The sequence below is a fragment of the Aeromonas sp. QDB39 genome, assembly GCF_027707585.1.
GTDB lineage: Bacteria > Pseudomonadota > Gammaproteobacteria > Enterobacterales > Aeromonadaceae > Aeromonas > Aeromonas hydrophila.
In genome coordinates this window covers 1-56,176 of record NZ_JAPCIV010000034.1, presented here as the reverse complement: position 1 = coordinate 56,176, position 56,176 = coordinate 1, and the positions used below count along the sequence as shown (strand labels likewise).

Sequence of the window (56,176 nt, the reverse complement as noted above, 5' to 3'; positions counted from 1 at the left end):
CTGCAAAGTAAAATGGAGGGTTTTCTTGCCGCCAAGGATCTGATGGCGCAGGGGATCAAGATCTGATCAAGAGACAGACCTGGAGGTGCTGCGCAGCAGGCAGCCGCAATATTTCGAGCACACCCTGTTCGATCGCAGCGGCCACCGCTATCAGGTGCTCAACTTCAAGGATCTCTTCTACGACCATCAGGGTGAGGTGGCCGGCATCATCGGTGCCCTGGTCGACATCACCCATATCAAGGAGAGCGAGCAGCAGCAACGCACTCTGCTGTTCCAGACCATAGCGGCTCTCTCCTCCGCCATCGCCCACAAGGATCCCGGCACTGCGGGCCACGAGCGGCGCGTGCACGATCTCGCACTGGCCATCGGCCAGCATCTGCAACTTTCCCAAGAACGCCTCGACGGGCTGGGCCTCGCCGCCATGGTGCACAACATCGGCCTGTTGCAGATCCCGGCGGAGATCCTCACCCGCCCCCGCGCACTGAGGGAGGTGGAGTTCGAGCTCATCAAGCAGCACCCGCAGGCGGGGTGTGAAATCCTGCAGCAGATAGACTTCCCCTGGCCCATCACCGCCATCGTGCAGCAGCACCATGAGAATCTGGACGGCAGCGGCTATCCGCAAGGGCTGCAGGGGGATGCTATCTCGCTGGAGGCGCGCATCATCCGGGTCGCCGACTCCCTCGCCGCCATGACGGCCCACCGCCCGTTCCGGCGAGCCATGTCCCTCACCGATGCCTTTGCCGAACTGACCCGCTATGCCGGCGTCCACTACGACGAGCAGGTGGTCAGCGCCTGTTTCGCCGTGTGGCAGGCGGGTTATCGCTTTGCTCCCCTTTGACCGAGGCTGGATGAAATGAGTTCAAGACCCGCACCGCTCTTTCCCCCGCAGCCCACGGCCGCCCTGCTTGGCCAGGTGATGGATCAGCTGCCCTATCGGGTGCTGCTCAAAGACACCCGCTCCGTCTTCATCGCCTGCAACCGGCTGCTGGCGGACAATCTCGCCCTCACCCCGGCCGAACTGGTCGGCAAGTGCGATGCCGACTTCTTCCCGGCCGAACTGGCCAAGCGCTATCGGGATGACGATCTCAGGGTCATGGCCAGTGGCACCACCCAGCGCCACGAGGAACCCTATCTCAAGGGAGGTGAGGCCCGCTGGCTCAGCACTACCAAGTTTCCCCTGCACGACGAGCTGGGCCAGGTGGTCGGCGTCGGGGTCTTCTTCGATGACATCACCGAGAAGAAGCAGCAGCAGGAGCGGTTGCAGCAGTACACCTGGACCCTGGAGGCCATCGGCCGCGCCCAGCACGCCATGCTCAAGCAAGATGATGAGCAGACCCTGTTGCAGGAGATCTGCGACGCCATCACCTTCGACGGCCGCTTTCCCCTCGTCACCGTGCTGCAGGAAAACAGTGACCAGCACACCCTGCAGGTGCTGGCGCAGGCGGGCAACGCGGTCTGGTTTGCCAGCGACGACTGGCTGACCCGGGATCCCGCCCTGCATCAGGCCATCGGCACCGGGGCGCCGTGCAACGAAGCCCTGGCCAGCGCGCTGGTGCACCACTCGGCCACCCTGCGCGCCCGTCTGCTGCTGCCGCTGCAGTGGCACGCCGGCGGGCATGGCGGCCTGCTCATTCACAGTGAACAGGCCCGCCCGTTCACCGACGAAGAGGTGCACCTCTTCAGCCAGCTGGCGGACTACCTTGCCTACGGCCTGCAGGCCCGCGCGACCCAGCAGGCCTATCTCACCGCCCAGCGCGACAAGGTGCTGCACGCCCGCCAGCTGGAGCTGGCGCTGGAAGATGCCCTCGGTGCCATTGCCGCCGTGCTGGAGCAGCGCGATCCCTACACCGCCGGTCACCAGAAGCATGTCGCCACCCTGGCGCTGGCCATCGGCCGCGAGCTGAAGCTGGACGACAAGCGGCTGCGGGGACTCTATCTGGGGGCCATGGTGCACGACATCGGCAAGATCCAGGTGCCGCTCGACATCCTCACCAAACCGGGCCGACTGACCCCGCAGGAGTTCAACCTGGTCAAGGAGCACCCGGGCGCTGGCTATCAGGTGCTCAAGGACATCGCCCTGCCCTGGCCCATCGCCCAGATGATCCACCAGCACCACGAGTTCATCGACGGCTCCGGCTACCCGGCGGGGCTCAAGGGCGAGCAGATCCTGCTGGAGGCCCGCATCCTCACGGTGGCCGACATCGTCGAGTCCATGTCTTCCGATCGTCCCTACCGCGCCGCCCTCGGCATTCCCCAGGCCAGGGCCCACATCATCGAACTGCGCAGCAGCAAGCTGGATGCAGCGGTGGTGGATGCCTGCCTGCGCATCCTCGATCGCGGGGATTTCACCCCCCATGAGCTGGGCCACGGCCAGTTCTAGCGGCAAGCCGTCATAAAAAAACCGGCCGCAGGGGCCGGTTTTTTGTTTGCGATGTGCGCTTAACCCAGACGTACCCGGGCGTTGCGGAACATCCGCATCCAGGCGCCGTCCTCGCCCCAGTTGTCCGGGTGCCAGGAGTTGGCCACGGTGCGGAACACCCGCTCCGGGTGCGGCATCATGATGGTGGCGCGCCCGTCCGTGGTGGTGACCGCGGTGATACCCGCCGGTGCACCGTTCGGGTTGGCCGGGTACTGCTCGGTCACCTGGCCGCGGTTGTCGACGAAACGCAGCCCCACCAGCCCGCTCTGTTGCAGCGCAGCCAGGTGAGCGGCATCGCGCACCTCCACTCGCCCTTCCCCGTGGGAGACGGCAATCGGCATCACCGAGCCCGCCATGCCGGCGAAGAAGGCCGACGGGGAGTCCTGCACTTCCACCAGGCTGAAGCGGGCCTCGAAGCGCTCGGAGCGGTTGCGCACGAAGCGTGGCCACAGATCGGCACCCGGGATCAGCTCGCGCAGGTTGGACATCATCTGGCAACCGTTGCACACACCCAGAGAGAGGGTGTCGCCGCGCTCGAAGAAGCGCTGGAACTGCTCGCGAGCGCCGTCGTTGAACAGGATGGACTTGGCCCAGCCTTCACCCGCCCCCAGCACGTCGCCGTAGGAGAAGCCGCCACAGGCCACCAGGCTCTGGAACGCATCCAGCTTGATGCGCCCCTCGAGGATGTCGCTCATGTGCACGTCCACCGCCGCAAAGCCGGCGCGGTCAAACGCCGCCGCCATCTCCACGTGGGAGTTGACACCCTGCTCGCGCAGCACCGCCAGACGGGGGGAGACCCCGCGGGCAATGTAGGGTGCTGCCACGTCCTCGGCCGGGTTGAAGCTGAGCTTGGCCTGCAGGCCAGGATCGGCTGCGTCCTGACGGGCGGCATGCTCCTGATCCGCGCACTCCGGGTTGTCGCGCAGGCGCTGCATCTGCCAGCTGGTCTCGCCCCAGATGGTACGCAGAGCGGTACGGCTGGCGCGGTAAACCTCCTGACCGGCCCGCTGCAGGGTGATGAGATCCCCCTCGCGCACCGTGCCGAGCACATGGGAGCAAGCCGCCAGACCGTGACCGGCCAGCAGAGTCATCACCGCCTCCTTGTCTTCACGGCGCACCTGGATGACGGCGCCCAGCTCTTCGTTGAACAGTGCCGGCAGCAGCTCACCGCCGATGCGATCCAGCTGCAGGTCGAGACCGCAGTGACCGGCGAAGGCCATCTCCACCAGGGTGACGAACAGGCCGCCGTCGGATCGGTCGTGGTAGGCGACGAGTTTGCGATCGCTCACCAGCGCCTGGATGGCGTTGAAGAAGCCCTTGAGCTGGACCGGGTTGTCCAGATCCGGTGCCTTGTCACCCAGCTGGCGATAGACCTGGGCCAGGGCGGAGGCGCCGAGGCGCTGCTTGCCATTGCCAAGGTCGATGAGGATAAGGTCGGTCTCACCGAGATCGGTACGCAGCTGCGGCGTGACGGTATTGCGCACGTCCTCGACTCTGGCAAAGGCCGAGATGAGCAGGGAGAGCGGCGAGGTGACGCTGTGCTCCTTGCCATCCTGCTGCCAGCGGGTCTTCATGGACATGGAGTCCTTGCCCACCGGGATGGTGATGCCAAGGGCCGGGCAGAGCTCCTCGCCCACCGCTTTGACCGCCTCGTAGAGGCCGGCATCTTCGCCCGGGTGACCGGCGGCCGCCATCCAGTTGGCGGAGAGCTTGACCCGCTTGAGCGAGCCGATGTGGGCCGGCGCCAGGTTGGTGAGTGCTTCCGCCACCGCCATGCGAGCGGAGGCGGCGTGGGAGAGCAGCGCCACCGGGGTGCGCTCGCCCATCGACATGGCTTCGCCGTGGTAGCTGTCGTAGGTGGCGGCGGTGACGGCGCAGTCAGCCACCGGGATCTGCCAGGGGCCGACCATCTGGTCGCGGTTGACCAGACCGGTCACGCTGCGATCGCCGATGGTGATGAGGAAGGACTTCTCCGCCACGGTGGGCAGACGCAGTACCCGTTCGGCAGCCTCGCCCAGGGTGATGCCATCGAGCGCCAGCGGCTTGCCCTGCGCCGGCAGGCTTGCAACCTCGCGGTGCATCTTGGGAGTCTTGCCCAGCAGCACATCCAGCGGCAGATCGATGGGGTGGTTGTCAAAGTGCTCATCCGAGAGAGTGAGATGCTTCTCTTCGGTGGCGCTGCCGATGACGGCATAGGGGGCGCGCTCGCGCTCGCACAGCGCCTTGAACAGCGGCAGCTTCTCCTTGGCCACCGCCAGCACGTAACGCTCCTGGGATTCGTTGCACCAGATCTCGAGCGGGCTCATGCCCGGCTCGTCGTTCGGAATGGCGCGTAAGGAGAAACGACCGCCGCGCTCGCCGTCGCTCACCAGCTCCGGCATGGCATTGGAGAGGCCACCGGCCCCCACGTCGTGGATGAAGACGATGGGGTTGTCGTCCCCCAGCTGCCAGCAGCGGTCGATCACCTCCTGGCAACGGCGCTCCATCTCGGGGTTGTCGCGCTGCACCGAGGCAAAATCGAGATCTTCGGCCGACTGGCCGGAGGCCATGCTTGATGCGGCACCGCCGCCCAGACCGATGTTCATGGCCGGGCCGCCCAGCACGATGAGGGCAGCCCCCACCGGGATCTCCCCTTTCTGGACGTGCTCGCTGCGGATGTTGCCGATACCGCCGGCCAGCATGATGGGCTTGTGGTAGCCGCGCACCTCGACGCCGTTGTGGCTCGGCACCTGCTCTTCGAAGGTACGGAAGTAGCCGAGAATGGCCGGACGGCCGAACTCGTTGTTGAAGGCGGCGCCGCCGAGCGGCCCCTCCTGCATGATGTCAAACGCGCTGACGATGCGGCTCGGTTTGCCGAAATCCTGCTCCCAGGGCTGCTCGAAGCCGGGGATGCGCAGGTTGGAGACCGAGAAGCCCACCAGACCCGCCTTGGGCTTGGCGCCGCGACCGGTGGCACCCTCATCGCGAATTTCGCCGCCGGAGCCGGTGGCGGCGCCCGGGAAGGGGGAGATGGCAGTCGGGTGGTTGTGGGTCTCCACCTTCATCAGGATGTCGACGCGCTCCTGATGATAGTGATACTCGCCGCTGGCCGGGCTCGGGAAGAAGCGGCCACCCTGGCTCCCTTCCATCACCGCAGCGTTGTCTTTATAGGCAGACAGGACATGATCCGGCGTCTGCTCGAAGGTGTTCTTGATCATCTTGAACAGCGACTTGGGCTGCTGCTCACCGTCGATGGTCCAGTCGGCGTTGAAAATCTTGTGGCGGCAGTGCTCGGAGTTTGCCTGGGCAAACATGTAGAGCTCGATGTCGTTGGGGTTGCGGCCCAGCCGGGTGAAATTCTCCACCAGGTAGTCTATCTCGTCGTCGGCCAGCGCCAGACCGAGCGCCACGTTGGCCTCGGCCAGCGCGGCGCGACCACCGCCCAGCACATCCACCTGGGTGAAGGGACGCGGCTCATGATGGGCAAACAGGGCGGAGGCCTCGTTCATCTCGCCAAACACCGTCTCCATCATGCGGTCGTGCAGCACGGCGGCCACGTCGGCACGCTGGGCGGCGCTCAGCTCACCCTTGGCCTGCACGTAATAGGCGATGCCGCGTTCGAGCCGCTTGACCTGATTCAGGCCGCAGTTGTGGGCGATGTCGGTTGCTTTGGAAGACCAGGGGGAGATAGTGCCGGGGCGGGGGGTAACGAGAAACAGCTGACCGCTGGGGGTGTGTTCGGGGATGGTCGGGCCGTAGCGCAGGAGCTGGCCCAAGGTCGCTCGCTCCGGGGGCGACAGCGGGCTCGAGAGCTCGGCAAAGTGCACGTATTCGGCATAGACATCCTCTATCTCTACTCCTCTCTCCTGTTTCATCTGCGCGAAGCGTTGCAGCAGTTTTTGGACACGAAACTCAGACAGTGCGGGGGCACCACGCAAGATATCCATATGACCTTTCTCACCAAGTGTTGAAGTGGGGGGGAATTGAGACGCGCGTATTATAGGGATCAGGCCCATGCCGGACAAACGTTTTTCTTGTTTTGCCCAGTGTGACTCGGTGCACACTCTCTGGTATAAAGGTGCCTCTTTTTTGACAAATGCCGATTTTTTCAACAAGGGTACTCACCTACTTGCGCTGCATTTTTCGACTGTTTATCGGGCTGACGTTGCTGCTGACCCTGGTCGGTTGCGACTTCTACACCCCCTCCAGCCAGCTGGAGCAGATCCGCCAGCGAGGCGAGATCCGGGTTGGCACCATCTACGGCCCCACCTCTTATTACCAGCGTGACGACACCGCCCAGGGGTTCGATTACGAGCTGGCGCAGAGTTATGCCGACTGGCTGGGGGTCAAGCTGACCATAGTGCCGGTCTACTCCACCGCCGAACTGGTGGAACTGCTGAAAAAGGGCAAGCTGGATCTGGCTGCCGCCGCCATCGTGGTCACCCCGGAGCGGCGCCAGCTCTTTCGCTTCGGCCCCGGCTTCTATCAGGTCTCCCCCAAGCTGGTCTATCGCAACGGTTCTCCCAAGCCCAAGGACATCGGCGATCTCAAGGGCAACATAGTGGTGCCGGCCGGTTCCACCGGCGAAGACCTGCTCAAGGAGCTCGCCAAGCAGTACCCCAACCTGAAGTGGAGCACCAATCGGGATGCCGACGTGGAGGAGCTGCTCAAGCAGGTGGCCGACGGCAAGATTGACTACACGGTGGTGCAGGATACCGTGCTGGCCCGCACCCAGCGCTACTACCCCGAGCTCACCGAGGGGATGACCCTGGCCAAGAACCAGACCGTGGCCTGGGCCATGACCAAGCTGCCGGACGACAGCCTCTACGCCAGCATCATCGACTTCTTCGGCCAGCGCTTCATGGACGGCGCCATCGCCAAGCTCGACGAGAAGTACTTCGGCCACGTGCAGAATTTCGACTTCGTCGACACCCGCACCTTCCTGCAGCGGGCCAAGAGCCTGCTGCCCAAGTATCAGGATCTGTTCAAGACCCACGCCAACGTGGTGGACTGGCGCCTGCTGGCCGCCATCAGCTATCAGGAATCCCACTGGGATCCGGAGGCGCGCTCCTACACCGGAGTGCGCGGCATGATGATGCTGACCGAACCCACCGCCAAGGCGATGGGGGTCAACAACCGGCTGCACCCGGAGGAGAGCATCAAGGGCGGCGCCCGTTATCTGGAGCAGATGATGGAGAAGGTGCCCGCCTCGGTGCCCGATGACGAGAAGGTGTGGTTTGCCCTCACCGCCTACAACATCGGTTACGGCCACATGATGGATGCCCGCCGCCTGACCAAGGAGCTCGGCAAGAATCCCGATGCCTGGAGCGACGTGAAAGAGGTGCTGCCGCTGCTGCAGCAGTCGCGCTGGCATCGCAAGGTACGCTACGGCTATGCCCGTGGCGGCGAGGCGCGCAACTACGTCAACAACGTGCGCCAGTACTACCAGAGCCTGCTCTGGCTCGACAACGAGCAGCAGAAAGCCCACCGCCGTGAAGAGCTAGACGATGACGACAGCAGCGAGCCGCCCAGTGCCGAGCGCCCCACCGTCATCGCCGAAGTGGTCAAGCAGATCACCCTGCGCTGATCCCTTGTTGACAGGTTTGTTTTTCGGGTGGTTTCTCTGTTACCATCCGACCATACCGGAGCCTATCCGAAATTGTTTTTATCGCGCTATTTCATTCACTTGCACTCGGGATGACAGCACTTTCAGATAGGCTCCCATCATCACCCAAGGCCGGGATGGCCACCCAATGGGAGGAGACCAAGATGCGAGCTCGCAGAAGAACGACACTGGTCAGAAAAGCAAAGTGCGGCTGGAGCCCCAGACGCAAACTCAAGCTCAATGACATCAAACGCAAGATATGGCGCCGAAACCGCTCCTTCACCTTGCTGATAGCAGAACACACAGCATAAACCCGGCAATTGCCGGGTTTTTTATCGCCTCAATTCCCCGCCAGCGGGCTCACCTCAAAGACCACTGCCCGCTTCGATACCAGGCTGTTGCAGTGATTGCAGAAGTAATCCACCGCGCCGCAGGCCTTGAGCCGCTCCAGCTCCTGCCGGCAGGTCGGGCAGAGGGCCCGGATCTGGAAACGGGCCTGGCACTGGCTGCAGGTGGTCTCGCGGCTGCGACTGTCCAGCTCGCCCTGACAGGCAGGGCAGTGAAGGTGGCTCATGGTTGGCTCCTCGCAAAGTGAATGTGCGGTGGGCCCACCCACTGCACATTCCCCTCCCCTTGGCCCTAGAAAAAACGGCTGCCGGTGAGGGCAGCCGCTGGGCCTTATTTCTTGGCTTTGGCCTTGAGCAGGCGCTTGCGTTGACGCTCCTGGCTCAGGGTCAGGGTATTTTTCTTGCCCTCGAACGGGTTGGCAGACTCCTGGAACTCGACCCGGACCGGCGTCCCCATGATCTTCAGCGACTTGCGGAAGTAGTTGATGAGGTAGCGCTTGTAGGAATCCGGCAAGTCGTTGAGCTGGTTGCCGTGGATCACGATGCGCGGCGGGTTGTAGCCACCGGCGTGGGCATATTTGAGCTTGACCCGGCGACCGTTCACCATCGGCGGCTGGTGGTCTTCCTGCGCCATCTGCATGATGCGGGTCAGCATGGCGGTGCTGGTACGACGGGTGGCGGACTGGTAAGCCTCCTGAATGGATTCGAACAGGTGGCCAACCCCGCTGCCGTGCAGGGCGGAGATGAAGTGCACGCGGGCGAAGTCGATGAAGCCCAGACGACGATCCAGCTCGTTCTTGACGTCCTCTTTCACCTTCTGATCCAGCCCATCCCACTTGTTCACCACCAGTACCACGGAGCGGCCGGTGTTGAGCACGAAGCCGAGGATGCTCAAGTCCTGATCAGTGATGGTCTCCTGGGCGTCGATCACCAGCAGGCAGACGTTGGCATCTTCGATGGCTTTCAAGGTCTTAATGACGGAGAACTTCTCCACCGTCTCGTGCACCTTGCCGCGACGACGCACGCCGGCGGTGTCGATGATGACGTACTTCTGCTCGTCACGCTCCATCGGGATGTAGACGGAGTCGCGGGTAGTCCCCGGCATGTCATAGACGATGACTCGATCTTCACCCAGCATGCGGTTGGTCAGGGTGGATTTGCCGACGTTGGGGCGACCGACGATGGCAAACTTGATGGGCAGATCGGCGAACGGCGTCTCCTTGGTGTCTTCCTTGGTGTCGAGTTCACCGGCAGCTACCATGCGCAGCAGGGCTTCTTCGTCGAAGTCCTCTTCTTCCTCATCCTGCGCGGTTTCTTGTGCAGCGGCGTCGACCAGAGTCTCCAGATGGGGGGCCAGCGCCAGCTCCAGCAGGCTCAGGACGCCACGACCGTGGGCAGCCGCCATCTGGTAGACCTCGCCCAGGGCCAGACCGTAGAACTCGGACACGGCGGAGTCACCGTCGATGCCGTCGGTCTTGTTGGCCACCAGAAACACCTTCTTGTGGGTCTTGCGCAGGTGCTCGGCGATAGCCTGATCCGCTGCGGTCAAACCGGCACGGGCATCCACCATGAACAGCACCACGTCGGCCTCTTCGATGGCCAGCAGGGACTGTTCGGCCATCTTCAGCTCGATCCCCTCTTCGGTGCCATCGATACCACCGGTATCCACCACGATAAATTCCAGCTCGCCCAACTTCGCCTGGCCGTACTTGCGGTCCCGGGTCAGACCGGGGAAGTCAGCCACCAGGGCATCCCGGGTACGGGTCAGGCGGTTAAACAGGGTGGATTTCCCCACGTTGGGGCGGCCCACCAGGGCTACTACAGGAGTCATAAAAGCCTCATTCTCAAGACGACAAAGGCTCCGGGTCCGAAGACCAGGAGCCGGATATTCAGATTGACGGGCGATCAGGGACGCTTGATAGCGTACAACTTGCCGCCACGGCTCTGCACATACAGGGTGTCACCGTCCACCAGGGGGGCGGCGTACAGACCACTGCTGTCGAGCTGCTGCATGGCTTTGATGGTACCGTCGGTACGATCCAGCCAATACAGGTAACCTTCCACATCGCCGACCACCACATAGTCACCCAGGATGACGGGGGCGGTCACGGTGCGGTTTTCCAGCTGGGTATTGGACCACAGCTCGAGACCATTGCGACGGTCGACCGCAAACAGGTGGCTGCGGCTGTCGGTCAGCACGATGGCATTGCCGGTCACCGCCATGTCGCGGTAGCCGGAATACTTGCGCTTCCATACCTCGTCACCGGTCATCAGCTTGCGCGCCATCAGCTGGCCATTATAGGCGATGGCATAGAGCTCATCGCCGGCGATCAGCGGGGTGGCGTCCACATCGACCATCCGATCCAGCTCGGTGGCACCGCGCGGGTCGGCGACCTTGGACTGACGCACCGGCTGACCGTTGCTGAGCAGGGCGATGCCCACCTTGCCATCGGCGCGGCCGTACAGCACGGCGCCGTTGGTGATGATGGGGGCACCGGCACTGCGCAGGGTCAACGGCGGCTGTTCTTCCGCCAGCGTCCACTGCAGCTTGCCTTCATCGGTATCGAGCGCCACCAGGCGGCCCGAGGTGGTCAGCACCACCACCCGGCCATCTTCGACGGCAGGGCTCGCCACCACTTCCCCCGGCACCGAAGTCTGCCACAGCACTTCGCCGTTCTCCTGGTTCAGGGCATAGACCACCCCGTTCTCGGAACCCAAGAACAGCTTGCCGTAACGGGATACCAGGCCACCGGAGAGACGGGCGCTGCGCTTGTCGGCGTTGATCGGCAAGTCAGCCAGATCCACGCTCCACAGCTCCTTGCCGCTTTCGCGGTCAAAGGCGGTCACGTCGCCATCGCGAGCGGCGGCATAGATGCGCTCCTCTTCCACCACCGGCTTGAGCTGGGAGTAGAAGTCGCCGATGCCGTCACCCACCGAGGAGGACCAGCTGGTATCGGCCGTGAAGGCGGACTCGACCTTGGGCAGCGGCGCCATCGGGTTGAGATCCTCTTCCGAGCTGAACAGGGAGCACCCCTGCAGGGCGAAGGAGACCGCAGCCCCCAACACCACCATCTTGAACAGATTACGCATCCGGAGCCTCACCCGTGGTCACCGCTGGCAATGCCAGATCGTCCATTTTCAGCTTGAGCTCAGCGCTGCCCTGCAGGCCGCCGGCATCGGCCGCCGCCTGATAGGCATCGCGCGCCTCTTCGGCCTTGCCCTGCTTGAGCAGCACGTCGCCGCGCACTTCCGCGACCTGGGCCTTGAAGGCATCGTTGTTGATCTTGCCAAGCTGGGCCAGCGCCTCGTCAGCCTTGCCCTGATCGTTCAGAACCCGGGCCAGACGCAGGGCGGCGATGGGACGAATGCTCTCGTCACCGCTGGTGGCCACCTGGGTCAGCTGCTCGACGGCCAGATCCAGCTTGCCGGCCTTGACGGCGGCGGCGGCCAGCTGCAGGGCAGCCAGTTCGGCATAGGAGTCACCCTTGTGGGCGCTGATGAAGCTTTGCGCCTGCTCGAAGCCGGCGGCATCGCCCTTGGCCAGCTGGGCAGCCATCTCGTTGTAAGCCTGGGAGGCGGTCTCCTGGCTGGTCTGCTGATGCTCGTTGTAGTAGCGCCAGCCAAAGAGTCCAACCAGACCGATAACAGTTCCTGCGATCACCGAGGTTCCGTTCTCTTTCCACCAGCTCTTGATGACCTCAACCTGTTGTTCTTCGGTGGTATAAACTTCCACAGCTTACTCTCCTTTGGCTGCCAGCAGGGCAATGGCGGCGTCGACCGTGACGGTCTGTTGCTCGGCCTGGCCACGCAGATATTTGATGGTGATCTCCCCGTTTTGCACCTCGGTCTCGCCAAGGATCAGGGCAATGGCCGCGCCGCTCTTGTCGGCACGCTTGAGTTGTTTCTTGAAGTTGCCGCCGCCGCAGTGGCTCATCAGGCGCAAGTCAGGCAGAGCGTCGCGCAGCCGCTCGGCCAGCTGGAAACCGGCCTGTTCAGTGCCCTCGCCCACCATGGCCAGGTAGACATCCACCGCCGGGCGGATATCGCCGTTGAGCTCGAGGGTCTCCAGCATCAGCACCAGTCGCTCCATGCCCATGGCAAAGCCCACAGCCGGCGTCGGCTGACCACCCAGCTGCTCCACCAGACCGTCGTAGCGACCACCGGCACAGACGGTGCCCTGAGCACCCAGACTGTTGGTGACCCACTCGAACACGGTGAGGTTGTAGTAGTCGAGACCGCGCACCAGCCGCTCGTTCACTTCGTACTGGATGCCGGCGGATTCGAGCAGGCGCTTGAGCCCCTCGAAGTGGGCCAGGCTCTCTTCACCCAGGTGATCGAACAGGCGCGGGGCACCCACCAGAATGGCTTGTACCTTCTCGTCCTTGGAGTCCAGCACCCGCAGCGGGTTGCTGTACATGCGGCGCTGGCTCTCTTCGTCCAGCTGATCTTTGTACTGCTCCAGGTAGGCCACCAGCGCATCGCGGTAGGCGGCACGTTCGCTGCTCTGACCGAGGGTGTTGAGCTGCAGGGTCACGTGCTCGCTGATGCCGAACAGACGCCACAGGCGGTGGGTCAGCATGATGAGTTCGGCATCGATGTCCGGCCCGTTGATGCCGAACAGCTCGACCCCGAACTGGTGGAACTGGCGATAGCGGCCCTTCTGGGGACGCTCGTGACGGAACATGGGGCCCATGTACCACATCCGGCGTTCCTGGTTGTAAAGCAGACCGTGCTCGATGCCGGCACGCACGCAGCTGGCGGTGCCTTCCGGGCGCAGACTCAGGCTGTCGCCGTTGCGGTCTTCAAAGGTGTACATCTCTTTTTCGACCACGTCGGTCACTTCACCGATGGCGCGCTTGAACAGATGGGTCTGCTCGACAATCGGCATGCGCACTTCGCTGTAGCCATAGCTGGCCACGACCTGGCGCAGGATCTGTTCTACTTTCTGCCATACCGGGCTCTGCTCCGGCAGGCAATCATTCATACCGCGAATAGCTTGGATCTGTTTTGCCACGTTGATACTCGAGAAAAAGAGGTAAAATTTGGCCGCATTATAGGGATTTTCGACCCCGAGGTAAAATCAGGGTATTCCAATGCGGGATGTAAAATCAGCAACCTAAAGACAGGGCCACCCTGAGTGGCCCTTGGTTGCTCAACCCTCGTCCACCTGGATCTGGTTGGCCGGATCCAGCATGGCGGCCCGGGCGCGAATGCGGCGCTCCAGGGTCGGGATGAGATCCTTGTTGTCGAGCCGGTCCACCCGCTGACCACCCTCGTAGAAGGCGCTCTTGTTGGCCGCCCCCGCCAGACCCAGATCCGAGACCAGCGCCTCGCCCGGGCCGTTCACCACGCAGCCGATGATGGAGACATCCATCGGGGTGATGATGTCTTCCAGCCGTTCTTCCAGGGCGTTGACCGTGCCGATGACGTCGAACTCCTGGCGGGAGCAGGAGGGACAGGCGATGAAGTTGATGCCGCGGGAACGGATGCGCAGAGATTTCAGGATGTCGAAACCCACCTTGATCTCTTCCACCGGATCGGCGGCCAGCGAGATGCGCAGGGTGTCGCCGATGCCTTCGCTCAGCAGCATGCCAAGACCGATGGCGGACTTCACCGCGCCGGCGCGAAAACCGCCCGCCTCGGTGATGCCCAAATGCAGCGGCTGTTCAATCTGCTTGGCCAGCAGGCGATAGGCGCCGACGGCCAGGAAGACGTCGGACGCCTTGACGCTCACCTTGAAGTTGTCGAAGTTCAGGCGATCCAGATAGTCCACGTGGCGCATGGCTGACTCAAGCAGCGCCTCCGGGGTCGGTTCACCGTACTTCTCCTGAATGTCTTTCTCCAGCGAGCCGCCGTTGACGCCGATGCGGATCGGGATGTTGTAGTGACGGGCGCAGTCGACCACGGCACGTACCCGCTCCTCGTTGCCGATGTTGCCTGGGTTGATGCGCAGGCAATCGGCACCGTATTCGGCCACTTTCAGGGCGATGCGGTAGTCGAAGTGGATATCGGCGACGATGGGAATGCGGGTCTGCTGCTTGATGAGCTTGAAGGCTTCCGCCGCTTCCATGGTGGGAACCGAGACCCGCACGATGTCGGCGCCAACCCGCTCGATCCGCTGGATCTGCTCGACGGTGGCGGCCACGTCCGTGGTCTTGGTGTTGGTCATGGTCTGCACCGTGATGGGGGCATCGCCCCCAACCGGTACATTACCAACCATGATCTGCCTGGATTTACGACGAATGATGGGAGATTCGTGAGCGGACATGGCGGACAGATTACTCCTGCGGCAGTGAGAGGCGAGCAGTCCGGCCGTTGTTGTAACGGCTCATGTCGATGGACTTGCCCTGATATTCGATATTGACGGCCATGGGCGCACCAATGATGAATTTGAGCGGCTCGGGTCCTTCCAGTACCAGTTCGTCATTGGCCTTCTTGAGGCCGCTGAACAGGGTCTTGCCCTTGGCATCCTTGACATCCAGCCAGCAGTCGGCGGTGAAGCTCATCTTCAGCTGGGGCACCTTGGCCGGCTCGCTCGCGGCGGTGTCGGCAGCCGGTTGCGTGACTGTGGCGGCAGAGGTCGCAACAGCCGTGGTCGCCACGGCGCTGCTGGCATCGACCGGCAGCGTGGTCGCGGCGGCGCTCGCCACGGGGTCAACCGAGGTCGCGGCCGCAGCGGAAGTTGCCGGAGCAACCACAGGGTCAGCCACGTCCACCGCCGGCGGCACGGTGGCGCTCGGGGTGTTGCTGGTTGCGCCCATTTCAGTCGCGGCCAGGGCCTCGTCACCGGCGGAGCGACGCGCCGTGCTCTGCCACCACCAAGCGACGGAGAGCGCGATCAGCACCAGGATCACCAGCCAGGTGACAACCTTGAGGCGGCTGTCGTTGGCCTGCTGACGGGAGCGACGAGAGAAGCTCTGCATGTCGATGTTGTCGGGCGGAGTCAGCCCCAGCTTGTCATAAGCCGCGAGGATGGTCTCTTCCGGGATACCGACCAGCTTGGCATAAGTACGCAGATAGCCGCGAATGAAGGTATGGGACGTATGCTTGTCATACGTATCCGATTCGATCGCGGCAATCAGAGTCAGACGAAGGTGAATGCGAGACGCAACCTGTTCTCGTGTCCAGCCGAGCTGTTCACGGGCGTTGCGCAGCAGCTGGCCTGGGCCAACTGCCTGGGAGTCGTCTTGAAAATCGTGTGGCTGTTCAGTAGTCATTGGCTAAGTAACGCTTGGCTTGTTGCGAAGTGGGATATTGCCTTACCAGCTCAGTCCCGAATTGGTGAAGTAGTGCCGGTTTGTCCATGGCCTGCGCCAGCCGCAATCTCAACCAGAGACTGTTCTCGTTCTCGTCTGACACATCGGCAAAACGGGCGAGATAGGCCTGCACATCAGGCAGCTTGCCATCTTTCATGGAAAGCTCCGCCATGTCCAGCAATAACCTTGGATTGCGGGGATTATACCCCAAGGCCAAGCGATAATACTCGCTTGCTTTATCATTTCTGCGATTTTGCGCGGCGCAAAGTGCCGCGTTTTCATAGGTATCGGCAATCTTGATGTAGTTGGGCTGGCTGACGGCCTGCAGGAAGGCCTTTTCCGCCTCGTCGAAGCGACCACGATTGCAAAGGAAGGCGCCATAGTTGTTCATCGCGTCAGCATTGGACGGATCCATGGCAAGGGCTTTCTTGTAGCTCTCTTCGGCCGCCTTGAAATCTTCCACCTGCTGGTAGAAGTAGGCAAAACCGACGTAAACCTGAGGGTTGGCAGGGTCATACTGCAGCGCGCGGTCAAGGTTGAACTTGGCCTGCTCGGCGTTGCCCTGTTGCAGATACTGAATACCCAGATCCAGGCGGGTCTGGGCTGCCGCCTTGAGATCGGGCCCCACTTCACGCTGGGTGGAATTCTGGCCAGCGTAAGTGGTCTCGGTAACACAACCTGGCAGCGCGCAGAGCGCTGCCACTACGATCAATGTACGTGTATCCATTCCCTGACTATACAATGGCTTAGCAAGTTAAACCATTTTGACGGAAATCCCATCCTGTTGCATCCGATTTTTCATGGTGCGCTTGGTGCGATCGATCACCTCCCCCACCAGCTGGCCGCAGGCCGCATCGATGTCGTCGCCACGGGTCTTGCGCACGATGACGGTGAAGCCGTACTCCATCAATACCTTGGAAAAACGGTCGATACGGCTGTTGCTCGGCTTGCCATAGGGGTTGCCCGGGAAGGGGTTGAAAGGGATCAGGTTGATCTTGCTCGGGGTATCCTTGAGCACCTTGGCCAGCTCGTGGGCGTGCTGCATGTCGTCATTGATATGATCGAGCAGCACATATTCCACGGTCACCCGGCCGCCGTTGGCGTTGGACTTGCCGAGGTAGCGACGAACACCGGCGAGGAACTCCTCGATGTTGTACTTGTCGTTGATCGGCATGATCTCGGAGCGCAGCTTGTCGTTGGGTGCGTGCAGGGAGATAGCCAGGGCGACGTCAATCTGGTCGCCCAGCATGTCCAGCGCCGGCACCACGCCGGAGGTGGAGATGGTCACCCGGCGCTTGGAGATGCCGTAGCCAAAGTCGTCCATCATCAGGCGCATGGCCGGTACCACGTTGGCGAGGTTGAGCAGCGGCTCACCCATCCCCATCATCACCACGTTGGTGATGGGACGCTTGCCGCCGACGATCTTGGCAGCGCGCCATACCTGGCCGATGATCTCGGAAACTTTCAGGTTGCGGTTGAAGCCTTGCTGGGCGGTAGAGCAGAACTTGCACTCCAGGGCGCAGCCTACCTGGGAGGAGACGCACAGGGTCGCCCGATCCTCTTCCGGAATGTAGACGGTCTCCACCTCCTGACCGCCAACCTGCAGCGCCCACTTGATGGTGCCGTCGGAGGAGCGCTGTTCGCGGCTCACTTCCGGCGCCCGGATCTCGGCGATCGCCTTGAGGCGCTCGCGCAGCACCTTGTTGACGTTGTTCATCTGATCGAAATCATCACAACCAAAGTGATAGATCCACTTCATCACCTGATCTGCCCGAAACGGCTTCTCGCCCAGTTCGACGAAGAAGGCGCGCATGGCATCTCGATCAAGATCCAGCAGGTTGGTTTTTGTTTCGCTCATCAAGGGCCTCAGCTCACACACTTCATAAATTATCGGCTGACCTACGTCAGGGGGCGGCATTGTACAAATTATGGGTCCGGCTTTCCACCTGGAGAATAAGTGGATATTGACCGAATGACCAAAAAACAAAAGGGAGCCGAGGCTCCCTTGGGGTTCTTTCGACAGAAATCAGCCGCGAGGGCAAATCTCGGCGTCGGAGAAGAAGTAGGCGATTTCACGGGCAGCGGAGGCCGGTGCATCGGAGCCGTGCACGGCGTTGCGGTCGATACTCTCGGCGAAGCAGGCGCGCAGGGTGCCGGCAAGGGCCTCTTTCGGGTTGGTGGCGCCCATGATTTCACGGTGGCGACGGATGGCCTCTTCGCCTTCCAGCACCTGGATCATAACAGGGCCGGAGGTCATGAAGCTGACCAGACCGTCATAGAAAGGCTTGCCCTGGTGCTCGGCATAGAAACCGGCGGCTTGCTCGCTGCTCATGTGCAGCATTTTTGCGGCGATGACTTTCAGGCCAGCGCTCTCGAAACGGTTGTAGATGGCACCGATCAGGTTCTTGCTGACGGCATCCGGCTTGATGATGGAGAAGGTACGTTCGATGGCCATTGAGATCTTTCCTTAACTACAGAGATTTATTGTTAGAATCCATGTTCGGCGGCGATTATACGTAAACAAAAAGCGAAATAACACACAGAAAAGCAACTTTTTATTAAACAAATTCTTCCCTAAAACAACATCACCACTCATCTTGGCCCAGGCCGGCAGGAAAAAATGTGCGCTTGTGCACGATAGTCATGTTAACCCCCTGAAACCCAGGCTATTGCTCACCCTCCCCCTGTCGAAAGGGCACCCGCAGGTGCCCTTGTCGTTGTCGGTCAGCGGACCTCCGCCAGCAGGGTGTGGGCGATGGTGCGCATCCCCAGGGTGTTGGCCCCCGGCGCCCACAGGTTGTCGCCGTTCTCGCTGAAACAGGCGGCGAGATCGACGTGCAGCCAGCCCTGCCCCTCATTGGCGACGAAGCGGGAGAGGAAGCCCGCCGCGTTGGAGGCACCACCCGGACCGCCACCAGGCACGGGCCGGCTGTTGGCGGTGTCGGCATAGTGGGACGGGCACTGCTGGCGATGCCAGGGTTCCAGCGGCAGCGGCCAGGCGGGTTCCTGTTCGGCATCAGCATAACCCATGGCGCGGCTCACCAGCCCCTTGTCCAGCCCGAACAGGGCATTGTAACGCCCCCCCAGCGCCATCACCGCCGCCCCGGTGAGAGTTGCGGCATCGATGACCAGAGGCGCGCCGGAATCCCCGGCCAGCTGCAGGCCGTCGGCCAGCACCAGCCGCCCCTCGGCATCGGTGTTGACGATCTCCACCGTGGTACCGTTCTTGTAGGTGAGGATGTCACCCAGTTTGTAGGCATGACCGGAGACCAGGTTCTCGGCGCAGCAGAGGATGAGCTTCACCCGCTTGTCGAGGCCACGCAGGATGGCCAGTGCCAGGGCGCCGGTGACGATGGCGGCACCGCCCATGTCGTGCTTCATGGTCAACATGCCCTGAGAGGTCTTCATGGAGTAGCCGCCGGAATCGAAGGTGATGCCCTTGCCTACCAGCGCTGCCGCCACCGGAGCTTTGGGATCTCGGCTAGGGTTGAAGTCCAGCTCAAGCATCACGGGCTCGCGCTCGCTGCCACGGCCGACCTGATAGAGACCGACCCAGCCCGCCTGCTGCAAGGCTTCCCCCTTGAGAATGCGATGACTGATCCGGTCCGGTGCCAGCTCGGTGATGAAGGTAGCAGCTTCAACCGCCAGCTCCAGCGGCCCCAGCTGTTCCGGCGTGGCATTGGTCATCTCCCGCACCCAGCGTCCGCACAGCCAGCGCGCCTCCAGCTCCTCTCGATCCTCCTCGGACGAAGTGGCCCACTGCAGTTCGACCTCCACCTTGGGGGTCTGCAGCCCTTGGGCAAAGGCCCACTGCTGCTCGCGCTCCCAGTGACCGGCCAGCACCACCTGCTGGATCCCCTGACTGCACAGACGCCGTGCCGCCTGCTGGATATCCAGCAAGGGGCTGGCGGTCACCAGATGGATCACCATGCCGTCGGCGCGGTGGGAGAGCAGCGCCCCCTCACCCCACTCGGGAGCGGCAAATTCTCGGCTCAACCAGATGTTCATGCACTCACCTCCTGCAACCAGCGGGTGACAGATAATACGCAGGCCGTGGCGCTTTTCGCCGCTTCTCCAAAGCCTTCACCAAATGCTTGATTCAGCCAGACTCTCATTCACTCACCTCCTGCAACCAGCGAGCGATGGTACGCAGGCCGTGGCCCTTGGCCCCGGTCGCCCACAGATCATTGCCCGACTTCTGATAGGAAGCGGCCAGATCCAGGTGCACCCAGCCCTTGCCTTCGTCACGCACGAAGCGCGACAGGAAGGCCGCCGCCGTGGTCGCACCTGCGGTGCCTTCGGCGGACGCCACGTTGCCAAGCTCGGCAAAGGCGGAGGTGAGCTGGCCCGCATGCCAGGGCTCCAGCGGCAGCGCCCAGGCCTGCTCGTTTTCGGCTTTGGCGGCAGCCAGCGCACGTGCCTGCTCGGCCTCATCGAGGGCAAACACGGCGTTGTAGTCGCGACCCAGCGCGGTCTTGGCAGCGCCGGTCAGGGTGGCGGCGTCGAGGATGTAGGCAGCCCCGCTTTCGCTGGCGGCCAGCAGGCCGTCAGCCAGTACTAGGCGACCTTCCGCGTCGGTGTTCTGGATCTCGACCGAGATGCCGTTGCGATAGGTGAGGATGTCGCCGAGCTTGAAGGCATGGCCGGAGACCAGGTTTTCGGCGCAGCAGAGGATCAGCTTGACCCGTTTGTTCAGGCCGCGGCTGATGGCCAGCGCCAGCGCGCCGGTCACCATGGCAGCGCCGCCCATGTCGGACTTCATCGGCAGCATGTTGTCGGAAGACTTCATGGAGTAACCGCCGGAATCGAAGGTGATCCCCTTGCCCACCAGCGCCGCCAGCACGGGGGCATTGGCATCCCCGGTCGGGTTGTAGTCGAGCTCCAGCAGCACCGGTTCGCGTTCGCTGCCGCGGCCCACCGACCAGATCCCGATGTAACCGGCCTCCTGCAGCGCCTCCCCGGCGGTAATGCGGGCGGTCACCTTGTCACCGGCGAGACTGCGGATGAGCAGCAGGGCGGATTCCGCCAGGCTCATGGGGTAGATCTCCTGCGGGCAGCCGTTGGTCACCTCGCGCACCCAGCGGGTCGCTTTGAGCAAAGCCGCCAGCTCGGCAGCCTCCTGGTCGCTCTGCTCGCCGAAATCGAGCTCGCGAACCCCCTTGGCGGCATAGAAGCCCTGGGCAAAGGCGTAGCGACGCTCCCCATTCCAGCCCTCACCCACCAGCTTGACGCGCTTGATGCCGCTCGCCTCGAGGCGTCTGGCAGCGCGCTGGATGGCGCGCAGCGCCTCCTTCTCCTGGCCACTGCCCAGATGGAGATGGGCTTCGTCGCCGTTGAAACTGAGCAGGGCACCCTCGCCCCAGTGGGCGGCGGCGGCCTGGGAAGACAACCGTACGTTCATCATGTCAGCCATGTTCTCTTGCTTCCTTTTTATTGGCACTTTCATCAACGAATAGGGAAATCACGGGCACAAAAAAGGCCGCTCCCTCAAGGGTCACGGCCTTCACCATATCATTACTGCACCACGAGATGCTGCACGCGCAATTCACTCATGTGTAATTAAGGGGTCATCAGTGGCGCTCAGACGCCAGATTCAGGGTGTACTTGGGCAGTTCCACCACCAGATCCTCGTCCGCCAGTCTGGCCTGGCAGCTGAGACGGGATTCCGGCTCCAGCCCCCACGCCTTGTCCAGCATGTCGTCTTCCAGCTCGTCGCTCGGCTCGAGGGAGTCGAAGCCTTCCCGCACCACGCAATGGCAGGTAGTGCAGGCACAGGACTTCTCGCAGGCATGCTCGATCTCGATGCCGTTGCGCAGCGCGATGTCCAGAATGGTTTCACCGGTCGCGCCTTCGAGGGCCGCGCCGTCCGGACAGAGCTCGGGATGGGGCAGAATAATCAGTTTTGGCATATTACACCTTGTTGACGTTTTGTCCGGTCAGCACCTTGCGGATGGAGGCGTCCATCCGGCGGGCTGCAAATTCGCCACTGGCAGCGTCCGCCGCCTCGATGGCCTCTTTGATCTGGTTGGTGGTGCCCGTGCTGCGCATGGTCAGCAGATGGGCGATGGCGGCATCCAGCTCGGCCCGCTCGGCGGAGCTCAATAAAGCCTCGCCATCGGCGGCCAGGGCGGCGTTGAGACTCTCGACCACCCGGTCGGCCTCAACCTGCTGTTCCGCCAGCATGCGGGCGTCCATGTCCTGCTGGGCGTTGGCAATGGAGGCGCTCAGCATGTTGAGGATGTCATCCTCACCCAGTCCATAGGAGGGCTTGACCTGGATCTCGGCCTGCACGCCGGAGGATTTCTCCATGGCGCTGACCGACAGCAGACCGTCCGCATCCACCTGGAAGGTGACGCGAATGTGTGCTGCCCCTGCCGCCATGGGCGGAATGCCGGTCAGGGTGAAGCGGGCCAAGGATCGGCAATCGGCCACCAGCTCGCGCTCGCCCTGCACCACGTGGATCGCCATCGCGGTCTGGCCATCCTTGAAGGTGGTGAACTCCTGGGCGCGGGCCACCGGAATGGTGGTATTGCGCGGGATCACCTTCTCGGCGAGGCCGCCCATGGTCTCAAGACCCAGGGAGAGCGGAATGACGTCCAGCAGCAGCATCTCGGCGTCAGGTTTGTTGCCCACCAGGATGTCGGCCTGGATGGCGGCACCGATGGCCACCACCTTGTCCGGATCGATGCTGGTCAAGGGCGGACGCTGGAAGAACTCGCCCACCAGCTCGCGCACCAGCGGAACCCGGGTCGAACCGCCGACCATCACCACTTCCAGCACCTCCTCCTGCTCGAGCCCCGCATCGCGTAGAGCGCGGCGGCAGGCCAGCAGGGTGCGCTTGACCAGCGGCTGGATCAGCTGGTCAAACTGGTTGCGGGTGACAGAGCCATGCCAGCCGGCAAAGGTGCAGGGAACGGCGTCGGCATCGGTCAGACCGTGTTTGACGGCGGCGGCCACATCCAGCAGCTCGCGCTGCAGACGGGCATCCAGCTCGCCAGTCAAACCGGCTTGTTCTTTCAACCAGTCTGCCAGCAGGTGATCGAAATCATCGCCGCCGAGGGCCGAGTCGCCACCGGTGGCCATCACCTCAAATACCCCGCGATGCAGGCGCAGGATGGAGATATCGAAGGTGCCGCCACCAAGGTCGTAGACGGCGATCACCCCTTCCTGACCGGAGTCGAGGCCATAGGCGATGGCGGCGGCGGTCGGTTCGTTGAGCAGGCGCAGCACGTGCAGGCCGGCCAGGCGGGCCGCATCCTTGGTACCCTGGCGCTGGGCGTCATCGAAATAGGCGGGCACCGTGATGACCACGCCGTCGAGATCGCCACCGAGGGCGGCAGCGCCACGCTCGGCCAGTTTCTTGAGGATCTCGGCCGAGACCTGAACCGGGTTGACCAGCCCTTGACGGGTCTGCAGCTGCGGCATGCCGTTGTCGGCCGCCACAAATTGATAGGGTTGCTGGCGGGTATCGATGTCGGCCAGCGCCTTGCCCATCATCCGCTTGGCGGAAACGATGGTGTTGTGCGGGTCGAGGGCGGCCTCGCGCTTGGCATCGACGCCGACCCGAATGGTGTCAGCCTGATAATGTACGACGGAGGGCAGCAGATCACGCCCCTGCTCGTCGCAGAGGGTATCGGCCTGACCGCTGCGCACGGCGGCGACCAGCGAGTTGGTGGTGCCAAGATCGATGCCAACGGCACGTTTGTGCTGATGAGGTGCGGCGCTCTGGCCGGGCTCGGCGATTTGCAGTAATGCCATGGGTAATCAAACTTCCAGCGTTAAAGGATCAAGACTCGAACAGCGAGTCTTCGAATCGTTCCAGCTCCTCGAGGAGCTTGTCGACAAACTTGAGTTTGCGAACACAATCAGCCGCTCGCGGATCCTCGCCTGTGGCGAGGGCCTGGGTCAGCTGCTGCATCAACAGCTGGTGATCATGCCTGATCTCTTGGCGAAAATCCTTGATGGCACGCTCAGGGTCAGTCTCCCCTTTCAGGTCGGCCAGCCGTTCGCGCCACTCCAGTTGCTGCATCAGAAATGTGGTATCTTGCAACGTCTGTTGCTCGCCACGAAGTTCGGTGCCACGCAGGGAGAGCAGGTACTCGGCTCGGCGCAGGGGCGCCTTGAGGGTAGTGAAGGCATCGTTGATCTGGGCGGCACGTTGCACCGCAGCCAGCTGCTCCCGCTCGGGGGCGGTGGCAAAACGATCGGGATGAAATTGGGTTTGCAACTGGCGGTAGGTCTCTGCCAGCTGACGGGTATCGAGCTCGAAGCCTTCAACCAGCCCAAACAGCTCGAAATAATTCATGCAGACCTCTTAGACACTGATGCTGCCCCCATGCCGCTCGCGCTCAGGTGGGCGAAGCGGCATGGTTGAACCGGCCGTGGCCGACCAGTTCAACGGACAAGCGATCATGTGTTGCACACATCTCAGACACTGAAGCTTTCGCCACAACCACACTCGCCCTTGGCGTTGGGGTTGTTGAACTGGAAGCCCTCGTTGAGACCCTCCTTGACGAAATCCAGTTCGGTGCCATCCAGGTGGATCAGACTCTTGGCATCGACGATGATCTTGACCCCGTCCTGCTCGAATACCTGATCTTCATCTGCCAGCTCATCGACGAACTCGAGCACATAGGCAAGACCCGAGCAGCCGGTGGTCTTGACGCCGAGGCGCAGGCCGATGCCCTTGCCCCGGTTGGTCAGAAACGAGGAAACCCGTGCCGCTGCGGCATCTGTCATGGTAATGGCCATACTGCGCTCCTGACCTTAGAGACCTTTCTTCTGCTTGTAATCGGCGATGGCGGCCTTGATGGCATCCTCGGCCAGAATGGAGCAGTGGATCTTCACCGGTGGCAGCGCCAGCTCTTCGGCGATGTCGGTGTTCTTGATACCGGCCGCTTCATCCAGGGTCTTGCCCTTGACCCATTCGGTCACTAGGGAGCTGGAGGCGATGGCGGAACCACAACCGTAGGTCTTGAACTTGGCATCTTCGATGATGCCGTCGTCGCTGATCTTCAGCTGCAGCTTCATCACGTCACCACAGGCCGGTGCACCGACCATGCCGGTAGCGATGCTGGGATCGTTCTTGTCGAAGCCGCCTACGTTACGGGGGTTCTCGTAGTGGTCGATTACTTTTTCACTGTAAGCCATATCTAACTCCTGCTAATTCCGTTGAACACCGATCCGCGGATCAGTGATGAGCCCATTCGACCGTGTTCAGATCGACGCCGTCCTTGTACATCTCCCACAGGGGAGACATCTCGCGCAGACGACCGATGGAGTCACGGATAAGCTTGATTGCGTAATCAATCTCTTCCTCGGTGGTGAAGCGACCCATGCTGAAACGGATGGAGCTGTGCGCCAGCTCGTCGTTCAGGCCCAGTGCGCGCAGCACGTAGGAGGGCTCCAGGCTGGCCGAGGTACAGGCAGAACCGGAAGAGACCGCCAGATCCTTCAGCGCCATGATGAGGGATTCCCCTTCCACATAGGCGAAGCTGACGTTGAGGTTGCCCGGCACACGCTGTTCCAGGTCACCGTTGATGTAGACCTCTTCGATATCCTTGATGCCGTCCCACAGACGCTGACGCAGGGCCATGATGCGCTGACCTTCGCTCACCATCTCTTCCTTGGCGATGCGGAAGGCTTCGCCCATGCCGACGATCTGGTGAGTCGGCAGGGTGCCGGAACGCATGCCGCGCTCGTGGCCTCCACCGTGCATCTGGGCTTCCAGGCGCACACGCGGCTTGCGACGCACGTAGAGGGCACCAATGCCTTTCGGGCCGTATACCTTGTGGGCGGACATGGAGAGCAGGTCAACCTTGAGCGCTTCCACGTCGACCGGGATCTTGCCCACGCTCTGTACCGCATCCACATGCAGCAGGATCTTGCGGGAGCGGCACAACTCGCCGATGGCGGCAATGTTCTGCACCACGCCGATCTCGTTGTTGACGTGCATGATGCTGACCAGGATGGTGTCATCACGCAGGGCGCCTTCGATCTGTTCCAGGGTGAACAGGCCATTGGGCATCGGCTCGAGGTAGGTTACCTCATAGCCTTCACGCTCCAGCTGGCGACAGGTATCCAGTACCGCCTTGTGTTCGGTCTTGGAGGTAACGATGTGCTTGCCCTTGCCGGCGTAGAAATGGGCGACGCCCTTGATGGCGAGGTTGTTGGATTCAGTCGCCCCGGAGGTGAAGACGATCTCGCGCGGGTCGGCACCGATCAGCTCTGCCACTTGATTACGGGCCAGATCGACCGCCTCTTCGGCTTGCCAGCCAAAGCGGTGGGAACGGGAAGCTGGATTGCCGAACAGGCCATCCATGGTGAGACACTGCATCATTTTTTCTGCGACACGCGGGTCCACCGGACAGGTTGCCGAATAATCAAGGTAAATAGGCAGTTTCATGTTTTTCTCCGTTACAGCCAGGGTCATACATCGACCAGCTGTGGAAAGCACGTTTGTTTATAGTTGGACTTTCAAGCTCACATCGCCGCGTTCTGCCCGGTCTACCAGGGACAACACGGTTTTCATTTGTTCATCTTGCTTGCCGGCAATCCGGCGCACATCGGCCTGATCAACCAGCTCAGCCAGGGTGATGTCCCCCAAGAAGCTGGAGATCCGCTCGCTCAGGTCACGCCACAGGGAGTGAGTGAGGCACTGGGTGCCGCCGTGGCAGCCGCCCTTGCCGAGGCACTTGGTGGCATCCACCGATTCGTCGACCGCGGTGATCACCTGACCGACCGAGATGGCATTCGGCGCCAGACCGAGGCGATAACCGCCGCCCGGACCACGCACGCTGCTCACCAGGCCATGCTTGCGCAGGCGGGCAAACAGCTGCTCCAGATAGGACAAGGAGATGCCCTGGCGCTCCGAAATATCAGCCAGGGGCACGGGCCCCTGTTCTGCATGCAACGCCACGTCGAGCATGGCAGTCACAGCGTAACGTCCTTTTGAGGTCAGTCTCATATGCCTTACCGTTTTGCGAACCAATCAATATGGGCATATGGTCACATACCCGACTAAATCAGTCAAGTATATGGTTGAGTAATCCAGTCGGGTTTAATCCTGCGGTCTCGGTTTTTGCACCGAGGTCAGAATCCCGCGCAAGATGTTGAGTTCCACCGCCTCCGGACGAGCCCGGTTGAACAGGCGGCGCAGCTTGCTCATGACCTGTCCCGGATGATCGTCGGCGATGAAGCCGGTCTTGAGCAGCGTCTGCTCCAGATGCTGATAGAAGCCTTCCAGCTGCTCGGCGCTGGGATAATCCACCGCCATGTCGGTCTCGCCGACCTGTTCCTGCTGCAGCCAGTACATCCGCACCTCATAGCAGAGGGTCTGCACCGCCATGGCCAGGTTGAGGGAGCTGTACTCCGGATTGGCCGCAATGGCCACGTGGTAGTGGCACTTTTGCAGCTCGTCGTTGGTCAGCCCGGTGCGTTCACGGCCAAATACCAGCGCCACCGGATGCTGCATCCCCTCGGTTACCAGCTTTTCGCCCGCTTCGCGGGGGTCCAGCATGGGCCAGCTCAGGGTACGGGAGCGGGCACTGGTACCGATGACCAGACCACAATCCGCAATGGCTTCATCCAGGGTCGACACGATACGGGCATTGGCCAGCAGATCGCTGGCACCGGCGGCCAGCGCATAGGCGTTGTCATCGGGCTGTGCTTGCGGATCAACCAGCACCATCTGGCTCAAGCCCATGGTCTTCATGGCGCGCGCCGCAGAGCCCATGTTGCCGGTGTGAGAAGTGTTTACCAACACGATACGAATCTGATCCAACATGCCCAGTCAATCTTCAGTCAAAAATGGCGCGCAATTGTAACATAGCCAATCGCTATTTTGGCACCGTAAATGGCGCGCCAATTCACAACAATGACGCCGTTTTGCAGAACAAAGCGGTATGAGGCGGGTGTGCTGACTGGCTAGACTTGAAGGATGGGAAGGTGAAAAGTGGAGGCAACATGTGCCCACGCTGGCTTTATGAGAGGTTGCCGGTCTGCTATCTGCTGGTGGCGGTCGGCATCATCCTGCTCAGCCACTCCCCGCTGCTCTGGCTGGCGGGCACCTTGCTGTTTGTCGCCGGCGCCACCGTCTGGATGATGCGATCCAGCTATCGGCGTACCGATCTGGTCATCTTCCCGACCAAACGCTGGTTCCAGCCGGAGTGGCTCTACGAAGCCCAGCCGTTTATCTGGCTGGCGCTGGGTCTGCTGCTCTCGCGCCTTCCCAACGCCGGCGCCCTGCTGGCACTGCTGCCCTGTCTGTGGGCCTGTCGCTGCCTGTGGGCTCGCAATCACTACCGCCACCATGCCGATGGGCTGGTCTCACAACTGAGGCGCAACCCCACCCGCCGGCGCAGAGTGCGCCTCTTGCGCTGATCCCGCCTTTGCCCGCTCGATGAAGGTGGCAAGATCCAGCAAGGGATAACGCACCAGGCTTGGCAATCCATCCAGATCCAGGCTGTCCATCAGGTTTTTCACCTCCAGACCCAACTCGGTGTTCCCTTCAATCTTCAGCTTGCGCTGGAAAAAGAGAGAGTCGGGATCTTCCTTGCGCCCGGCAATCAGGATGAGGTCGTTGGTAGTGCCGCTGAAACAGACATCGGCCTGCTCGCAGTGACGCGCCACCACCAGCTTGCCATCCTGCTCGCTGATGAACCAGCACAGCTCCAGATCCGAGACTTCGACCTTGAGCCACTTGCTCGCCAGAAATTCAAAGTCGCCATCTGCGATGGCCTCTTTGAACACGCTGGCCAGCAGGCGCTCCATCAGGTTCTGCTGCAAGGAAAATGGCACCAGTTTGAGAGGATGGCGCAGAATGCGGGGAGCCTGTTCGACCAGGCGACGTTGCAGTTGTTGAAACACGATAAACTCCCAGTTTTTTGCGCATTCAAGCACAGGGCCGCAGCCATGATCCTGTTGGAAATCAAACTTGTGCCCACTTACCTCAAGAAGGGTAAAGCCACACAAAGCTGCCTCAGGTCAAAAAGTGGAAGGACGCCGGTGAATACAATCGGGCCACTTTTGCATTTTTTGCCCTCTCGGAGCGTACCCGATGGAATTACTCTGTCCGGCAGGCAGTTTGCCGGCACTGAAAACAGCCGTGGATAACGGGGCCGATGCGGTCTATATCGGCTTCAAGGATGACACCAACGCCCGCCATTTCGCCGGGCTCAACTTCACCGACAGCAAGCTGGAGAAAGCGGTCGACTATGTGCACCAGCATGGCCGCAAACTGCACATCGCCATCAACACCTTCACCCACCCGGGCTCCGATGCCCGCTGGCAGCAGGCGGTGGACAAGGGCGCCGCACTGGGGGCCGATGCCCTGATCATCGCCGACCTCGCCGTGCTCGACTATGCCAGCCGCCGCTACCCGGATCTGGAACTGCACGTCTCGGTGCAGGCCAGCGCCACCAACGCCGCCGCCATCCGCTTCTACCAGCAGCACTTCAACATCGGTCGGGTGGTGTTGCCCCGCGTCCTCTCCATGCATCAGGTGAGGCAGCTGGCCCGTGAGACCGACGTCGGCCTCGAGGTGTTCGCCTTCGGCAGCCTCTGCATCATGGCGGAGGGGCGCTGCTACCTCTCCTCCTACATGACCGGCGAGAGCCCCAATACCGTCGGCGCCTGCTCACCGGCCAAGTTCGTGCGCTGGGAGGAGACCCCGAGCGGCCTCGAGTCTCGCCTCAACGAGGTGCTGATCGACCGCTACGGCCCGGGGGAAAACGCCGGTTACCCGACTCTGTGCAAGGGCCGCTTCGAGGTAGATGGCCAGACCTACCACGCGCTGGAGGAGCCCACCAGCCTCAACACCCTTGGCCTGTTGCCCGAGCTGTTCCAGACCGGTATCCAGTCGGTCAAGATTGAAGGACGCCAACGCAGCCCCGCCTACGTGGAGCAGGTCACCCGGGTCTGGCGCGCCGCCATCGACGCCTATCAGGCCAACCCGGAAGCCTATCAGGTCAAGGCCGAGTGGGATGCCCAGCTCGCCCGCGTCTCCGAGGGGAGCCAGACCACCCTCGGTGCCTACCATCGCCAGTGGCAATAAGGAGCCCTGTTCATGAAATTCTCTCTCGGCCCCCTGCTCTTCTACTGGCCCAAGGCCGACACCCAGGGCTTCTATCAGGCGGCCGCCGCCAGCCAGGCCGACATCGTCTATCTGGGGGAAACTGTCTGCAGCAAGCGCCGCGAACTGAAAGTGGACGACTGGATTGCCCTCGCCCGTCAGGTGGCCGGCTCGGGCAAGCAGGCGGTGCTCTCCACGCTGGCGCTCATCTCCGCCCCCTCAGAGCTCAAGGAGGTCAAGCGGCTGGTCGACAACGGCGAGCTGATGATCGAGGCCAACGATCTGGGAGCGGTCCAGCTCGCCAGTGAAGCCGGGCTGCCGTTCGTCTGCGGCCCCGCCATCAACGCCTACAACGCCGACGTGCTGCGCATGTTGCTCAAACAGGGGATGCAGCGCTGGGTGATGCCGGTGGAGCTCTCCCGCGACTGGCTGGTGCAGCTCAATCAGGATCTGGGCAGTGCCCGCCAGCAGTTCGAGGTGGAGGTGTTCGCCTACGGCCACCTGCCGCTCGCCTACTCGGCACGCTGCTTCACCGCCCGCTCCCTCGACCGGCCCAAGGACAACTGCGAACTGGCCTGCATCGACTACCCCACCGGCCGGCTCGCCAGCAGCCGTGAAGGGCAGAAGGTGTTCAACCTCAACGGCATCCAGACCCAGTCCGGTTACTGCTACAACCTGGGCAACGACCTGGCCGGGATGGAAGGTCTGGTGGATGTGGTGCGCCTCTCCCCCGAGGGGCTGGATACCCTGACGATGCTGGAGCGCTTCAAGGCCAACCAGCAGGGCCAGGCTCCCCTGCCCCTGCAGCAGGAGCGCGACTGCAACGGCTACTGGCGCCAGATCCCCGGCATGATGCTGGCACAGTGAGCCAGCGATGTACCGTCCGACGGGGGTGACTCATATCGCCACGTCTGACACCCGGACAGCAAAAAGGCCTCGCAATGAGGCCTTTTCTACATCATTCAAACCGGCAACAGGGCAAGCTTAGGATGCTTGCTTGCTGCTCTTGCCCTGGGCACTCTGGGCACCGGGCGGCAGGGGTTTGCGCGCCATCAGCTCCAGTTCGAGCAGGGCATATCTGTGCTCGATGAAGTCATACACGTTGTTGGCGAGCGCCAGCTTGAAGTAGCTGATGGCTTCCTTGCGGTTGCCCTTGGCCAGTTCAAACTTGCCGAGGTAGAAGTAGGTTTCGCACAGGCGCTCGGCGAGCTCCCGGTTGTCCTTCACCCCTTTCACCACATTGCCCATCAACTGGGTGGCATTGAGTTCACCGGTATAGAGGCGCACCAGATCCCAGTTCCAAGCATCGTCATCATACTTGTTGAGCCGCTCGCGCATCCGGCTCATGGCGGCCGGTGCATTGAGCTTCTGTTCGGCCAGATAGAGCCAGATCACCCGGTAGGGGTCTTCCGGCTGCGCCTCGTAGAAGCGCTTCATATCGGCCGCGGCCAGCTCGGGACGATTGCCGTAATAGAGCGCAATGCCACGGTTCAGGTAGGCATAGTCATAATCGGGAGCCAGCTCGAGGGCGGAATCAAATGCCTCGTAGGCCTCGTCATAATTCTGCTGCTGCACCAGATAGACGCCGATGAAGTTGTAGGCTTCGGCAAAATCCGGCTTCTCCCGCAAGGCGCGGTTGAAATCCAGCCGCGCCAGGGAGCGCAAGCCTACCCGGTCAAACACGACAGCACGCTCATAAAACAGTTCAGCCCGTTGCTCCGTGGTCAATTCCATCTCACTGAGCATCTGCCCGAGTCGCGCCAACGCCAACTCGCTCTGGTAAGAGACCTGCAGGGGGGTCGCCAATACCAGTGAAGCGGGTTGCGGCTTGGGAACTTGAGGCGCTTCAACCTGACTGCTACTGCTGCAACCCCACATGGGGAGCAGCAACAGGATACCAAGGAGGTATCCAATCCCTTTCCTGACGTTCAATGAACACTCCGACGCTTACGCTTGACCCGGCATATGGTAAAGGTCAGCCGACACTTTGTCATGTGGCTGAGCCTCTCTCCCTCAAATAAATCAGGATTCGACAGGGTATCCGGCATCACACCAGCCCCGAAAGCCACCATCGACACTGACCACCCGACCGTAGCCCATCTTCTGCAGGTTCTCCGCCACCAGAATGGAGCGAAATCCCCCACCACAATAGAGGTAGAGCTCGGTGTCGGGATCCGGATAACGGGTCTCGATGTCCCGCTCGATCACGCCACGACCGAGGTAGGTCGCCCCCGGCAGATGGCCTCTGGCCCACTCGCTCTCTTCCCGCACGTCGACCAAGTGAAAGGTGCGCCCCTCATCCTGCCAACGTTTGATCTGGTGCACGTCGGTCTCCCGCACATGGGGACAAATGGCCTCTACCAGTGCCAGAAAACGGGGATTGTGTTGCATGGCTTGCTCCTTGCCTGTTGGCCAACAGCCGTGGGTGAAACCGTCATAATGACTCACCCGGACGATAAGAGAAAGGGCGCCTCGCGGCGCCCTTGTCATTTACGGCAGGATCTCTTGCTGATCCGCGCCCTCTTTTTCCACCTGGGTCGGCAGCATGTGCTCCCGCTTGACCCCGAAGAACATGGCGAACGAGCTCGCCACATAGATGGAGGAGTAGGTGCCGAAGGCGACACCGATCACCATGGCCACCGAGAAACCGTGGATCAGCGGACCGCCCTTGAGCAGCAGCGCCAGCACCACCACGAAGGTCAACCCCGAGGTGATGATGGTCCGGCTCAGGGTCTCGGTCATGGAGAGATCCAGGATGTACTCGGTATCCCCCTTGCGCACCTTGCGAAAGTTCTCCCGCAACCGGTCGAACACCACGATGGTGTCGTTCAGGGAGTAACCCACCAGGGTCATCAATGCCGCCAGCACGGTCAGGTCGAACTCGTACTGGAAGTAGGCAAAGACGCCGAGGGTGATCACCACGTCGTGCACCAGGGAGAGAATGCCCCCCATGGCCAGACGCCATTCGAAGCGCACCGCCACGTAGATCAGGATACAGATGATGGAGGCCAGCATGGCCAGCGCACCGTCGGTCGCCAGCTCGTCACCCACCGAAGGGCCGACGAACTCGACGCGCTTGAGCACGGCCGCAGGATCGATCAGCTTGGCCGCCGCCAGCACCTCGTTGCCCTGCTGCTCCACCTTGACCCCCTCTTTCGGGGTCAGGCGGAACAGGACGTCACGGCTGGAGCCGAAGTGTTGCAGGGTCGCCCCTTCAATCTTCTGCTCATCCAGCACCTGGTGCACCTTGTCCAGGCTCACTGACTGCTGGAACCCCACCTCGATGGTGGTACCGCCGGTGAAGTCCAGGCCCCAGTTCAGGCCCCGGTCGAACAGGAAGAACAGGGAGATCACCATCAGCAGGGTAGAGAAGACCACACCCGGCTTGGCATAGCGCATGAAGGGAATGGGCTTTTCAAAATGTAGAATCTGAAACATGTCTCTTCCTTAGATCGGCAGCTTGTCGAGGCGCCGTCCACCCCAGGCCAGGTTGATGATGGCGCGGGATACCGTGATGGCGGTAAACATGGAAGCACTCAGACCAATCCCCAGCGTCAGGGCGAAGCCCTTGATGGCGCCGGTACCGATACCGAACAGGATCACACAGGTGATGAGCGAGGTGACGTTGGAGTCGGCGATGGTCGAGAATGCCCGATCAAAGCCCAGATGGATGGCCTGCTGCACCCCGCGACCGTTGCGGATCTCTTCACGAATACGCTCGTAGATCAGCACGTTGGCATCCACCGCCATACCCAGCGTCAAGACGATACCGGCGATGCCCGGCAGGGTCATGGTGGCCCCCGGGATCATCGACATGATACCGACGATCAGCACCAGGTTCATGGTGAGGGCGATGTTGGCCACCCAGCCGAACGCACGGTAGTAGATCCCCATGAACAGCACGATCACCAGCATGGCCCAGCCGATGGCTTCCATACCGCTGTCGATGTTCTGCTGACCCAGGCTCGGGCCTATGGTGCGCTCTTCGACGATCTGGATCGGGGCGATCAGCGCACCGGCTCGCAGCAGCAGCGCCAGGTTATGGGCTTCGTTGGCGTTGTCGATGCCGGTGATGCGGAACTGGCTGCCAAGGCGCGACTGGATGGTGGCGACGTTGATCACCTCCTCCTGCTTGCGGAACTTGCGCTTGCCGTCCGGACCCGGCTGACCGACCGGCTTGTATTCGATGAACACGGTAGCCATGCCCTTACCAACGTTGTCCTTGGTAAAGTTGGCCATCTTGTTGCCACCCTGGCCATCAAGCTTGATGTTGACCTGGGGACGGCTGTATTCGTCGAAACCAGACTGGGCACCCACGATGTGGTCACCGGTCAGGATGATGCGCTTTTGCAGCACCACCGGACGTCCGTTGCGATCGTTGTAGACCTTGGAGCTCGGCGGCACCCGACCATCGGCCGCGGCCTGGATGTCGGCGGTCTCATCGACCATGTGGAATTCCAGGGTCGCGGTCGCGCCCAGGATCTCCTTGGCACGGGCGGTGTCCTGAATGCCGGGCAGTTCCACCACGATGCGCTCGGCACCCTGCTGTTGTACCAGCGGCTCGGCCACGCCCAACTCGTTCACCCGGTTGCGGATGATGGTGATGTTCTGCTCGAGGGCGTACTTCTTCACTTCCTTGATCTTGGCTTCACTCAAGGAGGCCAGCAGGACGAACTCGTCCCCCTTCTGCTCGGTGGTGAAGGTGAGATCCGGGTTCTGACGACGCAGGTGAGAGATGGCCTTGGCCTGATCGGCCTCGTCACGGAACAGCACCTGTACCTGATCACCGGCCCGGCGCACGCCGGAATAACGGATCTTCTGGGTACGCAGCTCGGAGCGGAAATCCTGCACCATCTGCTCTTGCTGCTTGGTCAGCGCCTCGGCCATGTCCACTTCCATCAGGAAGTGCACACCGCCGCGCAGGTCCAGACCCAGCTTGAGCGGGTTGGCGCCAATGGCTTCGAGCCAGGCAGGCGTGGAAGGGGCCAGGTTGAGAGCGGTAATGAAGTTGTCGCCCAGCTTGTTGGCGACGATGTCGCGCGCCTTGAGCTGCTCTTCGGTATTTTTGAAACGAACCAGGATGAAGCCGTGCTCGAACGCCGCATGCTTGACCGGGATCTGAGCCGCATCGAGCGTCTCTTTCACCAGGTCAAGGGTGTCCAGCTTGACTTCGGCCCCCCGGCTGGCAGAGATCTGCAAGGCCGGGTCTTCGCCGTAAAGATTGGGGGCTGCATATAGAAAACCGATGGCGATCACCACGACCACCATCAGGTATTTCCACAGCGGATAGCGATTTAACACGCTGTGCTCCTCGGGAGATTAGAGGGACTGGATAGAACCCTTGGGCAGAACGGCAGAGACGAAGTCACGTTTGATGGTGACCTGGGTCTGATCGTTCAGGGCCAGCACGAGGTATTCGCTGTCGGCGGATACTTTGGCTATCTTGCCAACCAGGCCACCGGAAGTGAGGACTTCGTCACCCTTGGAGAGGGAGCTCATCAGGTTGCGGTGATCTTTGGCGCGCTTGGCCTGGGGGCGATAGATCATGAAGTAGAAGATGAGGCCGAATACGGCCAGCATGATGATCATTTCCATGCCACCACCCTGTGCACCCGGAACTGCGCCTTCTGCATACGCCTTGGAGATAATGCTCATTTAACAACCTCTTATTGATGTAGATTTGAAAACTAGCTTATATATCGTTGTTATTTCACGTCATTTTCAGCTAACGGAGGCACGGGCTTCCCTTGCCGACGGTAAAACTCAGTTACAAAGTCGTCTAATTTACCCTGCTCGATCGCGTCCCGCAAACCCTGCATCACACGCTGGTAATAACGCAGGTTGTGAATGGTGTTCAGACGGGCACCGAGGATCTCGTTGCACTTGTCCAGATGGTACAAATAACTGCGGGTGTAGTTCTTGCAGGTGTAGCAATCGCAGTCGGCATCCAGGGTGCTGGTGTCCTCGCGATACTTGGCGTTGCGGATCTTGACCACCCCGTCGGTGGTGAACAGGTGGCCGTTGCGGGCGTTGCGGGTCGGCATCACGCAGTCGAACATGTCGATACCGCGGCGCACCCCTTCCACCAGATCTTCCGGCTTGCCCACGCCCATCAGGTAGCGCGGCTTGTCGGCCGGGATTTTCGGGCAGACGTGCTCGAGGATGCGATGCATATCCTCTTTCGGCTCACCCACCGCCAGACCACCGACCGCGTAGCCGTCGAAGCCGATCTCCAAGAGGCCGTCCAGCGACACATCCCGCAGATCTTCGTACACGGAACCCTGGATGATGCCGAACAGGGCGTTCTTGTTGCCGAGCGCATCGAACTTGTCGCGCGAACGCTTGCCCCAACGCAGGGACATCTCCATGGACTTGCGCGCCTCTTCGTAAGTGGCCGGGTACGGCGTGCACTCATCGAAGATCATCACGATGTCGGAGCCCAGATCGTACTGGATCTCCATGGATTTCTCGGGGTCGAGGAAGATCTTCTCGCCGTTGATGGGGTGACGGAAGTGCACCCCCGCCTCGGTGATCTTGCGAATGTGGCCCAGGCTGAACACCTGGAAACCGCCGGAGTCGGTCAGGATCGGGCCCTGCCAGTTCATGAAGTCATGCAGATCGCCGTGGGCGCGCATCACTTCCTGCCCCGGCCGCAGCCAGAGGTGGAAGGTGTTGCCAAGCAGGATCTGGGCGCCAGTCTCACGCACCTCTTCCGGGGTCATCCCCTTGACGGTGCCGTAGGTGCCGACTGGCATGAAGGCCGGGGTCTGCACGGTGCCGCGCTCGAATACCAGCTGGCCGCGACGGGCACGGCCGTCAGTGGTTTTCAGTTCAAATTTCATTGCTACCTCGTTGCGTCAGAGAAACAGTCTGACAGTAGGGGGCCCGAGGGCCCGGTATAAAGGGCGCGGTTTATGCCTGCGCCCGGCAACGGGTGACGAACATGGCGTCCCCGTAGCTGAAGAAACGGTACTGCTCCGCCACGGCCGCCTGGTAGGCCGCCATCACGTTGTCGTAGCCGGCAAAGGCGCTGACCAGCATGATCAGGGTCGACTCCGGCAGATGGAAGTTGGTGACCATGGCATCGACCACCTGGAACTGGTAACCGGGGAAGATGAAGATGTCGGTGTCGCTGAAGAACGGCGCCAGCGGCTTGCCCTGGGCCAGGGTTACCTTGGCCGCGCTCTCCAGTGATCGCACCGAGGTGGTCCCCACTGCAATCACCCGGCCACCGCGGGCGCGCGTTGCGGCAATGGCATCCACCACCTCCTGCGGCACCTCGGCATACTCCGAGTGCATGTGGTGATCTTCAATCTTGTCCACCCGCACCGGCTGGAAGGTGCCCGCCCCGACGTGCAGGGTAACGAACGCCGTTTCCACCCCCTTGGCACGGATCTTCTCGAGCAGGGGCTCGTCGAAGTGCAGGCCGGCTGTTGGCGCCGCCACGGCCCCCGGCTTCTGGTTGTAGACGGTCTGGTAGCGCTCCTTGTCGGCATCCTCGTCGGGACGGTCGATGTAAGGGGGCAGCGGCATGTGGCCGATGGCTTCCAGGATTTCCAGCACGGGGCGGGGGTCGAGGAAGTGGATCTCGAACAGGGCATCGTGACGGGCGCGCATCTCGGCTTCAACTTTCTCACCGTCGGCCCCGCCATCCAGAATGAGCCGGGTACCGGGCTTGGGGGATTTGGAAGAGCGCACATGGGCCAGCACGCTGTGCTCGTCCAGCATCCGCTCCACCAGCACCTCCAGCTTGCCGCCGCTGGCCTTCTGGCCAAACATGCGCGCCGGAATGACACGGGTGTTGTTGAACACCAGCAGATCGCCGGGGTTGAGCTGGTCCAGCACATCCACAAATTGACCGTGGCGCAGTGCGCCAGTTTGACCATCGAGCTGCAACAGACGACTGGCGGTACGTTCCGTCATGGGATAGCGGGCAATCAGCTCGTCTGGCAGATCAAAATGAAAATCGGATACTTGCATCTTTCACCTCGGGGGGAATCGGCGGCTAGTCTAGTTATCCCCTTCTTCCAAGGCAACCCAAAAGACCAAAAACCCAAGGGAGACAAGGGATAGCGAGCAATTATGTGAAGCAGGGCCAGTTAAAAAACCTTTAAGGTTTTGTATTGACCCTGATCATGTTTTGCCGAGGGGGGCTGGGCTAGGGTGAAAGCAGATACACAAGGAGGCCCACCATGATGACCCTATCCGAGATCATGACTGAACACCCCTTCACCCTGGGTCCGGAAAACAGCGTCAAACAGGCGATGGATCTGATGCAGCAGGAGCGGATCCGCCACATCCCCATCGTTGACGAACAGCATCATCTGCTGGGCCTGGTCACCCTCTCCGACATCCTGGCCACCCGCGAGTCCAAACTGCTGCTGATCAATCCGGAGCGGGAGGCGGAGTTCACCGACAGCGTGCAGCTCGACGAGATCATGACCCGCCAGGTGGCGAGCGTGGATCCCCACGCCGGCATCAAGGAGGCGGCGCTCTACCTGCAACGACACAGATATGGCTGCCTGCCGGTACTCAAAGGGCGCAAGTTGATCGGCATCGTCACCGAGTCGGACTTCATTGCCGTCGCCATCAACCTGCTGGAACTGATGGAGGAGCAGGAGCCGCCTGGCGACTTTTGATCTCAATTTCATGTAATAAAATTACAATAAAAGCGTTTTCAGCGCACTTGATCGGCAAAAAAGCTGAAACACTTTCATTTTGATTGAAAAATTACACCACAACCTTGCTTTGTGATCTGCATCACACTATCATGACCGTCATGCAATAGTTGCCGAGCGGAAGACGAGGGATTGTGCACCCGTCCTCTTCCTCTCATATGTCTGCAAGTTTGCACACCCCGTAGTTAGTCTTTGCTGTAAAGCTTTTGTTTATATAGCCATTCCTTGTTTGATGACCCGGCCTTGTCCTTGCGACGACGCCGGGATTTTTTTATCCGCGCGTTTCCCCTCCCCCTCGTCCCCGTGCGCGCCTGTGCGTCGCAAGGCAGCAACCTCCACTTCTCTGCGGTTGGCAGACTGCCACTTGCCCCTTGAAAAGCCGAAGCCGCGCACAGATGTTGAATCTCGACAAGGAGTTATCCCGGCATGCCGGCGATATTCATGTTAGGTACAGCAGCCATGGTTTATCTAATAAGTAGATTTAAGTGATTCAAAATTGCGGCTTTGATCGATTAGGAAAAGTCCCTATGATGAATCCATCGAAAGTTAAACGCCTCGTCCGGCACGACTCTTCAAACCCAGACAGGCATATGTACATCACCAAGGAGCAAATACATGTCTACCTACATCAACACTGAAATCAAGCCGTTCAACGCCACCGCCTACCACAATGGCAAATTCGTTCAGGTGTCTGACGCTGACCTGAAAGGCAAGTGGTCAGTGGTGTTCTTCTACCCGGCTGACTTCACCTTCGTCTGCCCGACCGAGCTGGGTGACCTGGCCGACAACTACGCCGAATTCCAGAAGCTGGGCGTCGAGATCTACTCCGTCTCCACCGATACCCACTTCACCCACAAGGCCTGGCACGACACTTCTGACACCATCCAGAAGATCCAGTACCCGATGATCGGCGACCCGACCGGCACCATCACCCGCAACTTCGGCGTGATGATCGAAGAAGCCGGTCTGGCTGACCGCGGAACCTTCGTCATCGACCCGCAAGGCATCATCCAGATCGTTGAGATCAACGCAGGCGGTATCGGCCGTGACGCACTGGAACTGCTGCGCAAGGTCAAAGCTGCCCAGTACGTTGCCGCTCACCCGGGTGAAGTGTGCCCGGCCAAGTGGAAAGAAGGCGACGCCACCCTGGCCCCGTCCCTGGATCTGGTAGGCAAAATCTAAGCCTCCCCGCTCTGAAGACCGGCCCGTTCAAGGGCCGGTCTGCTTTCTGGCCTGACAAAACGCCGACCCGCAATCAAAAGAAGGAATTCGAAGATGTTGGATACCAACCTCAAACAACAGCTGAACACCTATCTGCAGTACATCGTCAATCCCATCGAGATCAGCGTGTCCGGCAACGACAGCGACAAATCCGCCGAACTGCTGGCCTTGGCCGGCGAGATCGCCGAGATGTCCCCCAAGATTACCCAGACCTCTGGCACCAATGCCCGCAAACCTTCCATGAGCGTCGCGCCGAAGGGCCAGGCCCCGCGCGTTCATTTTGCCGGCATCCCCATGGGTCATGAATTTACCTCCCTGGTCCTTGCCCTGCTGCAAAGCGGCGGTCACCCCTCCAAGGCCGATGCGGCCGTGCAGGAGCAGATCCGCAACCTCAAGGGCGAGTTCCACTTCGAGACTTACATTTCGCTCTCCTGCCACAACTGCCCGGACGTGGTACAGGCCCTCAACCTGATGGCGACCCTGAACCCCGGCATCACCCACACCATGATCGACGGTGCCCTGTTCCAGGACGAGGTCAACGAGCGTCAGATCATGGCGGTACCGAACGTCTACCTGAACGGTCAGCCGTTCAGCCAGGGCCGTATCTCGCTCGAAGAGATCGTCGCCAAGCTCGACACCGGCGCCGCCGAACGCAAAGCTGAAGAGCTGAGCGCAAAAGCGCCTTACGACGTGCTGGTCGTCGGTGGTGGCCCGGCTGGCGCCGCCGCCGCCATCTATGCCGCTCGCAAAGGCATTCGCACCGCCATCGTCGCCGAGCGTTTCGGTGGCCAGGTGATGGACACCGTCGGCATCGAGAACTTCATCTCCGTGCCCTACACCGAAGGCCCCAAGCTGGCCGCGAGCCTGGAGCAGCACGTCAAGCAGTATGGCGTGGAAGTGATCACCGAGCAGCGCGCCGCCGCCATCAGCAAGGATGGCTACGTCAACGTGGATCTTGCCTCTGGCGCTACCCTCAAGAGCCGCGCCGTGATCCTGGCGACCGGTGCCCGCTGGCGCGACCTGAACGTGCCGGGCGAGCTCGAGTACCGCACCAAGGGCGTGGCCTACTGCCCGCACTGTGACGGCCCCTTCTTCAAGGGCAAGCGGGTTGCGGTGATCGGGGGCGGCAACTCCGGCATCGAGGCAGCCATCGATCTGGCCGGTATTGTCGAACACGTCACCGTGGTGGAGTTTGCCGATACTCTGCGCGCCGACGAGGTATTGCAGAAGAAGGCCCGCTCCATGGGCAACATCGACATCATCATGAGCGCCCGCACCACCGAAGTGATCGGTGATGGCAGCAAGGTGGTAGGCATGGATTACGAAGATCGCACCACCGGCGAGATCAAGCATCTGGCGGTGGCGGGTATCTTCGTCCAGATCGGTCTGGTGCCGAACACCGAGTTCCTGAAAGGGAGCGAAGTGGCCCTGACCCGCTTTGGCGAGATCGAGATCGACACCAAGGGCGCCACCTCCCTGCCCGGCGTCTACGCCGCAGGGGACGCTACCACGGTGCCGTTCAAGCAGATCATCATCTCCATGGGCGCCGGGGCGACCGCCGCACTGGGGGCGTTTGATTACCTCATTCGCAATCCGGCGCCGGAAGCGACCAAAGCTGACGCCGTCACCGCCTGACAACGACCAGATGGACAAAAAGCCGACTCACAGAGTCGGCTTTTTTTGTTTCTACACACCCGCGACTCAGCCAGCCTTCGTCTGCTGGCCCTCATCCGATCCGGGGGTGGCATAGCTGGCGGGTACTGCCTCCCCAGCCAGATCCGTTCTCGGCTCCAGCTCCGCCGTCATGGGGGTATTGGGCGGCACCGGGATGAACACCTGATGATCGGCCAGCGGAATGGGGGCCCGCTGCCGCTTGCGCCAGCCAAGATACCCTGTCAGCAGCAGGCCACAGAGGGCGAAGTAGACGAACAGCCCCTCTGGCCCGAACTGCGCCATGACAAAAGGCGCCAGCAGCGGCCCGGTCATGGCCCCCAGGCTGTAGGCGAGCAGCAATCCCTGATTGGCCCCCAGCACCTGATCCGGACGCAGCTCGTCGCAGGCGTGGCTGAGGCTCAAGGGGTAGATAGAGAACGCCATGCCGCCCAGCAGGAACACCAGGCCCCCCATCAGCGGCTCGCGCCAGCCGGCGGGCAACAGCACCATCAACAGGGCCAGCAGCGCCAGCACGGCACCGAGCAGCAGGATCACCAGCCGCCTGTCGTAGCGATCGGAGAGGCGACCGATGGGGTACTGCAGGCACATGCCCCCCAGGATCACCAACGCCATCATGTCCGCCACCTTGGAGAGCGACGAACCGCTGTCGGTAAAATAGAGCGGCAGCAGGCCGTAGATGGCCCCGAGGATGAGGCCGGAGGTAAAGCTGCTGCCCATCCCCGCCGGGGTGAGCCGCACCAGCTCCAGCACGCCGACCGGCTGGGGGGCTACCATGGCCGGGGTCGCTACCCGGGAAATCGCCAGCGGGATCACCGACAGGGTCGCCGCCATGGCGCACAGGGCGAACGGGGTCAGCACCATGGGATCCACCCACTTGAGCAGTAGTTGCCCCATGGCCAGGGAGCCGTAGAGCAGGATCATGTAGAGGGACATCAGCCGGCCCCGGTTGGCCGGCGTGCTGGAGACCAGCATCCAGGACTCCAGCACCACGAACAGGCCGCCGGTGGCAAAGCCCCCTACCAGCCGCAGCGCCGCCCAGCTCAGCGGCTCCACCACCATGCCGTGCAGCAGAAACAGAAAGCAGAGCAGGGAGGCATAGGCCGCATAAGCCCGGATGTGACCTACCCGGATGATGAGGCGGGCATTGACGAAGGCCCCCAGCACCAGTCCGCCAAAGTAAGCGGCCGATACCAGGCCGATGGCCTGGGCCGATACCTGCTCGGCAGACAGGCGCACCGTCAGCAGGGTGTTGAACATGCCATGGCCCAGAATGAAGATCACCAGACTGGTCAGGGGTGAGAGGAACCTTGCGAGTGTCATGGGGTCTCCCTGATTGGCTCAATCGTGAGCAAAACAACCATGGTACCGTCTGCTTCCCGCCCACTTCAACCCGAGCGCCCCGCCAGGGCGCGGACCGCGGGCTATGCTTGCTGGGTATCCCATGATGGAGCGTCCCATCATGGTCATCACAGTGGAGACAGCCGACATGAAACCAGCCCTGCTTTTGGCCAGCCTGCTCTTTACCGGCAGCGCCCTCGCCTTTCACTGCCCCGCCGACATGAAGAAGATCGATGATGCCCTCGCCGCCAAACCTGCCCTCAGCGCCGACAAACTGGCCGAGGTGAAGAAGCTGCGCGCCGAGGGGGAAGTCCTGCACAAGGCAGGCAAGCATCAGGAGTCCGTCGATACCCTGGCCAAGGCGATGGCCATGCTGGGGCTGAACAAGAGTTAGCGCAGGCACCACAGCCCACCGCTGCGAACAGGATCAGCCATGCCCTTGCGGGCCCTCGCCACCGGTGGCGAGGGCCCGCTGTTTATCTGGGCCCCTGCTACACCCAGCCGCTACACCCGGCCGCTGTAGACCAGAGTGTCGTAGTTGAAGGCAATCACGCCATCGACCGCATGGCGGGCAAATTCCCGGGCGATCAGCGCCGTCAGCTCGGCATAGGCTTGCGAGCCGGCCACCGGGGCATAGGAAGAGGAGTTGAGCCGCCCCAGCACGCCGTCGAGATCGAACAGCTGGCGGTTGGCGAAACGATCGAGCCGGTACTCCCCCTCGAAGAAGGCCTGAAAATCCACTTCACCCAGATTGCGGTGATTGACCTCCTCGTAGTCCCCCGAATAGGTGCGCAGCCCCGCCTCATAAGCCTTGAGAAATGGGGTGTCGGTCAGCCGGTCGTTCCAGATGAGGGCAACCCGGCCACCGGGTCTGAGCAGCCGCCGGCACTCCTGCTTGAAGGCGGCGCGATCAAACCAGTGAAACGCCTGCGCCACCGTCACCAGATCCACCGCCCTGTCCGCCAGACCGGTGGCTTCGGCACTGCCATCCCGCCATTCGATATTGGCCACTGCCTGCAGCTGGTGCCGGGCCGCCCCGCGCATATCCGCGTTTGGCTCGACCGCCCAGACCCGCGCCACCCGGGGGGCCAGCAGCGCAGTCAGGATGCCGGTGCCGGCCCCGATATCGGCCACCCGGGCAGCCGGCCCCATGGCCAACGCGCTGGCCAGAAAATCGAGCATGGCGGCAGGATAACCCGGCCGATATTTCACATAGGCCTCGACCCTGGTCGAGAATCGCTGGGTACTGTCCATTGCCACTCCTTGTGCTGAATTTGTGCGGGATCAGGGCCGAGTCAATCGCCCCGCCCCTCATCCTGCCCCGAGTGCAACCGGCAAGGCAATCGCCCCGTCATGGCGATCCAACATCATCGCCACGCACCTGAGTGCCGGGTCAGCCGATGCGCCGGCCTTGTGCATCCACCACCTGCTCTCCATCTTCCTTGCTGAAGGCTCCTTGCTGGGAGCTCGGCAGAATATCCAGCACCACTTCTGACGGGCGGCACAGCTTGGTGCCAAGCGGTGTCACCACGATGGGACGGTTGATCAGAATAGGATGAGCCAGCATGGCATCGACCAGTTCATCGTCGCTGAACTTGTTCTCGGCCAGTCCCAGCGCCTCATAGGGGGGCACGTTCTGGCGCAGCAGGTCGCGAACCGGCATGCCCATGGCGGCAATCAAGGCCAGCAGGGTGTCGCGACTGGGCGGTGTCTCCAGATAGTGGATGACGGTCGGCTCAACGCCTGAGTTGCGGATAAGCGCCAGCGTATTGCGGGAAGTGCCGCAGGCCGGGTTGTGGTAGATGGTGATGTGGGCGTCATTCATGATGGGTTCTCTGGGTTGGTATAAGAGCGCTTCATGCGCAGGGCGACATTGACCAGGGCGATCAGTACGGGAACCTCCACCAGCGGGCCGATCACCCCGGCAAAGGCCTGATCCGAGCTCAGCCCGAACACCGCGATAGCGACGGCGATGGCCAGCTCGAAGTTGTTGCCGGTGGCGGTAAAGGCGATGGAGGCATTCTTGTCATAGGGGATGCCCAGTTTCTTGCCCACCAAGAAGCTGGTGAAGAACATCAGCACGAAGTAGACCACCAGGGGTACAGCGACCCGCAGCACATCCATGGGCAGTTCGACGATCATCTCCCCTTTGAGGCTGAACATCAGCACGATAGTGAGCAGCAGCGCGATCAGCGTGATGGGGGAAATTGCCGGAATAAAACGCTCGGTGTACCACTTCTCTCCTTTCGCCTTGACCAGATAGTGACGGCTCAGGAAGCCTGCCAGGAAGGGAATGCCCAGATAGATCAGCACGCTTTGCGCGATATCCAGCATGGTGATATCCACCGCAAAGCCCTGCAGGCCAAACAGCGGCGGCAGCACGGTAATAAACAACCAGGCCATCAGGCTGTAGGTGAGGATCTGGAACGCACTGTTGAGTGCCACCAGGCCGGCGCCGTACTCCTTGCTGCCGCCGCCGAGATCGTTCCACACCAGCACCATGGCGATGCAGCGCGCCAGACCTATCAGAATGAGCCCCACCATATAGCCCGGCTGATCGTGCAAAAACACCAGCGCGATGACGAACATCAAGATGGGGCCCACCAGCCAGTTCATCACCAGCGAGAGGGTGATGGCGCGGCGGTCCCGGGTCATGGCCCCCATGGAGCCGTAATTCACCTTGGCCAGCGGCGGATACATCATCAGGATGAGGCCAATGGCCAAAGGGATATTGGTAGTCCCGACCGACATCGCCTCGTTCCACTGGGCAACTTGAGGGAACAGATAGCCAATCCCAACCCCGATGGCCATGGCGACGAAGATCCAGAGGGTCAGATTGCGGTCTAGAAAACGCATTTTTTTGCTGACGGGCAGATCGCAGCAGGCATTGCTACTCATGAAGAGACTCCCAGAAGGGTAACGAATGGCGGGCAGACAGTGCCCTTACTCTTTATGACAGCAGGCAGGCGCACAGAGGGACTCGACACCTCCCACCCCGCAGGCCTCTGGATGACCGGCGCAGCACTCCTCGGTGAGGTAACCGATAAGATCCAGCATCAGGGGGATGTTGGCGCGATAGCGCAAGAAACGACCCTCCTGCTCCACCGATAGCAAACCCGCGTGCAACATGGCCTTGAGGTGAAACGAGAGGGTATTCGGGGCGATGTCGAGCTCGCTGGCAAGCTGGCCGGCCACCATGCCTTCCAGACCCGACTTGACCAGCAGGCGCCACACATCGAGACGAATGCCGGATGCGAGGGACTCAAACACCTTGGTAGCGATCGCTTTGTTCATGCAAACCTCCGTCTATCTTTGCATGAATTCAACTATACAAGAAACATTGAAATGATCAAACTCCCCCGCCATTTCAGCGCCATCGTCCCCGCCAATAAAAAGGGCCTTGCAAATGCAAGGCCCTTGGTCTCTCTGTTCGAGTCGAGGCGACTCTTGATCACAACCATTTAAGTTGGAAACTGGCAGATCAAAGTATTCAATGAGTTAACGATACCAAATGTGACATTTAAGTTGGAAACTCAAAAGTAATACTACATCTGCTCCGTGAGCAAACAGGACATTTAAGTTGGAAAACAGGCTCTATTTGACGTGATGGGGAGGGTGCGAACAAATCCTTGACACGAGATCATCAGATTTTCTTAGTACCATGGATGAGAACCAACGTGAGCCATCAACTGACCTTCGCTGACTACGAGTTCAATGGCAAACACCGCCAGACCCGCAAAGAAATCCCCCTTTTGTTCGGATCTCCCTAATTTATCAAAGGCTATGCACATACACATTTTCAAGAATACTTGTCGCGTGAAAAATAAAAATCACTGGCGATAGATTTAAAATTACTACCGTTAGCACTGCCCCATAGACAGCATCATTTATTATTACCCTGGATGGACATATATTTTTCATCTAATTGTGCAGAGAATCCAACTATTAATGATTTCAGCCCGAAATGGAAGGCCGTTTCAGCAGTGGTTCTCGTCTGAACATTAAATGCCTCCTGTAATAATGGTGGCACAGCGTCCATCACTGTATTGTATTCTGTCGGGTTTGTGGCTTGCTCTTCCAATACTGCACCCAGCGTAAAATGGCTGATAGATTGCAGAATGAAAAGAGCCTCCTCGACCGAAAACCCTGCATCGCATAGACAGCGTAGTTGCGCCTCTGCTTGTTCAAACTGGGGGGGCGTAGGAGAGGTCCCTATGTGCAATCGGGCTCCATCACGATGGACCAATAATGCTTTACGGAAACTCAGAGCATTTTCCTGGAGAAACTGCTGCCAACTCTCAGTCGGTAACGGTACTGAACGGGTGTGATGCTTCGCCAGTATTGCCTCTGAAAGCATGTTCATAAGGGTCTGCTTGTTGCGCACGTGCCAATACAGAGTCGGTTGCTCAATTTTGAGGGACTGCGCCAGCTTACGCGTAGTCAGGCCCTCTAGCCCTTCTCTGTCCAGCAGGGTGAGCGCCATTGAAATTACGTCGTCCAAGCTTAGTCGTGCCATCACTATCTCCTTTCGCTGTTGACAATCTATCACTGATAGAGTTACTTTTCAAACCCTATCACCGATAGAGAGCGTTAACTATGAACCGCACTGTGATGATGGCACTGGTCATCATTTTTTTAGATGCCATAGGGATTGGCATAATTATGCCTGTCTTACCGGCGTTATTACGGGAGTTTGTTGGAAAGGCTAATGTTGCGGAGAACTACGGTGTTTTATTGGCGCTGTATGCAATGATGCAAGTGATTTTTGCCCCTCTTCTCGGCCGCTGGTCAGATCGCATAGGTCGTCGCCCTGTATTATTACTTTCACTTTTAGGTGCAACACTGGACTACGCATTAATGGCAACAGCCAGCGTAGTGTGGGTGTTGTATCTGGGACGCTTAATTGCTGGTATTACCGGTGCGACTGGAGCTGTTGCAGCCTCAACAATTGCCGATGTCACACCTGAGGAATCCAGGACACATTGGTTTGGTATGATGGGTGCCTGTTTTGGTGGCGGTATGATTGCTGGACCAGTCATTGGTGGTTTTGCAGGTCAACTTTCGGTACAGGCACCGTTTATGTTCGCTGCTGCCATTAACGGGCTGGCATTTCTGGTCTCCCTATTCATTTTACATGAGACCCATAATGCTAATCAGGTTAGTGACGAGATAAAGAATGAAACAATCAATGAAACCACATCCTCCATACGCGAGATGATCTCCCCATTATCGGGATTGCTAGTTGTCTTTTTCATCATTCAATTGATTGGCCAAATCCCTGCAACATTATGGGTTTTATTCGGAGAAGAGCGCTTCGCATGGGATGGCGTAATGGTCGGTGTTTCATTGGCTGTGTTTGGGCTTACACACGCTCTGTTTCAAGGACTTGCTGCTGGTTTTATCGCTAAACATTTGGGAGAACAGAGAGCTATCGTGGTTGGCATCTTGGCTGATGGCTGTGGCCTACTTTTATTGGCAGTCATTACGCAAAGCTGGATGGTTTGGCCAGTTGTGCTGTTACTCGCTTGTGGTGGCATAACTCTTCCCGCTTTGCAGGGAATTATATCTGTTCGTGTCGGTCAGGTAGCACAGGGACAATTGCAAGGGTTGCTGACCAGTTTGACACACCTCACGGGTGTAATCGGTCCACTTATTTTTGCATTTTTGTATAGTGCAACCCACGAATCTTGGAATGGTTGGGTGTGGATAGTTGGATGCGGATTGTATGTAGTTGCACTGACTATACTGAGGTTTTTCTATCCCGGCAGGGCAGTCCACCCGAAAAATCAGAGCAATTCACAGCCATTTCTTTAAATGGTAATGGTAACTGAATGCCCCCAATTCCTAGACGTGAAACCGACCGTTGCACAGCATCAGAAATTGTGAATGTAACACATTGGACTACTACGAGAACCTACAATGCAAGCCATATTATTTGAGTAGTATTAACGCTACTCCATAACGACTGTCGCCATACTGAAAGTATGGTAAACAGAATAAAGAACTGTCCTCCACAATTGCAAGCCACCATGCCAATCTGTCAGCGCATAATGCCCATTATGTTTAATTGCAGTGTTTGCTTAGCAAAATGGTCACTTCGCAGCCAAATAGTAAATTAGCGCCAGTTTTACACCCTCAGCCGAAGCTAGTCTGGGCCTGATTAGCGTGAAAGTTTATGACAAATCGCTGGTGAGTTTGACTCAGCGAGGAGGCCACTCTGATTTACTCCAAGAAAAGCCATCAAGCGGGTATTTTGATCGGTTTAACTCAATGACCCACCCGCTACCGGCAGACGCGAACGCCAGTTGATAGCCCTGCTCGGGCGAGATGCCAGACGGCAAAGCGGAGACTGAGCGAAAGCTTTCGTCATCAGATGACACCTCTCACCGGTTGACACACGCCTGCGTTGCCGATGCCAGAACCTAATCGGCTCAAAAAGGCCTAGATAATGAGCCGATTAACGTCACTAATCGGCTCATCGCCAAATCAGGTCCTGATTCGTCACAAAAGCGCCAACGCTTTCGTCGACGGCCAACGAAGTGCGCCAAACTAGGTGAGATCCCAATGAACTCTTGAGTGATGGATTACATTGGGCCCGACAACGTTCACGACCATCATCAACAGAGCCCATATGGAGACAACTGGCTACATGAATCGTGCTAACCACGCTCTCACCGCTAGCAGTTCATCTGTGACCGATGTTCTTGCATCCCTCGATATGCCTCGCAATAGGCTGGCGGCTCATCAGCACATTGTTGCCGGAGTCTCCCCTGAGGTCGTCATCAAGTTGGTTGCCCTGCTAGGGTCGGACACTCGTACTGTTTGTGCGATGATCGGCATTCACCGTGATGAGTTGAGTCGCCAAATCAGGCGGGGAGTTCACCTATCTCCCGCTCAGGGAGATCGCCTCTACTGGGTTGTACTAGCGCTGGAGGCTGTCATATCCCTGTACAACGGCGATATTACCAAGTCATTACGATGGCTCACTCGACCAGCCTGGGGATTTGGGGGTGAAAGGCCCGCTGAGGTGCTCACCTCACCGATGGGCGCTCAGGCGGTTATCGACCTTGCAGGAGGAATTGAACACGGCGTCCCTTATTGATTCACCCGTACATGTCATCGTTTATACCAGAACGACCCCTTTCAACCGCTTGCAGCGTGTCGAATCGCCCGCTTAAGCCCAAACGAATCCATTAACATGAATGGCCAGTATTTCCGAAGCTATTTTGACGCAATCAAAACTCAAGGTGACGAAGCTCTTCGTAGTCAAACTGCCCATCCCTGAGGAGATGAATGATGACCTCGCCTTGATCTAGTTCAAGCGCATTTAACATGTTCTCAAGGACCCCGCAGGTATAAAAAGTCATGCCATTTTCCCCATCAAATGGCAGCCAGTAATCATTACCAGATGACTGTTTCCATACTAGAAAGTCACCCTGTCTTGCTATCGTTGATAGGGTTCCAGTTCCGCTGGAAAGTCGCCATCTGTCATCTTGTCGCCAAGATGCAAATATTTTGAATACGCCAACTCGCTCCTCCTTTTCATCTGGTGGGATACGCAATACCACCCACCCCTCTGGTGTAACTTTCATACCACGGCTCCTTTCATAGCGCAGGATAAATTAGGTTCTTGGACAACCTGCTGTGACGGGCAGAATGCAATTATTCCCATGCAACACGAGAGTATCTGTTGTCTGATTGCCGTTGGGCGCAGGCTGGCACGCTCCTGCGTGAGCCGACGGGTCTCAATCGCTTCATCGTTAGATAAGCTCCTGATTTCCTTCAACTCGCCCAAAGTGGTCCGGATCGGCGGGTTGATAGTCTTCCGCGAACAGGTTTTGCAACCGATGAGCCTGCCTCAGGTTTGCCAACGCTTCGAAAAAACAGGTTTCGCAAAGATGCACCTGATATTGCGCACCATCGTGCTGCGAACCATACCCCCAGCGCGCTGCCAGCGTGCCGAACTCCTGCGTACCAATGGTGGTTGTCGTGCTACTGCCACAGACATCGCAGAGAATATCGACGACCTGCGTGGTGGGGACGATGGCTTCGACTTTCATGGCAATACTCCTCGTGTTGACCCCTGACAGCCGTGCCTATATCGACGGCAACCATCAGGGTTTGGCATGCTGGGCTGCGTAAGCAGCGACAAGTCGCACAGCCAGCGCATAGCTGAGCGGTAATCTAGCTTTGTATTTCCTGAGCCAATCCGGTTTGCCAAGCGCACGCTCCAGGGCTGACAATGATCTTGCCTGTGCGGCCAGCTGCCCAAGTCGTGCAGCCAGTTCCAGATCCCGTTGTGCCCAATCCACGCTGGGATGGTGAACAGCCCGTTTGGGAGCGGGCAACTGCTGATACAGCCAGACGCGATCATGCTGATAGAGCCAGCTGAATGCCGTTCGGCACGCCTGCTCGATGACACCGCGACTGGCATGGACATGCTGTGCCAGATATGTCGTCAATGTATCGCGGTGCTCACGCAGCTTGCGCACTCTGCCCAAATGCCGCCGCCAATCAGACAACCCCTGATGGCTCTGAATGATGGCTTCGACCGCACCGACTGAGACGCCATGGCAATGGGCGATCTGCTGTCGGCTTACCCCCATGAACGCCTGCCGCCATATCCCCTGCGCCACTGCCGCAGTGATGCGCTGGATTCGGTGTTCGACGGGGTGGTTGTGTCGCAACGCGAGTTGCTTGATATAACCGACACTGTAACCGGTGTGGCGGGCGATCTGGCGCATGGAGAGCGGCTCTGCCAACCACCTTAGCACTGCTCGCTCGGCGGCTTGCGCGTCACGCGCTGGCGGCACAGGCAACACCTGCTGCGCCTCGATGGAGAAGAACTCCGCTGGGCTGCGACTCACAAACGCCATCAGCATCACATGTTTCAGGTAGTGGTGACTGCGGTCACCGTGCACCAGCCCCGAGACGTATCGATAGTTGGCCAGTCCCGGCGGCACTATCGGCGTTATATCGGCAAACAACCCCTGCCAGAACTCCGTCATGGCCTGCAACAGGGCCTGGCTGCGCAGATGGCCTCGGGCCGTCAGATAGCCCTGTTGCCCGAGCCATCGCTGGTACAGCTCCGCTAGCGACTCCGTTGGTGACTGGACGCACAGATGCCGATGCAGAGCGGTGATATATGCAGAGAGATAGATTTCATGTGCGGATGGTCGTGATGGTTCACAGGGTATCGCGGGATCCGGCAGGAACAATCGGCGGTCGATGCCGCCTGCACCGGCCACCAGGGTATGCAGACGCAGCTGGTGCGTTTCACAGGCGGTGACCCCGTACAGTTGGTGCGCCGTATGCCAGTAGCCGCAACCCACGACCTGTTCATCCCCCCGCAGGCAGGCGGGACACCATTTAAGGCAGACACCGCCAAAATGTAGTTTGCTGGCGGCCTGCCCTGACAGGGCGATGATCCCCCTCCCCTCACCCAGCATGGCGGCCGCTAGGGCGTGGACTTGGGATTGCTCGTCCAGCGCGAAGGCATAGAGCGGGAAGCCCGTGCCATAGTGCAGCAGGTATTGCGGATCCACTCCAGCAGCCTGGGCAGTAACCTCAATATGGCCTGGCAATACCGGATGCAACCGAATGGCAGGACGATGGAACAATCGTTCACAGAAGCGGTTTCGGTCACTGTAGGCAGAATGTACGAAACACTGGCTAACCCAGCTGTAGGCTGATTCGCCAGGAATATAGGTTGGGCTCACTGAGGTCAACACCGCTCACCCCTCAGATCCCAGGAGCCCTACCAGATCGATACCTGCATGCTGCAATAGCAGAAGGTGGGCCAGAGGATGCAACGGATCTCGGGCTGACTGCTCATGATAGCCCCGTGCATTACGCAGTTGGGGGGGTAACTGCCAGCCCTGACCGATCCGTCCAGAGTTGATGAAATACGCAGCCAATGTCTGGGGATCGCTCTGCGCATCCATCTGCTTGAACCACATATTGATCGCTTTAATACTCTTGACCGTGCGCATCGCCTCGCCCGATATCCCCATCGAATCACTCACCAACTGGGTCAGCGAGCGTAGGGTAAGTGCGCTGGCGGAATGGGCCAATACCAGCGACGCTAACTCGATCTCGCGCATCGGCTCGGTAAAATGACCATCATATCCCCCCACCCAGTGGCCGCACTGTGAGCAGAGGTTATCGTAGGGAGGGATGGGTTGTTCCGACAACAGCGTGGCGGTAAAACCACAGCCTGCGCAGCACCCGGACAAGCCGAGTTGATGTCGATGACAATGAAACACCCCTGGCAACTGATGATCCCGGTGGTAATACGGCATGCCATGGATCTCGTGATCTTCTGCGATACAGCCTGCGCACCAGCGCCAGTGTCGGTGCTGTATATTATGTTGGCCGGTCACCCTCAGCCGGAGCGGCGTATGACCCGCCAACGCTGCCACCACGCTCCCTTGCTCGTGCGGAGTCAGGAAGGGGGCTAAATAATTGCCGACAGAGTGATCCTGCCACGCACGTTGAACGTCTCGTGCCCGAAACTGGGTATCGAGGGTAGGATCGTCGGGGTGACATAAACGGTGAGGGCGGATTTGTGGGCTGCTCAGCCCCAACGCCCGGGCCGTTGCTGTAAACGTTCCGTGCGTGCTCAACACATGCATCCGGCCTACCACCGCCCCCAGATGTTCGCCCGGTAGCAACTCCAATCGATGCAGGATCATTTCGGCTTACCTGTATCCAGGTGATACCCAAGCTGGCCTAACAATAATTCCGGCGATAACTGTTCCAATGTTTTCTGTTGTTTTACATCTATTTTCTGCGACTTATTGCTGAGCTTAACATCACCTTGCAGCAGATGAGTTCCAGACTGTGGTTGCACCTGCTGAGCGACCTCATGACCACTCGCCACCGATTCCAGTATGAGCATCGGTGAGAGATCCTCAAATTGGTAATAGGCACCATTACGCAATGCGGTCAGCGCAGGATTGAGTATTCTAAAATCGCGATTAAAGCAGCGATCCAATGCAGCTATCGAGAGATCTTGATCTTGAGGTTTCAAATGGGTCAGATACGAAAGCGTGACCCGCACTAGGCTAGTCGCAATAGCTGGAATACCTGCGCTTAAATAATGAATGTGCTGGCGCAACACGTCTTCCGAGGTTGTCTGGTTTTTCAGCAATCTAGTCTGGCAGATCAGGCGAATAAAGCGGTGCCAAAATGAGCTTTCGAGGTCACAACTCACCAATTGCATAGAACCATTTTTGGTCGCTCGGCGAGTGAGCGTCATCTCGCTTTCAAATAATTTCATCGTGGCCAGCGTCCCGACAAACATCAGTGGTATACCAACTCGATTGAATAATTCCTCCAGAAATTTCATGGTGGTTTTTTCGTTGTTGCTGATCACCTCACTCTTGGCCGACTTGGCCAGATTCTGTGCTTCGTCGAGGATCAACAAACCAACCCCATGGCTGATAAACGCCTTTTGCACCACCGAAATCAATTCATTGACAGATCTACCTCGATGCGCATGACTGTAATCCTCGCCAGTGACTGCATCCAGCGATTCCAACAAGTTCAGTAGTAATGCCTTTTGGCCACGGCGATCATGTACCTCGATATACAGATAGGTCACCTGTATTCTGTTAATAACAAACTCGTTGCCATGGTGATCCGTATAATCACCATGCTCTATCGTCTGTGGGATCTGCCTGCAAATCTGCTTTACCATCGTGGACTTTCCACGTCCACTCAGTCCCAGCAGTAACAGGCTGTATTGAACCGACAACTCCAGTTCCAATACATGTGCAGCCTTCCACGGTTCAGCCTTATCACGATCAATCGCAGCTAATATCCGACGTACATCAGCCCCAACTGGGTTGCGTCGAACATACCCGGCCTCGATCATCCGTCGCATCTGGTCGTATAAACGGTACGCCTCATCTGGAGATGTATAAACCGCCGCCAGTTGGTCAATGGCAGTACGGATAAAATATGAATGTAGCGATTCATCTACCCCGCTAAGATCTAATTCATAGTGAAAAGGAATCTCACAGTTCGCATAAAACTGTGCCGAAGAGAGTGGCATACCTAACCCCTCAATATAGGGATTACCACGATAACTCACATTGGGGTGTGCAAAATATTTCGGTTCCGCCATGGTTACTTTTCCTGAACTGTGAATATTGTTGGATCAGTGAGATCTTGCTGGCCTATCGCCGATAATGGTCGAGGATTTGTATCTAGCTGAGCGACAGGAACCAATTCGGCAACAATGGACTGCCCCTCCCGATGTCGTTGCATGGCAGCATCTATCATTTTGCGATCTTTCATGCCGCCTTGAATGCTTTTGGCATTGCTTTTTATATGCCGCCTGATACTGGCCTGTATTTGTTTATCCTGTTTATCGAACTTTTGTACAAGTGCGACTCGCTCACTGAACTCGCGCTCCTTCATATTTGCGAGACGTTCCTTAGTGATTTCCTGCTGTCGCATGACATTCTCCCAATTATGATTTTTATAGGCCTCACTCCGGTCATTAATATCCAACTGGATAACATCGCCCAATACCGCATCTTTAAGCCATATATAATTGGTGGTGACATCTGAGTAGCGAATTTTAATCTTAAACCTACCAAGATTCCTGGCTTTATCCAGATAGTTCCTACGAACAATTTCATTGCAACTATAGTACAAGCCTCTAAAATAAATGCCCTGTGACATAACCGTTGCCTCAGCCTCGGGCAATAATGCAAAACGCAGCTTATCTGCGGACACTCTGGAACCTATGACAGCTTGCTTTAGCCCCCAATTCCAGACATCACGAGGAGTAAAACCAACACCATCTCGTGACATTTCAAAGTTTTGAGAATTAATACTAGCGCGATTATTATTCAAAAAGAGAATAGTATTTATCAAGCGGTTCATAAAGTCGCTGTAACTATACAATGGTTTACGAGACGGATGTTGGTCCTCTTTTTTCGGCACTTTCATCACTTTTCCTGCATGAGGTGGTATTGCCATTTCTTGCAGTAAATGGAAGCTTTTTTCGACCGTGCCTTTCATATCGCCACGGTGGAGTGCATTTAAATTTGCGGCCTTGATGCCGATTTGGCCTTGCAATATTGCAGTAATATTGTTATCCGAATTTTCAGATCCCCGATCCATCGTTAACTCACGACATACTTCTTGGCAGGGCCATTCAGACTCCTTTATATCAACGCCATACTCCCGACAGAAATCAATTTTATTACTCATGGCATTAAAAAGAGCCTGACTGGCACCATGCCAGCAGGGATTGCCAAATCCCACATGAATTCCAACAATCATGGTACTATACGTATCAACAACCAAATATATTGTAGGTCGTCCAATACTCACTAATTCATCTTGTGAATATTCATCACGAATATAAATGTCGGCAATGGTACTATCTATTTCATACCGATAAGTTGGTCCGCGCAGCCCTTTTTTAGCCACACCAGGTTTAGCCGCATGATCTCGCGCATAATTAATGCTACCAACTCGCTTTTTGATAAATGTTAGGGAAGGTGCGAACAAGTCCCTGATATGAGATCATGTTTGTCATCTGGAGCCATGGAACAGGGTTCATCATGAG

At 59.6% G+C, this 56,176-nt stretch carries 52 protein-coding genes and 1 pseudogene; 12 read left to right on the top strand and 41 right to left on the bottom strand.

Going from position 1 to position 56,176, the window contains the following annotated elements; all coding sequences use genetic code 11:
• Nucleotides 1–70: 70 nt before the first annotated feature.
• Nucleotides 71–838, top strand: a pseudogene (locus PG899_RS18575) (HD-GYP domain-containing protein); the annotation flags it as partial.
• A gap of 15 nt (nt 839–853) precedes the next feature.
• Complete coding sequence (locus PG899_RS18570; protein ID WP_270697538.1) at nt 854–2,380, top strand: HD domain-containing phosphohydrolase; 1,527 nt, start codon at nt 854–856, stop codon at nt 2,378–2,380.
• Nucleotides 2,381–2,439: 59 nt separating this feature from the next.
• Here PG899_RS18570 and purL read toward each other — a convergent pair whose 3' ends face one another.
• Nucleotides 2,440–6,345: a phosphoribosylformylglycinamidine synthase gene (gene purL, locus PG899_RS18565; RefSeq protein WP_024944075.1), complete on the bottom strand. Its 3,906-nt coding sequence runs from the start codon at nt 6,343–6,345 to the stop codon at nt 2,440–2,442.
• 149 nt (nt 6,346–6,494) lie between these two features.
• Between purL and mltF the strand changes: the two genes are divergently transcribed.
• On the top strand, nt 6,495–7,985 hold the full coding sequence (gene mltF / locus PG899_RS18560; protein WP_041216325.1) for a membrane-bound lytic murein transglycosylase MltF: 1,491 nt from the start codon (nt 6,495–6,497) through the stop codon (nt 7,983–7,985).
• A 358-nt stretch (nt 7,986–8,343) separates the two neighbouring features.
• Here mltF and PG899_RS18555 read toward each other — a convergent pair whose 3' ends face one another.
• The 20 genes from PG899_RS18555 to trmJ all read right to left on the bottom strand — a co-directional run bounded on the left by PG899_RS18555 (nt 8,344) and on the right by trmJ (nt 27,391).
• The gene (locus PG899_RS18555; protein WP_011705650.1) at nt 8,344–8,577 is read right to left on the bottom strand and encodes a zinc ribbon domain-containing protein; all 234 of its coding nucleotides are present in this window, start codon (nt 8,575–8,577) and stop codon (nt 8,344–8,346) included.
• Nucleotides 8,578–8,681: 104 nt separating this feature from the next.
• Nucleotides 8,682–10,181 carry a ribosome biogenesis GTPase Der gene (der, locus tag PG899_RS18550; protein WP_017410211.1) on the bottom strand — a complete coding sequence of 500 codons (1,500 nt, stop codon included), beginning with the start codon at nt 10,179–10,181 and terminating at the stop codon, nt 8,682–8,684.
• Between the two features lie 74 nt (nt 10,182–10,255).
• Entirely contained in the window at nt 10,256–11,440 is a 1,185-nt protein-coding gene (bamB, locus tag PG899_RS18545) for an outer membrane protein assembly factor BamB (protein ID WP_024944077.1), read from the bottom strand.
• The gene (locus tag PG899_RS18540) at nt 11,433–12,083 is read right to left on the bottom strand and encodes a YfgM family protein (protein WP_011705647.1); all 651 of its coding nucleotides are present in this window, start codon (nt 12,081–12,083) and stop codon (nt 11,433–11,435) included. Before PG899_RS18540 ends, bamB begins: the two co-directional genes overlap by 8 nt.
• 3 nt (nt 12,084–12,086) lie before the next feature.
• Entirely contained in the window at nt 12,087–13,364 is a 1,278-nt protein-coding gene (gene hisS / locus PG899_RS18535; protein ID WP_011705646.1) for a histidine--tRNA ligase, read from the bottom strand.
• A 138-nt stretch (nt 13,365–13,502) separates the two neighbouring features.
• Nucleotides 13,503–14,618 (bottom strand): flavodoxin-dependent (E)-4-hydroxy-3-methylbut-2-enyl-diphosphate synthase, encoded by a 1,116-nt coding sequence (gene ispG, locus PG899_RS18530; RefSeq protein WP_016350405.1) that lies wholly within the window; start codon nt 14,616–14,618, stop codon nt 13,503–13,505.
• A 10-nt stretch (nt 14,619–14,628) separates the two neighbouring features.
• A complete protein-coding gene (locus tag PG899_RS18525; protein ID WP_024944078.1) occupies nt 14,629–15,567 on the bottom strand; it encodes a RodZ domain-containing protein in 939 nt (312 codons plus the stop codon).
• Entirely contained in the window at nt 15,557–16,348 is a 792-nt protein-coding gene (tapF, locus tag PG899_RS18520) for a PilW family type IVa pilus biogenesis/stability lipoprotein TapF (protein ID WP_011705643.1), read from the bottom strand. Before tapF ends, PG899_RS18525 begins: the two co-directional genes overlap by 11 nt.
• Before the next feature lie 12 nt (nt 16,349–16,360).
• Nucleotides 16,361–17,464 carry a bifunctional tRNA (adenosine(37)-C2)-methyltransferase TrmG/ribosomal RNA large subunit methyltransferase RlmN gene (locus tag PG899_RS18515; protein ID WP_011705642.1) on the bottom strand — a complete coding sequence of 368 codons (1,104 nt, stop codon included), beginning with the start codon at nt 17,462–17,464 and terminating at the stop codon, nt 16,361–16,363.
• A gap of 168 nt (nt 17,465–17,632) precedes the next feature.
• Entirely contained in the window at nt 17,633–18,061 is a 429-nt protein-coding gene (ndk, locus tag PG899_RS18510) for a nucleoside-diphosphate kinase (protein ID WP_011705641.1), read from the bottom strand.
• Nucleotides 18,062–18,330: 269 nt separating this feature from the next.
• A complete protein-coding gene (gene pepB / locus PG899_RS18505; RefSeq protein WP_024944080.1) occupies nt 18,331–19,614 on the bottom strand; it encodes an aminopeptidase PepB in 1,284 nt (427 codons plus the stop codon).
• Between the two features lie 103 nt (nt 19,615–19,717).
• Nucleotides 19,718–21,019 carry an aminopeptidase PepB gene (pepB, locus tag PG899_RS18500; protein WP_024944081.1) on the bottom strand — a complete coding sequence of 434 codons (1,302 nt, stop codon included), beginning with the start codon at nt 21,017–21,019 and terminating at the stop codon, nt 19,718–19,720.
• Between the two features lie 157 nt (nt 21,020–21,176).
• Nucleotides 21,177–21,515 (bottom strand): ISC system 2Fe-2S type ferredoxin, encoded by a 339-nt coding sequence (gene fdx, locus PG899_RS18495; protein ID WP_005299781.1) that lies wholly within the window; start codon nt 21,513–21,515, stop codon nt 21,177–21,179.
• Nucleotide 21,516: 1 nt separating this feature from the next.
• On the bottom strand, nt 21,517–23,364 hold the full coding sequence (gene hscA / locus PG899_RS18490) for a Fe-S protein assembly chaperone HscA (protein WP_024944082.1): 1,848 nt from the start codon (nt 23,362–23,364) through the stop codon (nt 21,517–21,519).
• A gap of 28 nt (nt 23,365–23,392) precedes the next feature.
• On the bottom strand, nt 23,393–23,911 hold the full coding sequence (hscB, locus tag PG899_RS18485) for a co-chaperone HscB (protein WP_024944083.1): 519 nt from the start codon (nt 23,909–23,911) through the stop codon (nt 23,393–23,395).
• 122 nt (nt 23,912–24,033) lie between these two features.
• The gene (iscA, locus tag PG899_RS18480) at nt 24,034–24,357 is read right to left on the bottom strand and encodes an iron-sulfur cluster assembly protein IscA (RefSeq protein ID WP_011705636.1); all 324 of its coding nucleotides are present in this window, start codon (nt 24,355–24,357) and stop codon (nt 24,034–24,036) included.
• A gap of 15 nt (nt 24,358–24,372) precedes the next feature.
• Nucleotides 24,373–24,756, bottom strand: a complete 384-nt coding sequence (iscU, locus tag PG899_RS18475) for a Fe-S cluster assembly scaffold IscU (protein WP_005299770.1) — start codon at nt 24,754–24,756, stop codon at nt 24,373–24,375.
• Nucleotides 24,757–24,796: 40 nt separating this feature from the next.
• Nucleotides 24,797–26,011, bottom strand: coding sequence for an IscS subfamily cysteine desulfurase (locus PG899_RS18470; RefSeq protein ID WP_005299763.1), 1,215 nt, complete (start codon nt 26,009–26,011; stop codon nt 24,797–24,799).
• A 57-nt stretch (nt 26,012–26,068) separates the two neighbouring features.
• Nucleotides 26,069–26,572, bottom strand: coding sequence for a Fe-S cluster assembly transcriptional regulator IscR (gene iscR / locus PG899_RS18465; RefSeq protein WP_011705634.1), 504 nt, complete (start codon nt 26,570–26,572; stop codon nt 26,069–26,071).
• A 93-nt stretch (nt 26,573–26,665) separates the two neighbouring features.
• Complete coding sequence (gene trmJ / locus PG899_RS18460) at nt 26,666–27,391, bottom strand: tRNA (cytosine(32)/uridine(32)-2'-O)-methyltransferase TrmJ (protein ID WP_024944084.1); 726 nt, start codon at nt 27,389–27,391, stop codon at nt 26,666–26,668.
• Between the two features lie 179 nt (nt 27,392–27,570).
• On the opposite strand from trmJ, the gene PG899_RS18455 reads away from it, so the two are divergent.
• Entirely contained in the window at nt 27,571–27,987 is a 417-nt protein-coding gene (locus tag PG899_RS18455; protein WP_011705632.1) for a hypothetical protein, read from the top strand.
• Here PG899_RS18455 and ubiT read toward each other — a convergent pair.
• On the bottom strand, nt 27,934–28,473 hold the full coding sequence (gene ubiT / locus PG899_RS18450) for a ubiquinone anaerobic biosynthesis accessory factor UbiT (RefSeq protein ID WP_024944086.1): 540 nt from the start codon (nt 28,471–28,473) through the stop codon (nt 27,934–27,936). The two genes, PG899_RS18455 and ubiT, sit on opposite strands and share 54 nt — an antisense overlap.
• A 190-nt stretch (nt 28,474–28,663) precedes the next feature.
• Between ubiT and ubiU the strand changes: the two genes are divergently transcribed.
• Together ubiU and PG899_RS18440 are read left to right on the top strand one after the other, a co-directional pair.
• A complete protein-coding gene (ubiU, locus tag PG899_RS18445; protein ID WP_024944087.1) occupies nt 28,664–29,659 on the top strand; it encodes a ubiquinone anaerobic biosynthesis protein UbiU in 996 nt (331 codons plus the stop codon).
• Nucleotides 29,660–29,671: 12 nt separating this feature from the next.
• Nucleotides 29,672–30,544, top strand: a complete 873-nt coding sequence (locus PG899_RS18440; RefSeq protein ID WP_024944088.1) for a U32 family peptidase — start codon at nt 29,672–29,674, stop codon at nt 30,542–30,544.
• Nucleotides 30,545–30,661: 117 nt separating this feature from the next.
• On the opposite strand, the gene nlpI is transcribed toward PG899_RS18440, so the two are convergent.
• The 7 genes from nlpI to queA all read right to left on the bottom strand — a co-directional run bounded on the left by nlpI (nt 30,662) and on the right by queA (nt 37,657).
• Entirely contained in the window at nt 30,662–31,609 is a 948-nt protein-coding gene (nlpI, locus tag PG899_RS18435) for a lipoprotein NlpI (protein ID WP_280940144.1), read from the bottom strand.
• Between the two features lie 90 nt (nt 31,610–31,699).
• Entirely contained in the window at nt 31,700–32,068 is a 369-nt protein-coding gene (locus PG899_RS18430) for a rhodanese-like domain-containing protein (protein WP_190283638.1), read from the bottom strand.
• A 99-nt stretch (nt 32,069–32,167) separates the two neighbouring features.
• A complete protein-coding gene (secF, locus tag PG899_RS18425) occupies nt 32,168–33,115 on the bottom strand; it encodes a protein translocase subunit SecF (protein ID WP_017410226.1) in 948 nt (315 codons plus the stop codon).
• Between the two features lie 9 nt (nt 33,116–33,124).
• Entirely contained in the window at nt 33,125–34,978 is a 1,854-nt protein-coding gene (gene secD / locus PG899_RS18420) for a protein translocase subunit SecD (RefSeq protein WP_016350391.1), read from the bottom strand.
• Between the two features lie 18 nt (nt 34,979–34,996).
• Entirely contained in the window at nt 34,997–35,332 is a 336-nt protein-coding gene (gene yajC / locus PG899_RS18415) for a preprotein translocase subunit YajC (protein WP_011705624.1), read from the bottom strand.
• Between the two features lie 50 nt (nt 35,333–35,382).
• On the bottom strand, nt 35,383–36,519 hold the full coding sequence (gene tgt / locus PG899_RS18410; RefSeq protein ID WP_010634306.1) for a tRNA guanosine(34) transglycosylase Tgt: 1,137 nt from the start codon (nt 36,517–36,519) through the stop codon (nt 35,383–35,385).
• Nucleotides 36,520–36,589: 70 nt separating this feature from the next.
• Nucleotides 36,590–37,657, bottom strand: coding sequence for a tRNA preQ1(34) S-adenosylmethionine ribosyltransferase-isomerase QueA (gene queA, locus PG899_RS18405; protein WP_024944089.1), 1,068 nt, complete (start codon nt 37,655–37,657; stop codon nt 36,590–36,592).
• A 212-nt stretch (nt 37,658–37,869) separates the two neighbouring features.
• Here queA and PG899_RS18400 point away from each other — a divergent pair, with 212 nt between their 5' ends.
• The 3 genes from PG899_RS18400 to ahpF all read left to right on the top strand — a co-directional run bounded on the left by PG899_RS18400 (nt 37,870) and on the right by ahpF (nt 41,211).
• Nucleotides 37,870–38,316: a CBS domain-containing protein gene (locus tag PG899_RS18400; protein WP_011705622.1), complete on the top strand. Its 447-nt coding sequence runs from the start codon at nt 37,870–37,872 to the stop codon at nt 38,314–38,316.
• Between the two features lie 654 nt (nt 38,317–38,970).
• The gene (ahpC, locus tag PG899_RS18395) at nt 38,971–39,537 is read left to right on the top strand and encodes an alkyl hydroperoxide reductase subunit C (RefSeq protein WP_011705621.1); all 567 of its coding nucleotides are present in this window, start codon (nt 38,971–38,973) and stop codon (nt 39,535–39,537) included.
• Nucleotides 39,538–39,630: 93 nt separating this feature from the next.
• Entirely contained in the window at nt 39,631–41,211 is a 1,581-nt protein-coding gene (ahpF, locus tag PG899_RS18390; protein ID WP_024944090.1) for an alkyl hydroperoxide reductase subunit F, read from the top strand.
• A 66-nt stretch (nt 41,212–41,277) separates the two neighbouring features.
• On the opposite strand, the gene PG899_RS18385 is transcribed toward ahpF, so the two are convergent.
• Nucleotides 41,278–42,570, bottom strand: coding sequence for an MFS transporter (locus PG899_RS18385; RefSeq protein WP_024944091.1), 1,293 nt, complete (start codon nt 42,568–42,570; stop codon nt 41,278–41,280).
• Nucleotides 42,571–42,736: 166 nt separating this feature from the next.
• Here PG899_RS18385 and PG899_RS18380 point away from each other — a divergent pair, with 166 nt between their 5' ends.
• Nucleotides 42,737–42,982 carry a hypothetical protein gene (locus tag PG899_RS18380; protein ID WP_029301252.1) on the top strand — a complete coding sequence of 82 codons (246 nt, stop codon included), beginning with the start codon at nt 42,737–42,739 and terminating at the stop codon, nt 42,980–42,982.
• A gap of 110 nt (nt 42,983–43,092) precedes the next feature.
• On the opposite strand, the gene PG899_RS18375 is transcribed toward PG899_RS18380, so the two are convergent.
• The 5 genes from PG899_RS18375 to PG899_RS18355 all read right to left on the bottom strand — a co-directional run bounded on the left by PG899_RS18375 (nt 43,093) and on the right by PG899_RS18355 (nt 47,104).
• Nucleotides 43,093–43,842 (bottom strand): class I SAM-dependent methyltransferase, encoded by a 750-nt coding sequence (locus tag PG899_RS18375; RefSeq protein ID WP_270697537.1) that lies wholly within the window; start codon nt 43,840–43,842, stop codon nt 43,093–43,095.
• A gap of 139 nt (nt 43,843–43,981) precedes the next feature.
• The gene (arsC, locus tag PG899_RS18370) at nt 43,982–44,413 is read right to left on the bottom strand and encodes a glutaredoxin-dependent arsenate reductase (RefSeq protein WP_024944094.1); all 432 of its coding nucleotides are present in this window, start codon (nt 44,411–44,413) and stop codon (nt 43,982–43,984) included.
• Entirely contained in the window at nt 44,410–45,486 is a 1,077-nt protein-coding gene (gene arsB, locus PG899_RS18365) for an ACR3 family arsenite efflux transporter (protein WP_024944095.1), read from the bottom strand. Before arsB ends, arsC begins: the two co-directional genes overlap by 4 nt.
• A gap of 45 nt (nt 45,487–45,531) precedes the next feature.
• Entirely contained in the window at nt 45,532–45,882 is a 351-nt protein-coding gene (locus tag PG899_RS18360) for an ArsR/SmtB family transcription factor (protein ID WP_024944096.1), read from the bottom strand.
• A 589-nt stretch (nt 45,883–46,471) separates the two neighbouring features.
• A complete protein-coding gene (locus tag PG899_RS18355) occupies nt 46,472–47,104 on the bottom strand; it encodes a tetracycline resistance transcriptional repressor TetR(E) (protein ID WP_011899269.1) in 633 nt (210 codons plus the stop codon).
• A gap of 80 nt (nt 47,105–47,184) precedes the next feature.
• Between PG899_RS18355 and tet(E) the strand changes: the two genes are divergently transcribed.
• Nucleotides 47,185–48,402, top strand: a complete 1,218-nt coding sequence (gene tet(E), locus PG899_RS18350; RefSeq protein ID WP_011899270.1) for a tetracycline efflux MFS transporter Tet(E) — start codon at nt 47,185–47,187, stop codon at nt 48,400–48,402.
• 817 nt (nt 48,403–49,219) lie between these two features.
• Entirely contained in the window at nt 49,220–49,690 is a 471-nt protein-coding gene (locus PG899_RS24305) for an antitoxin Xre/MbcA/ParS toxin-binding domain-containing protein (protein ID WP_011899271.1), read from the top strand.
• A 133-nt stretch (nt 49,691–49,823) separates the two neighbouring features.
• Here PG899_RS24305 and PG899_RS18345 read toward each other — a convergent pair whose 3' ends face one another.
• The 6 genes from PG899_RS18345 to PG899_RS18320 form a co-directional block, all read right to left on the bottom strand.
• Nucleotides 49,824–50,180: a hypothetical protein gene (locus PG899_RS18345; protein ID WP_011899272.1), complete on the bottom strand. Its 357-nt coding sequence runs from the start codon at nt 50,178–50,180 to the stop codon at nt 49,824–49,826.
• Nucleotides 50,181–50,348: 168 nt separating this feature from the next.
• Entirely contained in the window at nt 50,349–50,648 is a 300-nt protein-coding gene (locus PG899_RS18340; protein WP_011899273.1) for a hypothetical protein, read from the bottom strand.
• Nucleotides 50,649–50,702: 54 nt separating this feature from the next.
• The gene (locus PG899_RS18335; RefSeq protein ID WP_223945899.1) at nt 50,703–52,307 is read right to left on the bottom strand and encodes a TnsD family transposase; all 1,605 of its coding nucleotides are present in this window, start codon (nt 52,305–52,307) and stop codon (nt 50,703–50,705) included.
• A gap of 15 nt (nt 52,308–52,322) precedes the next feature.
• Nucleotides 52,323–53,282: a TniQ family protein gene (locus tag PG899_RS18330; protein ID WP_042657575.1), complete on the bottom strand. Its 960-nt coding sequence runs from the start codon at nt 53,280–53,282 to the stop codon at nt 52,323–52,325.
• Nucleotides 53,279–54,718, bottom strand: a complete 1,440-nt coding sequence (locus PG899_RS18325; RefSeq protein WP_011899277.1) for an AAA family ATPase — start codon at nt 54,716–54,718, stop codon at nt 53,279–53,281. Before PG899_RS18325 ends, PG899_RS18330 begins: the two co-directional genes overlap by 4 nt.
• A gap of 2 nt (nt 54,719–54,720) precedes the next feature.
• Entirely contained in the window at nt 54,721–56,118 is a 1,398-nt protein-coding gene (locus PG899_RS18320; protein WP_270697539.1) for a hypothetical protein, read from the bottom strand.
• Nucleotides 56,119–56,176: the final 58 nt, after the last annotated feature.

What these genes read in the sequence shown, in the direction of transcription:
- iscU (WP_005299770.1), bottom strand. Translation starts at nt 24,756, where the DNA reads ATGGCTTACAGTGAAAAAGTAATCGACCACTACGAGAACCCCCGTAAC.
- PG899_RS18330 (WP_042657575.1), bottom strand. Translation starts at nt 53,282, where the DNA reads ATGATCCTGCATCGATTGGAGTTGCTACCGGGCGAACATCTGGGGGCG.
- purL (WP_024944075.1), bottom strand. Translation starts at nt 6,345, where the DNA reads ATGGATATCTTGCGTGGTGCCCCCGCACTGTCTGAGTTTCGTGTCCAA.
- PG899_RS18360 (WP_024944096.1), bottom strand. Translation starts at nt 45,882, where the DNA reads ATGAACAAAGCGATCGCTACCAAGGTGTTTGAGTCCCTCGCATCCGGC.
- hscA (WP_024944082.1), bottom strand. Translation starts at nt 23,364, where the DNA reads ATGGCATTACTGCAAATCGCCGAGCCCGGCCAGAGCGCCGCACCTCAT.
- PG899_RS18385 (WP_024944091.1), bottom strand. Translation starts at nt 42,570, where the DNA reads ATGACACTCGCAAGGTTCCTCTCACCCCTGACCAGTCTGGTGATCTTC.
- PG899_RS18430 (WP_190283638.1), bottom strand. Translation starts at nt 32,068, where the DNA reads ATGCAACACAATCCCCGTTTTCTGGCACTGGTAGAGGCCATTTGTCCC.
- bamB (WP_024944077.1), bottom strand. Translation starts at nt 11,440, where the DNA reads ATGCGTAATCTGTTCAAGATGGTGGTGTTGGGGGCTGCGGTCTCCTTC.
- PG899_RS18455 (WP_011705632.1), top strand. Translation starts at nt 27,571, where the DNA reads ATGTGCCCACGCTGGCTTTATGAGAGGTTGCCGGTCTGCTATCTGCTG.
- secF (WP_017410226.1), bottom strand. Translation starts at nt 33,115, where the DNA reads ATGTTTCAGATTCTACATTTTGAAAAGCCCATTCCCTTCATGCGCTAT.
- PG899_RS24305 (WP_011899271.1), top strand. Translation starts at nt 49,220, where the DNA reads ATGGAGACAACTGGCTACATGAATCGTGCTAACCACGCTCTCACCGCT.
- PG899_RS18380 (WP_029301252.1), top strand. Translation starts at nt 42,737, where the DNA reads ATGAAACCAGCCCTGCTTTTGGCCAGCCTGCTCTTTACCGGCAGCGCC.
- arsB (WP_024944095.1), bottom strand. Translation starts at nt 45,486, where the DNA reads ATGAGTAGCAATGCCTGCTGCGATCTGCCCGTCAGCAAAAAAATGCGT.
- arsC (WP_024944094.1), bottom strand. Translation starts at nt 44,413, where the DNA reads ATGAATGACGCCCACATCACCATCTACCACAACCCGGCCTGCGGCACT.
- mltF (WP_041216325.1), top strand. Translation starts at nt 6,495, where the DNA reads ATGCCGATTTTTTCAACAAGGGTACTCACCTACTTGCGCTGCATTTTT.
- PG899_RS18555 (WP_011705650.1), bottom strand. Translation starts at nt 8,577, where the DNA reads ATGAGCCACCTTCACTGCCCTGCCTGTCAGGGCGAGCTGGACAGTCGC.
- trmJ (WP_024944084.1), bottom strand. Translation starts at nt 27,391, where the DNA reads ATGTTGGATCAGATTCGTATCGTGTTGGTAAACACTTCTCACACCGGC.
- fdx (WP_005299781.1), bottom strand. Translation starts at nt 21,515, where the DNA reads ATGCCAAAACTGATTATTCTGCCCCATCCCGAGCTCTGTCCGGACGGC.
- pepB (WP_024944081.1), bottom strand. Translation starts at nt 21,019, where the DNA reads ATGGCTGACATGATGAACGTACGGTTGTCTTCCCAGGCCGCCGCCGCC.
- ubiU (WP_024944087.1), top strand. Translation starts at nt 28,664, where the DNA reads ATGGAATTACTCTGTCCGGCAGGCAGTTTGCCGGCACTGAAAACAGCC.
- PG899_RS18345 (WP_011899272.1), bottom strand. Translation starts at nt 50,180, where the DNA reads ATGAAAGTTACACCAGAGGGGTGGGTGGTATTGCGTATCCCACCAGAT.
- hscB (WP_024944083.1), bottom strand. Translation starts at nt 23,911, where the DNA reads ATGAATTATTTCGAGCTGTTTGGGCTGGTTGAAGGCTTCGAGCTCGAT.
- pepB (WP_024944080.1), bottom strand. Translation starts at nt 19,614, where the DNA reads ATGAACATCTGGTTGAGCCGAGAATTTGCCGCTCCCGAGTGGGGTGAG.
- ndk (WP_011705641.1), bottom strand. Translation starts at nt 18,061, where the DNA reads ATGGCCATCGAACGTACCTTCTCCATCATCAAGCCGGATGCCGTCAGC.
- PG899_RS18440 (WP_024944088.1), top strand. Translation starts at nt 29,672, where the DNA reads ATGAAATTCTCTCTCGGCCCCCTGCTCTTCTACTGGCCCAAGGCCGAC.
- iscR (WP_011705634.1), bottom strand. Translation starts at nt 26,572, where the DNA reads ATGAGACTGACCTCAAAAGGACGTTACGCTGTGACTGCCATGCTCGAC.
- der (WP_017410211.1), bottom strand. Translation starts at nt 10,181, where the DNA reads ATGACTCCTGTAGTAGCCCTGGTGGGCCGCCCCAACGTGGGGAAATCC.
- iscA (WP_011705636.1), bottom strand. Translation starts at nt 24,357, where the DNA reads ATGGCCATTACCATGACAGATGCCGCAGCGGCACGGGTTTCCTCGTTT.
- yajC (WP_011705624.1), bottom strand. Translation starts at nt 35,332, where the DNA reads ATGAGCATTATCTCCAAGGCGTATGCAGAAGGCGCAGTTCCGGGTGCA.
- PG899_RS18375 (WP_270697537.1), bottom strand. Translation starts at nt 43,842, where the DNA reads ATGGACAGTACCCAGCGATTCTCGACCAGGGTCGAGGCCTATGTGAAA.
- PG899_RS18525 (WP_024944078.1), bottom strand. Translation starts at nt 15,567, where the DNA reads ATGACTACTGAACAGCCACACGATTTTCAAGACGACTCCCAGGCAGTT.
- tgt (WP_010634306.1), bottom strand. Translation starts at nt 36,519, where the DNA reads ATGAAATTTGAACTGAAAACCACTGACGGCCGTGCCCGTCGCGGCCAG.
- PG899_RS18355 (WP_011899269.1), bottom strand. Translation starts at nt 47,104, where the DNA reads ATGGCACGACTAAGCTTGGACGACGTAATTTCAATGGCGCTCACCCTG.
- PG899_RS18325 (WP_011899277.1), bottom strand. Translation starts at nt 54,718, where the DNA reads ATGGCGGAACCGAAATATTTTGCACACCCCAATGTGAGTTATCGTGGT.
- PG899_RS18470 (WP_005299763.1), bottom strand. Translation starts at nt 26,011, where the DNA reads ATGAAACTGCCTATTTACCTTGATTATTCGGCAACCTGTCCGGTGGAC.
- ispG (WP_016350405.1), bottom strand. Translation starts at nt 14,618, where the DNA reads ATGTCCGCTCACGAATCTCCCATCATTCGTCGTAAATCCAGGCAGATC.
- PG899_RS18515 (WP_011705642.1), bottom strand. Translation starts at nt 17,464, where the DNA reads ATGAGCGAAACAAAAACCAACCTGCTGGATCTTGATCGAGATGCCATG.
- ahpC (WP_011705621.1), top strand. Translation starts at nt 38,971, where the DNA reads ATGTCTACCTACATCAACACTGAAATCAAGCCGTTCAACGCCACCGCC.
- ahpF (WP_024944090.1), top strand. Translation starts at nt 39,631, where the DNA reads ATGTTGGATACCAACCTCAAACAACAGCTGAACACCTATCTGCAGTAC.
- queA (WP_024944089.1), bottom strand. Translation starts at nt 37,657, where the DNA reads ATGCAAGTATCCGATTTTCATTTTGATCTGCCAGACGAGCTGATTGCC.
- PG899_RS18570 (WP_270697538.1), top strand. Translation starts at nt 854, where the DNA reads ATGAGTTCAAGACCCGCACCGCTCTTTCCCCCGCAGCCCACGGCCGCC.
- PG899_RS18340 (WP_011899273.1), bottom strand. Translation starts at nt 50,648, where the DNA reads ATGAAAGTCGAAGCCATCGTCCCCACCACGCAGGTCGTCGATATTCTC.
- PG899_RS18400 (WP_011705622.1), top strand. Translation starts at nt 37,870, where the DNA reads ATGATGACCCTATCCGAGATCATGACTGAACACCCCTTCACCCTGGGT.